We start from the raw sequence: 55,522 nt of genomic DNA, 5'->3' as shown, positions 1-55,522 counted from the left end.
GTCTACCGGCAGATCAATGCCGGCCTCGAGAAGCACCACGTCGACAACCCCGAGTTCATGGGCATGCACTACCTCGAGGCCGGCGAGGTCGAGGAGTGCTGGCAGTTGTTGCGGCAGAACGTCATGTCGATCTCGTATGAGTCACTGGCCTACCTTCCGACGTACTCGAGGTGGCTGTCGGAGCAGGACTGGACGCCGGCCTACCGACGACACCGGCAGAACCTGCAGATGATCGGCCTCAACGACCCGGAGAAGCGCTGGGTGCTGAAGAACCCGAGTCACATGTTCGTCCTCGACGCGCTCATGGCGGTCTATCCCGATGCTCTGGTCATCCAGACGCATCGCCCACCGGAGACCATCATCGCCTCCATGTGCAGTCTCGCCGAGCACGCGACACCGGGCTGGTCGACGACCTTCGTCGGCGACCGGATCGGTGCGACACAGCTCGAACTCTGGTCCCGTGGGCTGCGCGCGTTCGAGGCCGCACGGTGCCGATACAACCCGGATCAGTTCCTGGACATCGACTTCGATGATCTGCGCACCAACCCGTTCGGCACCGTCGAGCACATCTATAACGCCCTCGGCGCCGAAGTGTCCTCCTCGGCGAGGGCCGCGATGGCCGCCCTCGACACCGAGAGCCGCACCGGAGACCGCAAGCCGCAGCACCACTACAGCCTGGCCGACTACGGCTTGACGGAATCCTCGGTCAGAGAGGCCTTCGTGACCTGATCGACCAAGGTCAGCCCGACCGCGGCGCGCTGCGCCCCCAGTGCAAGGATCTCGTCGAATCCCTCCCGGATGCACGTTGTCAATTCACCCGGATCGCTCACCGCGGCCGGGTCGCTGTTGATGCCGAGGAGCACCCGGCCGGCATAGGAGAGCAGGGCGATGTTGGTTGCGGCACCGCCCTTCGGCGCGAACGGAATGACCGCGGTGACCTTGGCTCCGGCCATGTACACGTCGACCGGTGGTCCGGGCACGTTGGTGGCCACGAAGTCGACCCCCTTCATCATCGACCCGACGGCCATCGTGGTGACCTGGCGCGGCAGCGCCGTCAGCAACCGGTAGAGGATTCCGGAAACACCGAGCGCCGGATCATGCTGGGCGCCGTGCAGGATCGGACGCAGTTCACGGATCCGATCCACGGGGTCGTCGGTATCGGTGGGAACGATGAAGCGTGCCGGAATCCATCGGTTCCCACCCGGGGCATCGGTCTCTGACCGGTTGCTGACCGGCATGTTGACCCGGAGCGCGTGAACATCGGTCCCCTGGCGTAGATGGTATCGCCGCAGCCCACCCGCCACGGCGGCGACGAACACCTCGTTGATCGTGGACTCGGTGGCAGTGGCGACAGCCTGGAGATCGGGGAGCGGAAACTCGAGGGTGGTGAAGGCCACCGAGAGTGAGCGGTCTTTCATGAGCGGCGACAGCGGTGGTCCCTGTGGCGCGATCATCTTGGCTGTCGCGACGGTCAGCGCGCCGGCCGCAACCGTGGAATCGATCGGGTTGGTCAGCAGGTCTTTCGTGCCGCCGACGAACCGCCCGGCGGCCACGGACAAGTTTGACACGATCTCCTTCGCCTCGAAGTCCGTCGCCTGGCGGATCCTCTCGACGAGGTTTGCGTGATGCGGTACGGGCGGCTTGGGCAACGGTCCCAGATCGGGAGGCTCAGGCGTGCGGTCGAAGAGAACCGAACTCATCTGCATGCCACCCATGCCATCGGTGATCGAGTGATGGATCTTGAGGATCACGGCCGCCGCGCCGTCGTCCAGGTCGGTCAGAACCGCCATCTCCCACAATGGGCGTGCGTGATCGAAGTCCTGCTCACTCATCCGCTCCGCGTACTCCAGGACGTCGGCAGGAGCCCCGTGGCGACGTGGCAGGCGCCGGAAGCGGATGTGATATTCGAAATCGAAGTTGGGGTCGGTCTCCCAGCGGGGCGGTGCCACCGACATCGAACTCCCCACCGGGCGCTGCCTCAGCTTGGGGTAGACCCGTGACCAGCGGTCGGATCGCTCCAGAAGCGCCGATCGATCGGGCTCGCCGTCGAGCATCACGACCACCGTGATGACCGAACGCAACAGGGGATCGCCTTCGACGCCGAACAACACCGCGTCGACCGAGCCCATCCGAGGATCGTTCGCCATACCCAGATTGTGCTCCACCGACCGGTATGCCGGAGCGGATCTGGCGACGAATCCTGTCGGTGGCTGGCGCTATTGTGCACATATGTTCGAAATGGCCGACGCGCAAGCGGATCTCGCCCGGGTGGCGAACCTGTCCGCGGACGAGTTGATCGATCTCGGCCAGGATCTGACCCGGTTCGAACGTCAGGCCGCGGCCCGCAAAATCGTGACCGCTCACCGGGTCGGACAGCTGGCATTCGAGCGGGTGCTGGAGATGTGCGGTAATGCCAGCATCAAGAAGATGCCCGAGAAGGCCGCGGTCCGAGAGGTCTCGTATCGGCTCGGCGTGCCGACGATGACGGCCGGCAAATGGATCGAGCTGGGCGAGCGTCTGCAGCAGTTGCCCACGATCATGACCGCATTCCTCGACGGCGAGCTGTCCGAGCACCGGGCCCGCATCATCGCCAATAGGCTGGCCGCGCTCGAGGAAGGGTTGCGTGACAGCTTGGCGGCAGCGGCGCTTGGGTTGGCCCGCCAGCCGATCAGCGGTAGCCAACTCGGTGACAAGCTCGACGAACTGATCATCGAGGCCGATCCCGGTGCGGCCGCCGAGCAGCGCGACGAGTTCACTCAGCAGCAGGACGTCCGCATCAGCAAGGAGGCGCACGGCCACTGGGGCATCGACGCGCTGGTGCCTCTTGCCGACGGCCAATATCTGAAGGACCGGCTCGCCGAACTCATAGCCCGGGATCTCTGCGAGAACGATCCCCGCACGATCGGACAGAAACGTGTTGCCGCACTCGCCGCGATCATGCGCGGGCTCGACACCATCGAATGCGGTTGCGGGCACAGCGACTGTCCAAAGAAGACAACCGAGCAAGGGCATCCCTCGACCGAGATAGCGACGATGCCCACTGCATCCGTCGTGTCCGTCGTGACCGACGCTCTCACGCTGGCCGGGCTCACCGGCGAGATGGTGCCGCGTGTCGACGGCTACGGCGTCATCGACCCGGACCTCGCCCGAGCCCTCGCCGACGACGCCACGTGGCAAGGCCTCTACCGCGAAGCCCGCGCCGGCGACGACACACAAGGACTGCGGAAGGGTCGCCCGCGCCGAGCGGGCACGATCGCCCCGAATCATCTGATCGCACCCGGCCCGATCGTCACCCGATCACGGCCACCCAACGACGTCGGCGACCTGAGGCCGGTCGATCCGTCCGGTCATGGCGGCCTCGTTGCCCCACCGACCGGTGCCCTGATCTACCAGCCGACCGACGCGCTACGCCGCGAGGTGTTGCTCACCGACCAGACCTGCCGCGGCCCCTGGTGCGATCACCCCGCGACCGACTGCCAACTCGACCACATCGTTCCGTTCGACCACCAGAATCCGGTGGCCGGCGGCTGGAGCGTACCCGCCAATCTCGCACCGCTCTGCATTCCCTGCCATCAGTTCAAACACCTGGGCCTCTGGGTACCGGTCATGTACCCGGGCCGGATCATCGTGTGGCGCAACGCAACCACCGGAGACGAGATCATCACCTACCCCTGACGCACGACCCGATCGCTCAGCTCGGCGACCACCTCGTGGGGCTGTCCGAACAATTGCGCCGCGCTGTGCGCACGCTTGAAGTAGAGCCCGATGTCGTGCTCGGCGGTGATCCCGATACCGCCGTGGAGCTGGATACCTTCACCGGCGACTGTCTGGAAGGCCTCGGAGCACCAGACGTGGGCGGCCGCGGCCAGATCGTCGGCGTCGGGGTCGCCGGCGGCCACCGCGGCGAGCGCGGCACGCGAGATCGACCGTGACGTCTCCACCAGCGTGTACATGTCGGCCATCCGATGCTTCAGCGCCTGGAACGAGCCGATGATCCGGCCGAACTGCTTGCGCGACTTGGTGTACTCGACCGTCAGGTGTAGCGCCGCCGCCGCGCCGCCGACCTGCTCGGCCGACAGGAGCGCCCAGGCGTGGGCGCGCAGCCGTGTGAGTAGTTCGGGGCGGCCGGGGATGGTCGTCGACGGTGCCTCGTCGAAGCTGACCCGTGACAGCGGGCGGCTCGGGTCGACCACCGGCTGCGGCGTCACGGTGACGCCGTCTGCGTGCACGTCGACCGCGTGGAGGGTCACGCCGCCGGGACTGCCGGCCAGGACCACGAACAGGTCTGCGGATTCTCCATCGATCACGTAATCGGCAGTGCCGCTGAGCAGTCCGCCGTTGGCCACCACTCCGGGGCATTTCCATCCGGCACGGCCGGCCCAGCACACGGTGGCGATGCGTTCGCCCGAGGCGATCGGAGGCAGCAAACGACGATTCGTTTGCGTGTCGTCGGCGATCAGCAGGGCTGCCGTCGCCAGGGACGTTGCGAAGACCGGGACCGGCGCCACTGACGCCCCGAGCTCTTCGAGGACGACACCCGTTTCGGCGAAACCCGCACCCGCACCCCCGTAGTCCTCGGGAATCGGCAACGCGGCCACGCCGATCTCCGTGCACAACGTGTCGTACAGTCCGCGGTCGATACGCGGCGTGGCACCCATTGCGGCGCGTGCCGAGGCCGAATCGGTCCGCCGTCGGAGCAGCTCCCGCACGGCATCCGCGAGGGCCTCACGGTCCTCGGCGGAGATGGGAGCGACGTCGGCGATCGTCACAGCGACTCCAGAATCCGCTGCCGCAGCACCGCGGGGGTTCCCCACGCGGTCAGCAGCGCTCGTGTCTTGGTCAGATACAGCGACAGGTCGTGCTCGGCGGTGTAGCCGATCGCGCCGAGGACCTGCAGCGCGCGCCGCGACGCCAGGTAGGCGGCGTCACCGGCGGCCACCTTGGCCGCCGCCACGTCGCGACGGACATCGGTGCCCTCCGGCACGAGTCCGTCGACCCCGAGCGCCGCCGCGTGCACCAAGGGCCGCGCCATCTCGACCGCGATCGCGACGTCGGCCAGATGGTGTTTGACCGCCTGGAACGACCCGATCGGCCGCCCGAACTGGGTGCGGGCCTGCGCATACTCGGCCGCGAGGGTCAGCATCGCGTCGGCGAGTCCGAGTAGTTGTGCTGCGGTGGCCAGGGTGCCCATGTCCACCGCGTCATCGACGTCGACGCCCGCGGCCAGGATCTCGGCCGGGATCAGCTCGGCGACCCAACGCGTCGGATCGACCGTCGGGTACGGCGCGCCGATCGTCGCGGTGCTCAGGGTCGCGTCGTGAACGATGTACGTGACATCGGCGGTGGGTGCGAGCGGGGCCATCGGAGCGACCGCCACCGTCGCGAACAGGCCTTCGGCGAGGTCGCTGAGCGCCGGGCCGGTCACCTCCGCCGACCGGAACAGGACCGGTAAGACGGCGATGCTTTCCACGACCGGCCCGGGCAGCGCGTGGCGACCGATCTGCTCCATCGCCACCACGAGTTCGATCGCGCCGGCCGACGATCCACCCGATGATTCATCGATGAGCAGCCCATTGACCCCGGTCTCGGCAAGGGCGACAAAGACTTCCGCCACCGGCCGACGATCACCGTCGATCCAGGACCGGGCGCGCGAGGCCACATCCGCCTTGGTCAGCAGTGCGTCGACGGTGGCCGCGAGGTCGTCGTGGACATCGGAGAGTAGGAATTCCATGGTCGTCACCGGTCCCCGCGCGGCAGCCCGAGGAGGCGTTCGGCGATCACGTTGCGCTGAATCTCGTTGGTACCGGCGTAGATCGGCCCGGATAGCGAGAAGAGATAACCATCTGTCCAGGCATCGTCCAGTTCGGCGTCGACGCCCTGCAGGTCCAACGCGGTCTCGTGGGCGGCGATATCCCACTGTGACCAGAACACCTTGTTGATTGACGACTCCGTGCCCAGCTGCCCGCCGGCGGCGAGTCGACTGACGGTCTGATAGGTCGACAGCTCGTAGGCCCGCGCGCCGATCCACGCATCCGCGACCCGCGCATCGACATTCGCGGTGGACGGCACGGTGTCGCGATGGGTCTTCCACGCCTCGACGAGCCGATCGGTGGTGGCGAGGAACCGGCCGGGGGGGCGCAGCGACAGGCCGCGTTCGTTGGCGGCCGTGCTCATCGCGACACGCCACCCGTTGTCGACGTCGCCGATCACTCCCGAGTCGCCGGGTTTGGCGGGGTCGTCGGGGACGAAGACGTCGGAGAGGAACAGTTCGGCAAACCCCGGTTCACCATCGAGCTGGGCGATCGGGCGCACCGTGACACCGGGACTGCGCAGGTCGAACATGAAATACGTCAACCCCCGATGTCGTTTGGCGGTCGTGTCGGAGCGGAAGAGGCCGAAGGCCCGGTCCGCGAAGCTCGATCGGGAAGACCACGTCTTCTGCCCGTTGAGCAGCCATCCGCCCTCGGTGCGGGTGGCCGTGGACCGCAACGATGCGAGGTCACTCCCGGCCTCGGGTTCGCTCCACGCCTGCCCCCAGATGTCGTCGGCGCGCGCCATCCGCGGCAGGATGCGGGCCAGCTGATCGGGGTGGGCGTGCTCGAACAGTGTCGGCGCGAGCAGGAAGATCCCGTTCTGGCTCACCCGTCCCGGCGCCCCGGACCGGTAGTACTCCTCCTCGAAGATCAGCCAGTGCAGTAGCGGGACGTCGCGGCCGCCGTACTCGGTGGGCCAGCTGACCACCGACATACGGTCGGCCGCCATGATGCGTTCCCACTCGCGGTGTGCCTCGAAACCCTCGGCGGTGTCCATCGACGGGAGTGGTTCGGAAGGTACATGTGCCCCCAGCCAGGCGCGGACCTCGGCCCGGAAGGACTGTGCGGCGTCGTCGAACAGCAGGTCCACGTCAGCCCCCCTGCTGTGCCGCGGATTTCATCGACTTCGCATCCATCCCACCGAGCGAATCGCCGCCCGCCTCGGCATTGGCCGAATGCGCGTAGTGATGCCACCCGAACACCGAGTCCATCGAATTGCGCAGGCCCATCTGGTCCTCGCAGATGTTGACCGCCTTCTTCGACAGGAACAGGCCCTGCATCGGCATCGTGACCATCTTCTCGGCGATCGCATCGACCTTCGCGGCCAGTTCGTCGCGCGGCACGACGTGGTTGACCATGCCCCAGTCGGCGGCCTGCGCCGCGGTGAAACGTTCGCCGGTGAACAGGATCTCCTTCGCGCGTCGCGGCCCGAGCACGAAGGCGTGCGCGAAGTACTCGACGCCCGGGATGCCCATGCGGGCGACCGGGTCGGAGAAGAACGCGTCGTCGGAGGCGACGATGAAATCGCAGACCCACGCCAACATCAGGCCACCCGCGATGCAGGCGCCGTGGACCTGTGCGATGACCGGTTTGGGGATGTCCCGCCAGCGACGGCACATACCCATGTACACCTCGATCTCCCGCGCGAGGCGCTGGTCGGCGCCGGAGCGGTCGGTGTGATCCCAGTGCAGCGTCGCGACGTTGTCGTAGAAGGCGTCGAAGTCGCGTTCCGGTGTACCGATGTCGTGGCCGGCCGAGAAGTGCTTGCCGTTCGCCCGCAACACGACGACCTTCACCGCGGCGTCGTCGACGGCACGACGGAACGCCGCGTCGAGCGAGTACGTCATCACCGAATTCTGGGCGTTGCGGTACTCGGGGCGGTTGAGCGTCACGTAGGCGACGGCATTCTCCGGTCCACCGACCTCGTAGGCGACCGGCGTCGAGTCGGGGCCGAGGTCGGCCGGGCCCAGAGCGGGCGGGATGAGGGCTTCACTCATGGCCACGAGCGTAACCTAGCAAGTGCTTGGTTGGTAGTCCGCTGGTCGGCGTGGTCGCCATGGGTGCGCAGGCCGATGCCATATAGTCGAGGACTGGCGTCGTATTCCCGACAGGTCAAGGAGACGGATCGGTGTCGAGGACGACTCGCGTGCAGGACGGACCCGTGCATCACGGATACGAGCTGACCCATCTGGCGGCGCTCGAGGCCGAGTCGGTGCACATCATTCGTGAGGTGGCGGCGACGTTTGAGCGTCCGGTGTTGCTGTTCTCGGGTGGCAAGGATTCGGTGGTGATGTTTCATCTGGCGCAGAAGGCGTTCTGGCCGGCGCCGGTGCCGTTTCCGTTGATGCATGTGGATACCGGCCACAATTTCGACGAGGTGATCGCGTATCGCGACCGGGTGGTGGCACAGACCGGGGTGCGGTTGGTGGTGAGTTCGGTGCAGGACGACATCGATGCCGGCCGCGTGGTGGAGGACACCGGGCCGGGTGCGTCGCGCAACCGGTTGCAGACCACCGCGTTGTTGCGGGGTATCCGGGAGCACCGGTTCGATGCGGTGTTCGGTGGGGCGCGCCGCGATGAGGAGAAGGCCCGCGCCAAGGAGCGGGTGTTCAGTTTCCGGGACGAGTTCGGGGCGTGGGATCCGCGTGCGCAGCGTCCGGAGTTGTGGCACCTCTACAACGGGCGCCATCACCGGGGTGAGCACATCCGGGTGTTCCCGCTGAGCAACTGGACCGAACTGGATATCTGGCAGTACATCGCCGCCGAGGAGATCGAGTTGCCGCCGATCTATTACGCGCATGACCGTGAGGTGGTGCCGCGTGATGGCATGTTGTTGGCGAAAACCCGGTTCCTGCAAACGTATCCGGGTGAGGCGGCACAGACCGAGAGGGTGCGGTTTCGTACGGTGGGGGATGCCACGTGTACCGGGTGTGTGCGCAGTGACGCCGACACGGTGGACAAGGTGATCGCCGAGATCGAGGTCACCCGGGTCACCGAGCGTGGCGCCACCCGTGCCGATGACCGGATCTCCGAGGCGGGTATGGAGGACCGGAAGAAGGAAGGGTACTTCTGATGCCCAAAGAACTACTGCGGTTGGCGACGGCCGGGTCGGTCGATGACGGCAAGTCGACGTTGATCGGCCGGCTGCTCTATGACTCGAAGACGATTTTCACCGATCAGCTCGAGGCGATCGAACGGACCAGTGCCGCCCGCGGTGACGAGTACGCGGATCTGGCGTTGCTCACCGACGGCCTGCGCGCCGAACGGGAGCAGGGCATCACCATCGATGTCGCCTACCGGTATTTCTCCACCCCGAAACGCAAGTTCATCATCGCCGACACCCCGGGGCATGTGCAGTACACCCGCAACATGGTGACCGGGGCGTCGACCGCGCATCTGGCGTTGATCCTCGTCGATGCCCGCAAGGGGGTGTTGGAGCAGACCAAACGCCACGCGTTCCTCTCGACGCTGCTGGGGATCCCGCACCTGACGATCTGTGTGAACAAGATGGACCTGGTCGACTGGTCCCAGGAACGGTTCGAGGAGATCGTCGACGATTTCATCGCGTTCGCGGCGAAACTCAACGTCACCGACCTCACCTTCATCCCGCTCTCGGCGTTGCAGGGCGACAACGTCGTGGACGCCTCGACGAACATGGACTGGTATGAGGGCCGCCCGCTGCTCAATCATCTGGAGAACGTGTACATCGCGTCGGACCGCAACCTGATCGACGCGCGGATGCCGGTGCAGTATGTGATCCGCCCGCAACGCGCCGACGGCGCCGATCACCGCGCCTATGCGGGGACGGTGGCCGGTGGGGTGTTCTCCCGCGGGGACGAGGTGGTGGTGTTGCCGGGTGGTTTCACCACCACCATCACCCAGATCTGGGGGCCGGGCGGGGCCAAGGTCGACGAGGCGTTCGCGACGATGGCGGTGTCGATGGAGTTGGCCGACGAGATCGACATCGTGCGCGGGGACATGCTGGCCCGGCCGAACAACCGCCCCTATGTGGGTCGTGACATCGACGCGATGGTGTGTTGGTTTTCCGAGGACACCGAACTGACCGCGGGGAACCGCTACCAGATGCTGTGCGGTACCCGCCTGACTCGTGCCCAGGTGTCCGGGCTGAACTATCGGCTGGATGTGAACACCCTGCACCGTGACGAGGAGTCGACGGCGTTGCGGCTCAACGAGATCGCGCGTTTGTCGGTGCACACCCAGCAGCCGGTGATGTTCGACTCCTACCGCAAGAACCGCGAGACCGGCAGTTTCATCCTGATCGACGAGGCCACCAACAAGACCGTCGCGGCGGGCATGATCACCGCGCCGGTCAGCCGGGACAGTCACGTGGTGTGGCAGACCACCAAGGTCACCCGCGAGCAGCGCACCCATCAGGGGGCGACGTTGTGGCTGACCGGGCTGTCCGGGTCGGGGAAGTCGTCGCTCGCCGTCGAACTCGAACGGCGGTTCGTCGCCGAGGGCCGACCGGCGTATCTGATGGACGGTGACAACCTGCGCCACGGCCTCAACGCCGACCTCGGGTTCTCCGACGACGACCGCCGCGAGAACATCCGCCGCACCGCCGAGGTCGCCGCGCTGTTCGCCGACTCCGGAGCCGTCGCCATCGTGTCGCTGATCAGTCCGTTCGCCGACGAACGCCGCCGCGCCCGCGACATCCACACCGAACGTGGCCTGCCGTTCCACGAGATCTTCCTCGACACCCCCCTCGACGTGTGCGAGGACCGCGACCCCAAAGGCCTCTACGCCAAGGCCCGCCGCGGCGAGATCAGCCAGTTCACCGGCATCGACTCACCGTATGAACGACCGCTGCACGCCGACATCGTCGTGACGCCGGCCGACGGCTCGCCCGCCGAGGTCGCCGAAGCGGTGATTCGAAACCTCGGGCTGTGACAGCAAGGAGTGCACATGTCGGCTGATCGCGTCCTCGCCGGAGATCTGGCCACCGCGGCGGGCGAACTACTGATGGACATCCGCGCGACCAGCGGGCTCTCCGGCAAGGAGCTCGGCAAGGCCGGCGACCTGCGGTCCAACGAGTTGCTGCTCGCACGCCTGGCCGCCGAACGGCCCGACGACGCGGTCCTCTCCGAGGAGTCCGCCGATGACAAGTCCCGTCTAACCGCACCTCGGGTGTGGATCGTCGACCCCGTCGACGGCACCCGCGAATACGGCACCGGCGGCCACACCGACTGGGCCGTGCACGTGGCGTTGTGGTCGGCCACCGACGGGCTGATCGCCGGCGCGGTCGCCCTGCCCGCGCTCGGTGTCACCTACCTCGACGACCCCGACCCGGTTGCACCCACCGAGGGTCTCGCCGCCACGCCGGCGGGCGACCGACCACGCGTCGTCGTCAGCGCGTCACGGCCACCGGCCTTCTCGCAGGCGGTGGCCGACGCGATCGGCGGCGAGGTGCTGCAGATGGGGTCTGCCGGTGCCAAGGCGATGGCGGTGGTGCGCGGTGAGGCCGCCGCCTACGTCCACGCCGGTGGCCAGTACGAATGGGACTCGGCGGCCCCCGTGGCGGTCGCGCAGGGCAAAGGTTTGTGGTGTGGCCGGACCAACGGGTCGGACCTCGTCTACAACCGCGACGACACCTACCTGCCGGACCTGGTGATCTGCCGGCCCGAGCTCCGTGATGCAGTCATCGCGGTGACATCGACACACGAATAACCGCGCGACGATCTCTCACCTACACTGTCACGAGTGAGTGCGCAGGTGGATACCGTGTCAGCCGCTGCCGGCAGCCCCGACCAACCGCAACCCTTCCGGGAGCTCGGTCTCAAGGACGACGAGTACGCCCGGATCCGAGAGATCCTCGGTCGTCGCCCCACCGACGCCGAGCTGGCCATGTACTCGGTGATGTGGTCGGAACACTGCAGCTACAAGTCGTCGAAGGTGCACCTGCGCTATTTCGGTGAGACCACCACCGACGAGATGCGCGCCGGGATGCTCGCGGGCATCGGCGAGAACGCCGGTGTCGTCGACGTCGGCGACGGGTGGGCGGTGACCTTCAAGGTCGAGTCGCACAACCACCCCAGCTACGTGGAGCCCTACCAGGGCGCGGCCACCGGTGTCGGCGGCATCGTTCGCGACATCATGGCGATGGGCGCCCGACCGATCGCGGTGATGGATCAGCTGCGATTCGGGCCCGCCGACGCGCCCGACACCCGCCGCGTCCTCGACGGCGTGGTCCGCGGTGTCGGCGGCTACGGCAACTCGCTGGGCCTGCCCAACGTCGGCGGCGAGACCGTCTTCGACCCCAGCTATGCGGGTAACCCCCTCGTCAACGCGCTGTGTGCGGGTGTGCTGCGCACCGAGGACCTGCACCTCGCGTTCGCGTCGGGCACCGGGAACCGGATCATCCTGTTCGGTGCCCGCACCGGACTCGACGGCATCGGCGGCGTGTCGGTGCTGGCCTCGGAGACCTTCGACGACAGCGATGACTCGGGCCCCAACCGCAAGAAGCTGCCCAGCGTGCAAGTCGGGGACCCCTTCACCGAGAAGGTGCTCATCGAGTGCTGCCTCGAGCTCTATCACGCGGGGCTCGTCGTCGGGATCCAGGATCTGGGTGGTGCCGGGTTGTCGTGCGCGACGTCGGAACTGGCAGCGGCCGGTGACGGTGGCATGCACATCGACCTGGAGAAGGTGCCGATGCGCGCCGAGGGCATGACGCCGGCCGAAGTGCTCTCCAGCGAGTCGCAGGAACGTATGTGCGCCGTCGTCACCCCCGAGAACGTCGACGCCTTCATGGCCGTCTGCCGCAAGTGGGATGTGCTCGCCACCGACATCGGCGAGGTCACCGATGGCGATCATCTCGTCATCACCTGGCACGGCGAGACCGTCGTCGACGTCCCGCCGCGGACCGTCGCCCTCGAGGGACCCGTCTACCACCGTCCGCTCGAGCGGCCGGACTGGCAGGACCGCGTCATCGAGTCGACCACCGAGCCGCTGGCCCGGCCCGACACCCCGGACAAACTGCGCAAGACGGCGGTGGCGATGCTCGGTTCCCCGGCGTTGTGCAGCCGCAAGTTCATCACCGAGCAGTACGACCGCTACGTCCGTGGCAACACGGTGCTCGCGGAGTACGCCGATTCCGGCATGGTCCGTATCGACGAGAGCTCCGGGCGCGGTATCGCTCTGGCCACCGATGCGTCCGGGCGCTACACGTTCCTCGACCCGTACCGCGGTGCGCAGCTCGCGCTTGCCGAGGCCTACCGCAACGTCGCCGTATCGGGTGCGCAGCCCAAGGCCGTCACCAACTGCCTCAACTTCGGCTCACCCGAGGACCCCGCGGTGATGTGGCAGTTCCAGCAGGCCGTGCGAGGTCTCGCCGACGGATGCGCCAAGCTCGGCATCCCCGTGACCGGCGGCAACGTCAGCTTCTACAACCAGACCGGTTCGACGGCGATCCTGCCGACGCCCGTCGTCGGCGTGCTCGGCGTCATCGACGACGTGCACCGGCGTATCCCGACCGGTCTCGGCACCGAACCGGGCGAGACGCTGATCCTGCTCGGTGAGACCCGTGACGAGTTCGACGGTTCCATCTGGGCGCAGGTCGCCCACGATCACCTCGGCGGGGTGGCGCCGCAGGTGGACCTCGATCACGAGCGGCTGCTCGCCGACATCATGGTCGCGGCATCCCGCGACGGACTGGTGTCGGCGGCCCACGACCTGTCCGAAGGCGGGCTGCTGCAGGCCGTCGTCGAGTCCGCGCTCGCCGGCGAAACCGGTTGTCGCATCCTGCTTCCCGAGGACGCGGATCCGTTCGTGTGGCTGTTCTCCGAGTCGACCGGCCGAGCGTTGGTCGCCGTGCCGCGTACCGAGGAGTCCCGGTTCGTCTCGATGCTCGACGCCCGCGGTATGCCGTGGACCCGGATCGGCGTGGTTGACCAGGGTAGCGACGCGGTGTCGGTGCAGGATCAGTTCGAGATCACGCTCGACGAGCTTCGCGTGGTACATGAGGGGACTCTGCCGAACCTGTTCCGCTGATGTACCCCCGGCCGGGGGCTTCGGCGCCGAGCAACTCGACGCCCTCGTCTGGTCCTATGACATGCACGGCTACGCCACGCTGCGCGGTAGCCCCGTCCACCCATGGTCACGACGTGCCGATGCGACGACGGATCGGGAATCGTCCTCGCGATCCGGCCCCGGCCCCCGTCGGTCAGTTCAGGAACAGGGTGACACTGGTCGCGGCCACGATGATCAGCCAGCCACCCGTGACCAGCGTCAGCCAGCGCGGCGCGGAGCGAACCTCCATGAAATCACGAAGGATGAGCCAGACCTTCACAAATGCCATGGCGAGCACCGCGAGACCGATCGCGGTGGAATGTCCGCCTGTCTCATGACCCAGCCACCAGCTGAGCACGGTGATGGAACACAGCACGCCGAGCGTCACAGTGAGACGGTGGGATTCGTCGAGTCGGATCATCGGACCAGATAGACCATCGCGAAGATCAACACCCACAGGAAGTCGACCATGTGCCAGTAGGTGGCGCCTTGCTCGACCACTTTCGCGGATGACCGAGATCGGGTGCGTAATCGGAACGCCACGGCTCCCAAAGTGATCAGCCCGATGACGACGTGCAACAGGTGGACGCCGGTGAGCATGTAGTAGAAACCGAAGAAGTCGTCGGTCTTCACCGTGTACCCGGCTTGTATCTCGGACCACCATTCGCCGAGTTTGAGAAGAATGAACAGGATCCCGCATCCGGCCGCCCCGTAGATGCGTCGAAGGCTCGGACCGAGGTCGCCGGATCGGGCTGCGAGTACCGCTTGGGCCATCAGCCATGAGCTGATCAGCAGGACGAGTGTGTTGACGAATCCGATGTTCTGGTCGAGATGGAGCTGAGACTCGCGGTACATGTGCACGTCGCGCGCACGGAACGCGAGATAGGCGATGAAATACAGGCCGAAGATGACCATGTCGCCCAGCACGAAGAACCACATGGCCCCGGTGCCCGGCAGATGGCTTGTACGAGTGGGGGTGGGTTCGGACGTTCCTGTCGCGGCACCACCCGCCGCTTCCGGCTCAACGTGGTCCACTCCGCTCATGTTCTGCGCTCCATGCCGATGGGTGCGGGAGCACCACCACGGTTCGTCGACATCGGACTGCGGTGTCCCTGAAATGCCTGCACGACCTTGAACAGGACGTAGAACTGGCACACCTGCCAGAAGAGGTAGACGGCGGTGTTGATGTAGAAGGTCACCGCGCCGTTCCAGGCGAAGGGCCCGGCCTCGAACAAGAAGACCAACGCGGCGATGAACTCGGTGATGATCTGCCAGATCGTGGCGTAGCCGAACCACTTCGGCAGGATCTCGTTGCGGTCCAGCAGGATTGCGACGCCGAGGACTGTCCAGGCCGCTGCGAAGCACCCGAGTGAACCGATGAATGAGAGGAAGGCCAAGTCGTAGAGCATCATCAGGGTGTCCGGTGAGCGGTGTGGGCGGAAAACCGCTACCAGGAAGGCGAATCCACCGATGAGGAAGCCGGGGGTTGCACCCACTGCCAGTGCACCGATGAATGCGTAGCTGAACGCCGGACTCACCGACATCCGGCGGATCTGGAACGCGATGAGCCCGTTGGCGGTGCCCACGAACCCGGAGATGACCATCAGGGCGCCGAAGCCGACCTTGATGCCCAGTGAGTGGTCGGAGAAGAATTCGGCAACCTGGTCCGGGCCGACGTCCGGGCGTCTGGGAGGCATCAGGCGGGTGAGGACTACATAAATGAGTCCTTGCGCACCATAGAAGATAGGGATCGTCCAAAAGGTGAACCAGAGATCGAACTTGCTGCTGCGCGCCCTTGGACTTGGGCGACGTGTGGTCGATGTGGCCACGGCAGATACGCCGCTCATACCGCGTTTTCCATATTCGACGCCATGTCGTCGACGAGCGGGGCCGAAGCCGACTGCCGGCGGACTGCCGTGGTCAGCACGACGAGCATGGTGATCACGTACACCGCGAGGACTGTCCAATGCAGCCAGAACGAGAAGAACCCGTCCCAGGCGAACGGCCCGGTACGGGCCACCGCGGCACCGGCGGCCGGCGCCCAGAGCGCCGCCGCGACGAGATTGAACGGGCACACCCAGCGCGGGAGGACGGGATTCGCGCGATCGTCGAGGTACACCGCGAGCGCCAGGACCAGGCCCTGTACCACCATCATGCCGACCGGTGCGACGAGCACGATCCATGCGAGGTCGTTGAGGAGCTGGACGAGTTCGGGGTTGCGCTCCGGCCGGAACGCCGCGACGAGCCAGAAGATGTCGGCGAGTGCGAAAAGTGTTGCGCCGGAGACAACTGCGGTCAGATAGCAGAATCCGAGAACCTGGCTGGGTGTGGCCATACGCCGGATCTGCGTGACGACGACGGCGTAGAACGGCACCAGCATGACATTGAAGAGATTGAACACCACCATGCTGAACTGGATGCGTGAGGTGTTGTCGCGGTAGAAGTTCGCCACCTGTGTGGCGGACTCGTCGGGCGACATCGGCGGAAAGAAGCCCGGGAACATCGCAAATGCGACGAGGAGAATGACTCCGGTGACCGGAACGCTCCAGAGACACAGCTGTTGGGTGCGAACGCTGTTGCGCGATTCAGTCGATTCGGCCACCGACCCTGCCTCCGATCGCTCCGACCGTGAGCTCACGGCCGCACCCCCGCTTAGGCTAGACGATCGTCTATCCTAAGGTCAACGGCCGCGAGGTGAACGCGGGTCAGTTCGTCGGGGCCGTATCGACACCCTCAAAGATGATCCGGCGCAGGATCTTCTGAATGTGATCACGTAGATCCGCGCTGTCGAGGTGGGCAACCGATGGATGCATCACGCCAACCGCGATGGCGCCCGACAGCATGGCCCCGGCGACCAGGTTCTCATCGGTGCCCTCGCCCAGCAGGGCGCCGAACAAGCGGGTGACGTAGTCCGCGAATGGTTGGTGATCAGCGAGAACTCCCACAATCACCGGGTCGAACTGCAACGTGCCGACCAGGCCACGGTCGGCAACCGCGAGATCGATGACCTGATCCAACAACGCGGCACGGGCGAGTGCCGTGTCGTCGCCGGCGGCTGCTTCGACGGCACGCAGGCGCTCTTCGAGGATTCCCAGCTCACGTTCGGTCACCGCGATGACAAGGTCATTCTTGGACTGGAATTGGTGGTACACCGCGGCCTTCGTGACGCCGAGAGCGTCGGCGATCATCTGAAAAGATGTGCCGCTGACGCCGTGGCCGGAGAACAGTTCCAAGGCCGCATCGAGTACCCGCTCCCGGGCCTCGCCGCGTCCGCGTCGCTCGGTCTCCACTGATCTGCTCGCCACATCGCCAGGATAGACACGCTGCTCGACTGCAGCCGGGGTCATCCACGTCGTGATCTGTCGAGGCGTGTTTCGATGAGCCTGCGCACCTTGGACAGGTGATCGTCGGTGACGTCGCCACGGCCCGCTCGACGACCAGCAGTGGTGTGTGACTGGGGCGTCGCCCGGCGTAGCCCGAACGGTGGACGCCCGACGTGGGTGAGGCGCCGAGACGCGAATATCCGGATAAGCTCCTCCCGTCAACGACTCGGGAGGAATCGATGAGCAATCCCTATGATCCGGGCCAAGATCCATCCGGTCAGCAGCAGCCGTACGGTCAGCAGCAGCCGTACGGTCAGCAGCAGCCGTATGGGCAGCAGTACGGTTACGGCGCACCCGGGGCCCGCGCCGGACAACAACCTCGTCTGGGCGATCCTGTGCACGGTGCTGTGCTGTCTGCCGCTCGGCATCGTCGCGATCGTCAAGGCGACGTCGGTGAGCAAACTCTGGGCGGCCGGTGACTTCGCGGGTGCGCAGCAGGCCGCCGACGAGGCGAAGAAGTGGTCGATCTGGGGTGCTGTGGCCGGCGTCGTGGTGGCGATCGTGAGCGTGATCTTCTATGTCCTCATCGTCGCAGCTGCCCTCTCCACGAACACGTACTGACCGGTTCGAGAGGGCCGTTCTGACGAAACAGGCGGCCCTCTCGTCCCATCGGTTGCTCGGCCCGGGCGTCATCGTTGCCGTGGCCGCGGCGGGTTGTACCGCGATCTGGCTCGGCGACCCGACAGCGCCCGGCGGGTTCCTCCCGACCTGCCCCACCAAGCTGTTGTTCGGTGTCACCTGCCCCGGTTGCGGGTCGATGAGGATGATCTACGCCCTGCTGCACGGTGATGTCCCGGCCGCGCTGCACTTCAACGGGCTGGGAGTGGTGGCGATCGCGCTGCTGGTCTACGCCTTCGTGGCATACAGCGTCGGACTGTGGCGGGGTCGACGTGTACGTAGCTGGCAGCACCTGCGCTACGCGCCGATGATCGCGCTCGTCGCCGTCGTCTCGTGGTTCATCGTTCGCAATGTTCCGATCGAGCCCCTGTGGTCGTTGCACGTCTAGTGTTGCCCCGAGCGCTACAGCGCGGCGATCAGACCTTCCGGGTCGTCGGTGGTGATCTGGTCCACGCGCAGCTCGATGAGCCTGCGGACCTGCCGCAACTGCTCGCCGGTGACGCCCCGGATCGTGTACGCGTCGACGGTGCGCCCGCGGTCGTGGAAGGCCCCGACGATGTCATAGCCGCGACGGTCGGCCTCGAGGATCAGCCGGATCTCCAGGTACACCATCTCGGCGCGCGGTGACGCGCTCACGGCGCGCTCGACGAATCCGTCGAACGCCCGAGTGAGCAGCACCCGGCGAACCGCCCCGCGATGGCACGGGTCGTAGCCGATGCGGATGCCGGGCACCGCATCGGTGAGCATCCCCACCGCCTCGGCGTCCCCGCAGGACAGGATCGCGTGTGCGGCGAACGGTGTCACCGCGTCGGCGAAGTTCCTTGTGGCCGTGTCGTCGAGTGCGGCGGCCGTCTCCTTGAAATCCAACTGCAACAACGCATCCGGATGAACCGGGATCGTCCCCAGCAGGTCGGCGAGATCCTCGAGCAGCAGCACCCGCTCGCGCAGTGGGGACCCGTCCTCCGCGCGTAGGAACAGGGAGCGGACCTGTGCGGCAGACAGATCGTCGACCCGCCCGGTGCCGGTGGTGGCGTCGGCGACGTCGCGGTCGTGCAGCACGGCGAACCCGCGGTCGGCATGGATGCGAAGGTCGATCTCGACGCTGGCCCCGGCCCGCATACCCTCGACGATGCGGCTCGCCGTGAACGCCGGATCACCCGCACGGCAGCGCGCCCGATGCCACTTGATCAGGGTCTTGTGACCCTCGTGCCGCACCGCGACGGGTGCGACGGTGGAATCGTGGGCCTCGTCGTTGCGATGCTGCACGATCGTGACCCTACGGCACGCGATGATCGGAGGGCGGATGAGATTCTCGATCGGGCGGTGGATCGGCCTGGTGACGGCCGCGGAGTCAGTCGGTTTCCTGATTCCCGCATCAGCGTTGGCGCTCACCACGACCTTCGATTTCCCGCCATGGGCGGCGTGGATCACCGTTGTGGTTTTCGGGGCGGGTGAGGGTGCGCTGCTGGGACTCGGGCAGGCCATGGCGTTGCGGCCGACGTTGCTCGCTGTTCCGGTGGTCCGGTGGGTGGCCGCCACCGCGGTCGCGGCGTCGTTCGCCTGGTCGTTGGGGATGCTCCCGTCGACCCTCGACGACTCGGGTGTTGACGTGGACTTCGGACATCCGGTGGTGTGGGTGGTGATGGGCGTCGGCGGGATCGCGTTGTTGCTGAGTATCCCGACCGCTCAGTACCTCGTGCTGCGCGGCCGTGTGTTCGGCGCGGTCTGGTGGATTCCGGTGAATGTCGCCGCGTGGTCGGTCGGGCTGATGTTCACCTTCTTGCCCAGCCCCTTCGTCGACGAGACCACGCCGGGCTGGGTGATGGCAGTGGCCTTTGCTGGAGCCGGAGTCTGCATGGCGGCGACCGTCGCCACCATCACCGGGCTGTGGTGGCGGCGGCGTGACCGGGCACTGTCTTCGGCAAACCGGACCCAGGAAAGTGGAACATGTTCTAATTTAGGGACATGACGCTGCGCGTGGTCGAGTGGTCGACCGGGACCGTTGGCAGGCACGCCATCGCCGGAATCGACGCCCGGCCGGATCTGGAACTCGTCGGGGTCTGGGTGTCCGACCTGGCGAAGGTCGGTCGGGATGCCGGCGAACTCGCCGGCCTGGGTCGCGACCTCGGCGTGGTCGCGACGAATGACCGCGACGCGCTCATCGCACTCAAACCCGACTGCATCGTGCACACCGCGATGACCGACGACCGGATCTTCGAGGCCATCGACGACCTCATCTCCTTCGTCGAGGCCGGGATCAACGTGGTGTCCAGCGGCCCCGTGGTGCTGCAGTTTCCCGCCGGCATCCTCGATGTCGACCTCCTCGACCGGATCGAGGCCGCGGGCCGGACCGGTAACGCCAGCCTGCACGTCAATGGCATCGACCCCGGCTTCGCCAATGACGTGCTCCCGCTGGCGATGACGAGTCTGTCGCAGCGAATCGACGAGCTGCGTTGCCTGGAGATCGCCGACTACTCGACCTACTATCAGCCCGTCGTCATGAAGACCATCTTCGGTTTCGGTCAGCCGATGGACGAGACCCCGATCCTGCTCTACCCGGGGGTGCTGGCCATGGGCTGGGGGAGTGTGGTCCGTCAGCTCGCCGCCGGGCTGGGGGTGAGGTTGGACGAACCGCTGGTCGAGCGTCACGAGCGGGTCGCCGCGGACCGCGACTACTCCACAGTGTCCGTCGACATTGCCGAAGGGACAATGGCAGCACTGCATTTCGAGGTGATCGGGCAGGTCGGCGGTGTCGACCGGGTGGTCCTCGAGCACTACACCCGCACCCACCCCGACCAGTGTCCGGACTGGCCGAAACCCGCCGAGGGCGACGGGTGCTACCGCATCCTCATCTCCGGCGAACCCGAGATGACGGTCGAGTTCACCCACCGTGGCGAGCACGGCGACCACAACGTATCCGGGATGATCATCACGGCGATGCGACTGGTGAATTCCGTTGCTGCCGTGGTCGATGCGAAACCCGGACTCGTGACCGCCCTGGATCTGCCGCCGGTCACCGGGCGCGGCCTCGTCGCGCGCCCCTGACGCGGCCGTCATCAGTTCCTCCCCCGGGTATGGTTACGTCCCCCAGCTGCATCCAGAGGACGAAACCGTACCCGGGGGAAGAACTTTCGAGCTTGGCGTAAGGCCTACGCCTTGGCCATGTGCTTCTCGGCGTAGCGGCGCTTCCACTCCTCGCGTGAGCGTATCGACACATCGACGTCGGCGGCCGAGCGTCGGAGCGCGCCCACATTGATCTCGTCGCGCGCCTTGGTCGCCAGCGGGTCCCAGTTGAAGAACCGGGCCGAGTTCTGGAACGAGATCTTGTCGATGTCGGCATCGTCGGCGTCGGCGGCCTGCAGTTCGCCGAGCATCTGCTCGGGCGCGTCGGGCCAGAAGCAGTCCGAGTGGGGATAGTCGCACTCCCAGGCGATGATGTCGATACCGATCTCGTGACGGAACTTCAGCGCGGTCTTGTCGGTGACGTAGCAGGCCAGCGAATGTTCCTTGAAGACCTGGCTGGGCAGCTTGCCGCCGAAGTCGCGACGCAGCCATCTCTGGTTGGTGTAGTGCCGGTCGCAACGGTCGAGATAGAAAGGTATCCAACCGATTCCGCCCTCGGAGAAGGCGAACTTCAGGTCTGGATAGGTACGCATCGCGGGACCCCACAACAGATCCTGCGCGGCCAGCGCCGAGATCTGGCTCGCGAGCACCATGAGGCTGTCGATGGTCGAGTCCTTCGCCAGGTTCAGGGCGCCGAAGCCGGTGCCGATGTGCAGGCACATCACCAGGCCTGTCTCGGACAACGTCTCGAACACCGGACCCCAGTAGTCCATGTTGTGATAGCTGGGCAGCCCTTCGAGATGAGGCAGTTCGGGCATCGTCACGGCGCGGCATCCCTTGGCGGCGACCCGGCGGATCTCGGCACACATCGCCTCCACATTCCACGTGGGCAGGAGCGCGAGGGGGATGAAGCGGTCGGGGTAGGCGCCGGCCCACTCATCGATGTGCCAGTCGTTGTACGCCGAGACCATCACGATGGTGATGTCGCTCTGGTGTTGATTGAGGTGGCGCGCAGAGAATCCCGCAAAGGTGGGGAAGCACATGGATGCCCAGATCCCGTTGCGGCTCATGTCGCGAACGCGCTCATGGACGTCATAGGTGCCCGGACGCATCTCGGCGAAGCCTGCCGGGTCGCGTCCCCACTCCTCGGCCGGCCAGGACACGACAGCATTGAGGCCACTGACCCCGGCCTGCTTGCCCATGTATATCCACTGGTCCACCCCCTTGTCGTCGGTGACCACCGTCGGGGCGTATTCCCGATACTTCTCCGGAACATGGCGTCCGAACATGTCCGGCGGTTCGACGACGTGGTCGTCGATGCTGATCAGCACCAGGTCGTCAACGTTCATCTACATCTCCTTCGTCGCTGGGCTGGCAGGGAACTCGTCAGGTGCGGTCGCAGCGGGTGATCCAGATCGAGCGCGCGGCCACATCGCCGAGCACGATGTCGGTGGGTCCGTCTTCCGTCGAGACCGACATGGTTCCGGCGAACGGCCTTGTCGCACCGACGGTGACGAGCTGGTCGAGGGTGAGGTCGACACGGTCGAAGTACTCGAGCATCGCCGGGTCGGAGTCGTCGATACGCGTGATGACGCCCCGGTCGCCCGTGGTGCAGGTGGAGAGCGAGATCAGTGTCATCGGCGCAACGGCGCCGTCGGGGTCCGGGATCGGGTCGCCGTGCGGGTCCCTCGTCGGATATCCGAGCCGGTCATCGAGGTAGTCGATCAGACGATCGGAAGCGGCGGACGCGAGTGCGGTGGCGTCGTCGTGGACCTCATGCCACCCGTAGCCCATTTCCTGCACGAGGAAGGTCTCGAAGAGGCGCTGGCGGCGGATGATGGCGAGCGCCGCGCTGGTGCCGGACCCGGTGAGTCGGACCCCTCCGTAGGGCTGATGGATCACCAGTCCACGCTCGGCGAGCCGACGCAGGTTTGTCGAGACGGTCGAGGGCGCGACATCGAGCTGTTCGGCCAGCGACGATGTCGTGACCTTGGCAGTCGACCACTCGCCCGCGCTCCAGATGGCCTTCAGGTAGTCACGCGACACTGCGGAGAGCTCGGCGAGCGGTACCTCGGACGATGTCTGCTCAGCTGGGTCAGCGATCACAAGGCTAGCGTAACACCAATCTCTGATAGTGAGAATATGATTCTCTTCTGATCAGATCGGTATTGGCATTCTCTGAAATGGAAAGTAACGTATCCGCTGATGGACTACATGACTGAGACCGCATCGGGTATCCCGCTCGAGATCTCTTACGGCCCGGGGGACAGCCCCACGACGCCACCGAGGCCGGGCGAGTTCCCGTTCACCCGCGGCAACTTCCCCAATGGCTACCGAGGCCGGACGTGGACGTTTCGGCAGTACTCGGGTTTCGGCACCGCCGAAGAATCGAACCGGCGCTATCGGTATCTTCTCGAGCAGGGCGGTACCGGACTGTCGGTGGCGCTCGATCTGCCGACACAGTGCGGATACGACTCCGACGACCCGGAGGTCTCCGAGGAGGTCGGGCGTGTCGGCTGTGCGGTCGACACCCTCGCCGACGCCGAGATCCTCTTCGACGGTATCCCGCTGGACAAGATCAGCACGAGCTTCACGATCAACGGCACTGCCGCGATCCTGCTCGCGTTCTATGTCGCGGCGGCCGAGCGCAAGGGCGTACCGCGCGAGAAGCTCACCGGCACCATCCAGAACGACATCCTGAAGGAATACGCGTCGCGCGGCACGTGGATCTGGCCACCGGAGCCCTCGCTGCGACTGATCGCCGACACGATCGAGTTCTGCGCGGCCGAGGTGCCCCGCTTCAACGCGATCTCGGTGGCGGGTGCGCACTTCCGTGACGCGGGCGCCAACGCCGTGCAGGAGATGGCGTTCACCCTCGCCGACGGTGTCACATACTGCGACACGGTGATTGAGCGCGGTCGGATGACCATCGATCAGTTCGCGCCGCAGATCTCGTTCTTTTTCTACACCCACGGCGACTTCTTCGAGGAGATCGCCAAGTACCGGGCCGGCCGGCGCCGCTGGGCGACGATCGTGCGCGAACGGTACGGAGCGACGGCGGACAAGGCGTCCATGTTCCGGTTCGGCTGCGTGGCCGGCGGCGCGTCCCTGTATGCGCCTCAGGCACAGAACAACCTCGTGCGAGTCGCCTACGAGGCCATGGCATCGGTCCTCGGCGGTGTGCAGTCCATGTTCACCGCCGCCTGGGACGAACCGTTCGCGCTGCCGAGCGAGGAGTCCGCGACCCTCGCGTTGCGGACGCAGCAGATCCTCGCCATCGAGACCGGCGTGACCCGCGTCGCCGACCCGCTCGGTGGCTCGTACTTCGTGGAGGCCCTCACCGACGCCACCGAGGAACGGATCATCGACATCATGGCCGATCTCGATGCCCACGGCGGCATGGTGCGGGCAATCGAGGACGGCTATCTGCAGGGCCTGATCGCCGACGAGGCCTACCGGGTACACCAGGATATCGAGCGAGGTGAACGACCAGTGGTCGGGGTGAACCGGTTTGTCTCGCAGGAGGAATCACCGGAGATCGCCACCTACGAACTCGACGCGGAAGGAAGGGAACTGCAACTCAAGCGTCTGGCGAAGGTGAAATCGGAACGCGACGCGGATGCGGTCAAGCAGACGCTGGCGGCTCTGTCCCGGTCCGCCGAGGGAACTGACAATCTGATGCACGCACTGATCGACTGCGCCAACGCCTACTGCACCGTCGGCGAGATGGTGTCCACGCTCAAGAACGTGTGGGGCGAGTTCTCCCAGCCGGTGGTCTTCTGATGACCGCCCGCATCCTGGTCGCGAAGCCGGGTCTCGACGGCCACGATCGCGGTGCCAAGATCGTGGCACGGACCCTGCGTGACGCCGGATTCGAGGTCATCTACACCGGTATCCGGCAGCGGATCGAGGACATCGTCTCCATCGCCCTGCACGAGGATGTCGCCGTCGTCGGGTTGAGCATCCTGTCCGGCGCGCACGTCGCCCTGACCACCCGCACCATCGACGCGCTGCGCGCCGCCGACGCCGGTGACATCGCGGTGGTGGTCGGCGGCACCATCCCGCAGGGCGACGTCAAGAAGCTCCTCGACGCCGGCGCCGCGGCGGTGTTTCCCACCGGGACGCCACTGGAGACACTGGTGACCGAGGTACGCGCCCTGACCGAGGAAACCGCGACGCCCTGACCGGCGTACAACCAGACCATCGGAGGCAGTATGCGGATCGGCGTGATGATCGGACCCGAGCGGGGGGACTCCGCGCGCAAGGTCGATCGGATGATGAAGGACATCGACTGGGCGGAGTCGGCCGGACTGGACACCGCCTGGATACCCCAGGTGCCGACCGATTTCGACGCGCTCATCACGGTGGCGCTGATGGGCGCCCGGACGAATCGGATCGAACTCGGCACGGCGGTGGTTCCGCTGCAGGCTCAGCATCCCATAGCCCTTGCGCGACAGGCACTCTCGGCTCACGCTGCGGCGGGTGGTCGACTCGCACTGGGTGTCGGCCCCTCGCATCACTGGATCGTCGAGGACATGCTCGGTATCCCCTACGAAAAACCCGCCGCATTCACCCGCGACTATCTTGACGTGCTCGATCAGGCACTGCACGGGCCGGGTCCGGTCGACGTCGAGAACTCGTCGTTCACCGTGCACAATCCGCTCGAACTCGGTCCCGTCGCACCGATTCCCGTCTTGCTGGCGGCGCTCGGCCCGGTGATGCTGCGGTTGGCCGGCGAGCGTGCGGACGGAACGATCCTCTGGATGGCCGACGAACGCGCCATCGCCGACCACATCGCTCCGCGTATCAACGAGGCCGCCGAGCACGCCGGCCGGCCGGCGCCTCGCATCGTCGCCGGGCTGCCCGTATGTCTGTGTCGTCCATCGGAGGTCGACGAGGCGCGGGAACGTGCCAACCGCATCCTCGCCGAGGCCGAGTTCTCACCGAACTACCAGCGGCTCCTCGAGCACGGCGACGCCCGCGATGTCGGCGACCTGTGTGCCGCCGGGGACGAGGACGCGATCCTCGAACGGTTCCGCCGTTTCGAGAAGGCCGGGGTGACCGACATCTCGATGCGGCTGCTGCCGATCGGCGACACGCGCGACGAACTGATCGCGTCGAAATACCGCACCCGTGAGGTCATCGCGGAACTGGCGAAAGAGCTTCGGTGACGTCGGGGCCCCTGGCGGGGATCCGAGTTCTCGAGGTCGGCACGATGCTGGCCGGGCCCTACGCCACGATGATGCTGGCCGACCTCGGTGCCGAGGTGATCAAGATCGAACCCGAGACCGGGGACATCTCCCGGCAGGTGAGCGACGCCTACTTCGTCAGTCTGAACCGTGGGAAGAGCAGTGTCTGTTTGGATCTGACCGTCGCGGAGGGGCAGGCGAGGCTCGGCGAGCTCGTCGCGGATGCCCATGCGCTGCTGGTGAATCTGAAGCCGTCGGCGATTCACCGACTGGGACTGACGTACGAGAAGCTCCGGCGATTCAACGAGCGGATCGTCTGTGTGGCGATCACCGGATACGGCCTGTACGCCGGGGATGACCCCGCCTTCGACTACGTCATCCAGGCGGCCACCGGGGTGGCCGCGCTGACCGGGGATCCGGACGGACCGCCGACACTGCCGGGTTATTCGTCGGCGGACAATTCCACCGGCCTCACCGCTGCGCTCGGACTGCTCGCGCAGATCGTCTCCGGCCGGGGCGGGCAGATCGACGTGTCGCTGCACGACGTCATGCTGTCGCAACTGAACTATCACGCCTCGGCCTACCTCAACACCGGGACCGAACCGGTCCGTCGGGCATGGGGTGCGCATTCGTACTACGTTCCGGCGCAGATGTTCCCGACCGCCGACGGGCACATCGCCCTCTTCATCACCCACGACGGTTTCTGGCGATCATTCGCCACCGAGGCCGGCATCGACGGGTTCTGGCGGATGGCAGAGCGTGCGGAGCGCCGCGACGAGGTGCTCGCCGCGGTGACGGCCGCGCTCGCCACCGACTCGGCCGACCATTGGGAGAAGCGTCTGAAACCCCTCGGCGTCCCGGTCGCCGCGGTGCGGTCGTTGCCGGAGGCGTTGGCGGAGACACCGGAGGTCGTCGTCGAGGCGGGAGGCTTTCGGACGGTGCGGTGCCCGATCCGGGTGTCCGACTTCGAACCCGACTACCGGCCCGCGCCGGCGCTCGGGGAGATGCAACACACGTCGACGTCGTGACCTCTCGCTGACATGCCGATCCACGAGGGGTGGATCGGCATGCCGGCGAGACGGATTCAGCGCTCTGGAGTCTCCTCGAGGAAACGCATCGCCGGCGGCGGATCCATCTGCATGCTGTCGGACCACGTGAACGCGCCATTGCGGGCCGCCGAGGACAGGCCGCTTGCGACTGCGCCGAGGTCCTCACCGTCGACGTCGTAGATCGTCACGATGGGCCCGTCACCGTCGAGTGGCCGGAGCCGGCGTGCCGACACGAAGCCCTCGAGTGCGAGGACTTCGGGGATATGGACCTCCTCGTACCACTTGTTGAACTCGTCGAGGCGATCGGGTGAGCTCGGCCGGCTCTCGACGAGCAGGACGCCTTTGGGCATCGGTATCTCCTTCTTCCTTGTTGGTGTGGCGAAGCCACAACTGGGGGGCTGTTCAGTCCTCGTAGTCCACGACCGTGTTAGCGGTGTCCGGGACGGCTTGGCAGGTGAGCACATAACCGTCGTCGACCTCGTCGTCCTCCAGCGCGTCGTTGACCCGCATGGTGGCGGTGCCCTCGTCGAGGCGCGCCATGCAGGTGGCGCAGTTGCCGGCCTCACAGGAGAACGGTGGTTTCAGGCCGCCACGTCGGGCGGACTCGAGAATCGTCTCGCCTGGCTTACGCGGGACGGTGATCTTCTTGCGGCCCAGTTTGATCGTTAGGGTGCCAGAATCCTCGACCGCCTCCCCGGGTCCGTCTGATGCGGAGGATGTTTCGGAGTCCGCGTCGTCGGAGCCGGGGATCGGTGCCGTCGTCCCGAATCGTTCGACGAAGATGTTTCCGGCTCCGGTCAGCACCGATTCGACGAGAGCCATGAACGGCTCGGGGCCGCAGATGTAGCTGTCCGCACCGGTGTCGTCGCCGACGAAGTCGCGGATCGCGGCCTCGGTGAGATATCCGTTCTCGTCGTCGAGACTGCGCACCACGGTGAGCCGTCCGGGGTACGCCTTCACCAGGTCGGCCATCGCGGTGTCGAAGATGATCGACTCCCGGTCGCGGTCGGCGCAGAGTAGGCGGATCTGTCGGTCCGTGGTGGCCAGCGCGCTCTTGGTCAGTGACAGCACGGGCGTGATGCCGCTTCCGCCGCTGAACCCGAGCAGCGGGACTTCGGTGGGATGCAGGCAGAACGTCCCGGCCGCGCGCGTCATCTCCAGGACGTCGCCTTCGGCGACGTTATCGAGGATCCAGTTCGAGACCGTGCCGCCCTCGACCCGTTTGACGGTGGTGGTGAGTTCGGAATCGACCTCCGGTGCACTGGACATCGAATACGAGCGGTAGAACACCTCGCCGTCGACGGTGACGCGGAAGGTGCAGAACTGGCCGGCCTGGTAGGTGAGGGGGCCGCCCTCGGGCTCGAGGGTGAACGTCCGCGCGTCGTCGGTCTCCTTCACGACCCGGGTCACGGTCGCTCGCTGGAACAGCGGGGGTCTGGCCACGGTTCGTTTCCTTTCGTGCTGGTCAGGTCTCCGACATTGCAATTCTATCTGCAAGAGAATTATATTCTCTCATTGGATGGTCGAACTTCTCAAGTGTCGGCGGAGCAGAGCGAGGTGACATGGTGGCCGATCCCGTTGTGCTGGTGTTCGACGACCGCGAGTACACGCGGTCCGAGATCGATCTGCTCACCAACGGGCTGGCCGCGGTGCTCTCCGCGCGCGGTGTGGGTCCGGGTACCCGGGTCGCGCTGATGTCGTCGAATCGGCCCGAGTTCGTCGTCGCCGTCATGGCGATCTGGCAGCTCGGTGCTTCGGCCGTGCTGATCAGTCCGGCCTGGAAGTCCGCCGAGGTTCGCCACGCGCTGTCGGTCTCCGGCGCTCTGGCCGCCGTCGGGGACAGCCCGGTGCTGTCAAACCTGATGCCGATGGTGAGTCTCGACGACCCGATCGTGCCCTGCGCGGCGCCGGACTCCGCCAGGAGACCGATCGACCAAGACGCCGATGCCGTGCTCGTCTTCAGCTCGGGAACCACCGGAATGCCGAAGGCCGTCAGGCACTCTCATCGGTCCTTCGCCGTGGCTGTCGACCACTGGCGTGTCGCGTTGGGACTCGGGCCGTCGGACCGGATCCAGGTGGTGACACCACCGTCGCACATCCTGGGCCTGCTGAACATCGTCACCGCGATGCGCGCGGGGGCGTGGATTCGCCTGGAAGCCCGCTTTGACCTCGACCGCATGCTCCGCCGCATCGAAGAGGACCGGATCACCGTCGAGATGGCGGTCGCGCCGATAGCGCTGGCCATCGCGTCCCATCCCCGGCTGGAGTCGTTCGATCTGTCGTCGTTGCGTTACATCATGTGGGGTGCGACGCCGGTGACGCGGAGCGTGGCCGACACCGTCACCCGGCGGACCGGGGTCGGATGGGTGCCCGCGTACGGGGCCAGCGAGGTGCCGGTGATCGCCTGCAATCCGATCGACGGAGCACGACTCGACAGCGTCGGTAAGGCGGTGCCGGGGGTCGAGATCCGCGTCGTGGATCTCGACGGCCGAACACCGGTGGACCCTGGAGTCCCGGGCGAGATCCAGGTCAGATCACCGTCGGTGATGACCGGGTACCTCCCGGAGGAGGCGAATGCGACGGCCTTCGAGGACGGGTGGTATCGCACGGGCGATGTCGGAGTCCTCGATGCCGACGGGTGGATTCGCATCACCGACCGATCCAAGGAGATGATCAAGGTCCGCGGCTTCCAGGTGGCGCCCGCGGAGGTCGAGTCGGTCCTGCACGGACATCCCGCCATCGCGGACTGCGCAGTCTTCGGGGTACCCGACGATATCGACGGCGAACGCATCGTCGCCGCGGTCGCCCTTGCCGAGCCGGTCACCGACGATGACCTCATCGCTGCCGTCGTCACCGAACTCGCCTCGTACAAGAGACCGCGGGAGATCAGGGTGGTTGACGAGATACCCCGTCTCCCTTCGGGAAAGGTGCTGCGCAGAGTGTTGAAGGAGAGCTATGGATGTACGGCTGACCACTGAACAGGCACAGTTGCGTGATGCAGCTGCCAAGCTGGCGGACGACCTCGGCCCGGGATCGGTCGCGGACCTCGACGACGCCGCGCGACACGACCGGTTGCGTGCCGCGCTCGACCGGACGGGGTGGCGACATCTCCGCTCCGACGGGGCCTCCGGTGTGGAGGTCGCGATCGTCGCCGAGGAGTTCGGACGAGGCCTGGTGGACGCGGCCTTTCTGGGGCCGATCCTGGCCGATGACCTGTTGCGCCATCTCGGCGACACCGGGCCGGCGACCGTGTCGATCGATGGTGTCGCCCCCGACGCCGACGGCTGTGAACGCGTCGTCGCGCTCGACGGGGTGGAGGTCCGCACCGGCCCGGCCGACGTCGTCAGCATGTCGTCGGACCTCACTCGGGTATCGAAACAGGTTGCGATGCTTGATGAGACACCGCTCGGGTCGTTGTCGGAATCGGCGGCGCGGCGTTGGGTTGTGCTCGCCCTCGTCACCACGGCCGCCGACATCCTGGGCGCCGCGCGTGGCGCGCAGGCATTGGCCTGTGACTACGCGAAGATCCGCGAGCAATACGGCAAGACCATCGGTTCCTACCAGGCGATCGGCCACCTGCTCGCCGAAAACCTCGCACTGCTCGAAGGGGCCACGAGCATCGTGCGGTATGCGGCCTGGGCCGTCGACGAGGAGGAGCCCGACGTCGCCGAGAACGCGGCGAGAATGGCCAAGGTCTACGCGTCGCGTATTGCACTCACCGTCTGCGAGAACGTGATTCAGGTACACGGCGGAATCGGGAACACCTGGGAGTGTCTGGCGCACGTGTTCCTCCGGCGGGTCTTGGTGTCGACCGAAACGTTCCCGGTGAGCCTGAAGGAGATCAACATTGGACTATCGTGACTCAACCGAGGAGGCCGCATTCCGCGATCGTCTGCGGGCGTGGCTGGCCGACACCGCCGGCGATTTCCCGACATCGGGCGACGAGTACTGGGCGCGCCAGGGCGAATGGCATCAGGCCCTATACGGGGCGGGCTTCTTCGGGCTCTCCTGGCCGAAGGAGTTCGGCGGACAGGATCTCCCGCCCGTCTACGATGTGATCCTCGACGAGGAACTCGCCCGCGCCGGGGCGCCGCCGCGGCCGAGTCTCGGATACCTCCTGCACGGGCTGGGACGTCACGCGAGTACCGAACTGCAGCAACGGTTCCTGCCCGGCATGATCAACGGCACGGAACGCTGGTGCCAGGGCTTCTCCGAACCGGGTGCGGGCTCCGACCTGGCCTCCCTGCGTACCACCGCCACCCTCGACGGCGACGACTATGTGATCAACGGCCACAAGATCTGGACGAGCTACTCCGATGTCGCGGACTGGTGTCTGCTCCTGGCTCGCACGGACCCGGATGCGCCACGTCATCGTGGGATCTCGGCGTTCATCATCTCCATGCACCAGGACGGTGTGCAGCAGCGGCCGTTGAAGATGATCAGCGGCATCACCACCGAGTTCGGGCAGGTGCTCTTCGACGGCGCCCGGGTACCCGCGAACCAGATGATCGGGTCCCCGGGCGAGGGGTGGGCCCTGGCGATGACGGTGGTCGGCCACGAACGCGAACCGTCCACCCTGGGATATGTCGCGCGGTACGGAAAGCTGGTGCGCCAACTGGCCGCACGGTCGGGCGAGTACTCGGACGACATCGCGTGGGCCGCCGTCCAGACGGAGATGCTGCGGCTCCACGTCCGCCGCAGGCTGTCCGAACAGCTCGACGGGGTGTCGCACACCTCGGAGGGATCGCTGGACAAGCTGCTGATGACATGGGTCGACCAGTCGGTCGGCCACGCCGCCCTGTCCGTCGGCGGTACCACCGATCCGGAACTCTTCGGTTCCTATCTGTACAGCCGCGCGCAGAGCGTCATGGGCGGCACCTCACAGATCCAGAAGAACATCATCGCGTCGAGACTGCTCGGGTTGGGAGTGTGACATGTACGGCATGCCGGACGAGATCGAGGTCACCGAGGAAGGGGCGCTGCGGATCATCTCGCTGAATCGGCCCGACGCCCTGAACGCGGTCAACGATGCGCTGCATTCCGGGCTGGCCGAGCTGTGGACCCGGCTGAGCGAGGATCTCCAGGCCCGCGCTGCGGTCCTGACCGGGCACGGCAAGGCGTTCTCGGCGGGCGGCGACTTCACGTATCTGAAGGAGCTCGGCGCCGATCCGGCTCTGCGCGCCAAGACGATTCGTCATGGACGTGAACTCGTGCTGGGTATGGCGCGGTGCCGGGTTCCGGTGATCGCGGCGGTCAACGGGCCGGCGGTCGGCCTCGGATGCAGTCTGGTTGCGCTCAGCGACGTGGTGTACATGAGTCCTGCCGCTTACCTGGCCGATCCGCACGTGCAGGTCGGGCTCGTCGCCGCCGACGGTGGACCCCTCACCTGGCCGCTGCAGATCAGTCTGCTGCAGGCCAAGGAGTTCGCGCTCACCGGCACCCGGATCACGGCCGAGCGGGCCGTGGCGCTGGGCCTGGCCAATCACGTCGTCGACGATCCGCTCAGCGAGGCGACGTCGTGCGCGAAGAAGATGATGGAGCTGCCGCAGCAGGCGGTCGAGTCCACGAAGCGGATGCTGAACATCCACCTCGAACGGGCGGTGCTGGCCAGCCTGGACTACGCGAACATGGCCGAGGAGCTGTCGTTCCAGACCGACGACTTCCGCGCCACGATCGATCGTTTGACCGCGCCGAAGAGCTGAGGCGGCGCACCCGGGTGTGGTGCCGCCTGGTCCACCTCTGACGGCCAGGCGGCGCGTGTCCGATCAGGTCGTGTGCGCGACCAGCTGTTCGGAGCGCTGGACGGTTCCGCTGATGCCGTCGGACCGCTGCGCTGCCGGCCGGACGGCCGCACGACCCATGGTTTCCGGGGGTTCGACCATCTCCGGCGGGATCTCACGTCCGCCACCAGCCGCCTGCCAGCCCTCGGTGAGCACCACACGTGACGGACTCAGGCAGTTCACCGCGATGTCGTCGCCGCGAAGGTCGTGTGCCAGGCCGAGATAGAGCCGTTCGACCGCGGCCTTGGACACCCAGTAGGCATTGGACCCACGCTCGATCATGCCGACGCCGGTGGTGGTCACCGCGATGAGTGAGCCGCCACCGCGAGCGCGGAGGTGGCCGATGACGTGTTTGGTCACCAGGAAGGTGCCGGTGAGGTTCACGTCGAGACAGAGTTGCCATCGCTTCTGTGGGGTCGTCTCCACCGGGCCGAGCCACAGGACGCCGGCGTTCGCGACCGCGATGTCGATGCCACCGAGTTCCCGGGCGACCCGGTCCGTAGCGGTCGTGACGGACTCCTCATCCGTGACATCGCAGATCACCGGGAGGGCGGTCCCGCCGTCGGCGTTGATGGCGTCGGCGACGGTGTGAATGGTTCCCGGAACCCGGGATTCGGTGTCGGTCCGAGCCGCCACCGCGACCGCGGCACCGGCCTCGGAGAGGGCGACGGCGATGGCCGCCCCGATCCCGCGGCTGGCACCGGCGACGAACGCGACCTGTCCGGCGAGCGGGCCGGTCACCTCGGTGGGAAACGGAGCGCACCGTCGAGGCGGATCACTTCACCGTTGAGGTAGTCGTTGGCACAGATGTGTTCCACCAGAGCCGCGTACTCCGGCGACTGTCCCATGCGGCGCGGCCACGGAACCTGCTTGCCCCAGTACTCTTCGAGCTGATCGGCGTGCTTGCCGTAGGCCGGGGTGTTGAAGGTGCCCGGGGCGATCGTCACCACCCGAATCCCCAACGGCGAGAGGTCACGTGCGGCCACGAGTGTCATGCTGACGACACCGCCCTTGGCCGCCGCGTAGGGCAGCTGGCCGATCTGACCCTCGTAGGCGGCGATCGAAGCGGTGTTGACGATCACCCCTCGGCCCGAATCGCCGGCCTCTTGGCGCCCCATCGCCGCTGCGGCGAGCCGCATGACGTTGAAGACACCGGTCAGATAGACCTCGATGGTGGTGCGGAAGCCATCCAGATCCAGTGGGCTGCCGTCCTTTCCGACGAGCCGACCACCCGACGCCGGGCCGCCATGGGTGTCCACCGAGATGCGGAACGGGCCCTTCTCCTCGGCCTCGGCGATCGCGGCGTTGACGTCATCGGCATTGGTCGCATCCGTGCGCACGTAATGCACTCCGAGCTCGGCCTCGAGCTCCTTGCCCTTCTCGTCCGCCAGATCGGCCACCACCACGTGTGCGCCGGCCGCGTGTAGTCGACGGACGGTCGCCTCGCCCAACCCTCCGGCACCGCCGACGACGACTGCCGAACTTCCTGCGATCTCCATTCGCAATCCCTCCTTGCAACTCCGACTCTCTCTCTGAGAGAATAATGTTCTCATGAACATCACCATGATTCTTGATATGGCGTCAAGCGTCGATGACCGGCTGGTCGTGACCTCCGGCGCACGGTCCGTGACGGGGGCCGAACTGAAGCAGTTGGCGCGCCGGGCCGCCGACAGTTTCCGAGGCTGCGCAGCGGTGCTCTACGAGGGTGTCAACCATCTGGCCTATCCGGTCGCGCTGTTCGGGGCCGCCTACGCCGGTATCCCGTTCGTGCCGCTGAACTATCGGCTCGGCGACGTGGCGCTGGCCGCGCTCGAGGCCAAGCACGAAGGCGCTCGCATCCTGCGGTCCGAGGATCTCGACGGATGGATCACCGGACTCGACGATCGCCCGGACCCTACCGACGACGACCTGGACGCCGACCTGACGAATCCGGATGCCGTTGCCGTGGTGATCTACACGAGTGGGACGACCTCGGAACCGAAGCCGGCCATTCTGCGGCACCGGCACCTGTTGGCCTACGTGCTCAACACCCTCGAGTTCTCCTCGGCCGCAGTGGGGGATGCGGCGTTGGTGGCCGTGCCGCCCTACCACATCGCGGGTCTGACGAATCTGATGTCGAACCTGTACACGGGTCGTCGGATCGTGTACGCGAGCGGTTTCGACGCGCGGCAGTGGATCGACACCGTGCGCGCGGAATCGGTCACCCACGCCATGCTGGTCCCGACGATGCTCGCCCGCGTCGTCGACGTGCTCGCCGGGGAGGGTGGCGACCTGCCGTCGCTCGCCACCCTCGCCTACGGAGGCGCCCGCACGCCGCGGGCGGTGATCGAGCGCGCGCTCGACGTGCTGCCGACAACCGGTTTCGTCAACGCCTACGGGCTGACCGAGACCGCGTCATCGATCGCCGTTCTCGGGCCCGACGACCATCGGGCCGCGGCCACGTCGGCCGATCCCGTGGTGCGGGCCCGGCTCGGGTCGGTGGGACGGGCGCTGCCGGGTATCGACATCGAGATCCGCGACCCCGAGGGCACCGTGCTGCAGCCCGGACAGGAGGGTCTCGTGTTCGTGCGCGGAGACCAGATCTCGGGCGAGTACGGAAGCCGGAGTGTCCTCGACGACGAGGGGTGGTTCGCGACGCGAGATCTCGGGCGCCTCGATGCGGACGGTTTCCTCTACATCGAGGGCCGCGCCGACGACACGATCATCCGCGGCGGTGAGAACATCGCGCCGGCCGAGATCGAGGACGTCCTCATCACGCACCCAACGGTGACCGAGGCGGCGGTCATCGGCGTCCCCGACCCGGAGTGGGGGCAGAGGCTCGTCGCCGTCGTCGTCGGGGAGGGCGATCCCGAGGAGATCCGCGCCTGGGTGAAGGAACGCCTGCGGTCGTCGAAGACGCCCGATTCGATCATCATCACCACCGAACTCCCGCGCACCGAGACGGGAAAACTGATACGCCGCAAGCTTCTTGCCGATCTGTCAGCCGCCGCGCCGCAACCAGAACTGGAGAAGAACCATGCCTGAAGCCGTCATCGTCGCTGCGCGCCGGACCCCGATAGGGACCGCGTTCAAGGGGTCGCTGCGCGACACCGATGCCTTCGACCTGGCCGAGCACACCGTGTCCGCCGTCGTCGAGGATCTCGGCTCGGCCCCGATCGACGACGTGATCCTCGGTGAAGGCCTCTACGGTGGCGGGGTGATCGCCCGCCACGCCGCCATCACGGCGGGCCTCGTCGACGTCCCGGGCCTGGCGGTCAACCGCCACTGTGCGGCCGGACTCGCGGCCGTGCAGACGGCGGCCGGCAGTATCCGCGCCGGAATGGACAAGCTCATCCTCGCCGGCGGAGTGAACTCCGCGTCCACCTCGCCGCGGCAGAGCTTCCGGGTCGGTGAGGAGTGGATCGAGCGGTGGATGCCGCCCACCCATCCCAACCAGTCGGATGCGCCGAACCGGGATATGTCGATCACGGTCGGGTGGAACTCGGCTCTCGCCGCGGGGATCTCGCGGATGGAGATGGACGAGTGGGCGCTCCGGTCACACCGCAATGCCATCGGCGCGATCGATGAAGGACGTTTCGACGACGAGGTGGTCCCCATCAAGACGGTCCACGGGCTCTTCGAGGTCGACGAGCATCCCCGTCGTGAGACCAGCATGGAGAAGTTGGCGGCGCTGAAGCCGTTGCACCCGGAGATCGAGGGCTTCTCGATCACGGCCGGCAACGCCAGCGGCGCCAATGATGCCGCTGCGGTCCTGGCGGTCGCCAGCGACGAACTCGGTATGCCCGCGCTCGCCACGGTGCGGTCGTGGTCGTCGGTGGGAGTCGGCCCCGCCCAGACCGGCCTGTCGCCGGTGACCGCGATCCCGAAGGCGCTGGAGCGCGCCGGACTCTCGCTCGCCGACGTCGATCTGTTCGAGATCAACGAGGCCTTCGCCGCCAACTGCCTGGCCTGTGTGAGACTGCTCGACATCGATCCCGACATCGTCAACGTCAGCGGCAGCGGATGTTCGCTCGGGCACCCGGTAGCCGCCAGCGGGGCGCGGATGCTCACCACCCTCGTCTACGAATTGCGCAGGCGCGGTGGCGGAATCGGTGTCGCCTCGATGTGCGCGGGTGGTGGACTCGGGTCGGCGACGGTCATCGAGGTCCATGGCTGATCGCCGGTCGACGCTCCCGGCCACCGTCGACGGCCTTCTCCAAGCGGCGCGCTCCGGATCGGCACGCGCGGCCGGCCGACTCCTGACCCAGGTCGAGGGAGAGGGTCGGGCGGCTGTCCTGGCGGCCATCGGCCCCGCATCCGGCACGGTGTCGGTCATCGGGATAACCGGACCGCCGGGTGCGGGGAAGTCGACGACCATCACCGCGCTCGTCGCCGCCTACCGTGAGCAGGGTCGTCGGGTCGCGGTGCTGGCCGTCGACCCCACGTCGCCGTACAGCGGCGGAGCGCTTCTGGGAGACCGAATCCGGATGACCCAGCACATCGACGACACCGATGTGCTGATCCGGTCGATGGCGACGCGAGGTCATCTCGGCGGCCTGGCATCTGCGGTACCGGCGGCCATCCGCCTCCTGGAGGCACTGGCCTATGACATCGTTTTCGTGGAAACCGTCGGCGTGGGTCAGTCCGAGGTCGAGGTGTCCGCGGTTTCCGACCCCGCCATTGTGATCCTCAATCCTGGTGCAGGAGATGCGGTTCAGGCTGCCAAGGCCGGGTTGTTGGAGGTGGCCGACATCCTTGTGGTCAACAAGGCCGATCGCGAGGGCGCCGAACAGACCGTTCGCGACCTGCGGATGGAGTCCTCGGCGCCGGTGTTGACCCTGATCGCCACGCGTGGTGAGGGCGTCACCGAACTCCTGGAAGCCATCGACCATCATCGGCGCGACGACGATCCCGCCCGCCGCGCGGCCCGCGTGCGCACGCAGATCCTGTCGTTGGCGATGACGCGCCTGCGTACGCATCCCGGTCTCGCCGATGCCGTCGACGATGCCGTCGCCGGCCGCAGTGACGTCTACGCGGCGGCCGAACGCCTGATCGCCCCCGATAGCCGCCGATAGCCGAGTCGTCGACGGCACCCGGATTCCCACCGACAGCGACCTATATTCCACCGACAGCACCCGAAATCTCACCGGTCGGCGAGAAATGGGGCGGTGCCGTCGGGGATCGGGTTGGTGTTCGATGACGCCCCGCAGTGATCGGGCGCCGATGGCGCGGTGGCCCACGGTGCGCAGGACAGCAGATCCGGGGTGGTCACGACGGGAACCGGACGACGGCCTCTTGGGCGAAAGAAGCCACCAGCGAGCCATTTCCGGTGATGAGATCGCCGCGCCCGTAGCATCGGCCGCCGGCGATGATCGGGCTGTCCTGGCGAAGCAGCAGCCAGTCGTCGGTGCGGAGTGGCCGATGGAACCAGATCGTGTGTGACGTGACCGCAGAATGGAATGCGGTGCCGTTTCCGCCCTGGCTGTATCCGTCGAGCGGTCGGAGGGCCGTCCCGATGACGGTGAGGTCCGTGGCATACGCGGCCACCGCGGGGTACTGACCCGGATCGTTGGCCGGCGGAGTGCGCATCCACAGCTCGTAATGCGGTGGCGCGGCTGCTGGCTCGTCGAGATCGTCGACCGAACGTGTCTCCCACGGCAGAAGGCCGACGATGATCTCTCGGTCGGCCGGCGGAATCGGGGGGATGTCGGAGATCGTCTGCACATCCGGACCATCGTCGGGAACATGCATGGCGACCGTCGCCACCGCGATCAGTCGGTCTTGCTGCAGCGCGCTGATCTGCAGCGTGTCGAAGGACCGGCCACGATGCCGGTGGACCACGTCGTAGGTGACCTCCTCGTCGACGAGTCCCTCGCGAACGAAGTTCGCGTGCATCGATCGCACCGACTTCTCCGGACTGCCAAGCGTGGCCGCCGCGACGAATTGGGCGAGCAATTGACCGCCGAAGAGCCGACGGTAGGGCAGTGAGAGGTTCGGGCCGCGAAAACATCTCACCCCCGACTCCTCGCCGCCATGCGTAGTCGCGGGCACGGCCGCGCCCACCGGCGTGCACTCGTGCAAGTCGAGGACAGAGATCAACCCACTCCAGTCATTCCCCATGACAGTAGTGTAAGTGCCAATCTCGAGATTGAGAACCTAATTCTCCTACGGTCTCAGATGGTCCTGCGGGAGAAACCCTGCGAGCAGAAGTCCCAGACCTCGTCGGCGGTGATGGCGTGGCCCTCGGACTCACCGGACGCGGTGCTCGACTGCGCGATGAACATGACTGTCTGCATGACCATCGCCGCCATTCTGCGTGGATTGAGCCCGGGGCGCAATTCTTCGGCGGCGTCGGCCTTCTCGAGGAACTCGGTGAGAAGTGCGACGAGTGGCGCGTGCGCCACGCGTACCTCGTTCGGGTGGGTGATGAGAAGTTGCGGTGCGAAGTCGCTGAACAAGGGGCGCTTGGCATTTGGATCAGGACGAGACAACTCGAACAGCAGGGTCACCGCGACGCGGATTCGCTCGATCGGATCAGACTCGGACGACGCGGCGGCGCGAATCTGGTCGGCGGATTTGCTCAGTGCGTCCTCGAATAGCGCCAGAAGGAGCTCGTGCTTGCCGTCGAACTGTAGGTAGAAGCTCCGCAGTGACTGCTTGGACCGTTCGACGACCTCCTGGACCGTGAACTCGGTGGTGCCCTTCTCGGTGATGATCGCCTGGGCGGCATCGAGGAAGCGCTGTACGCGCTGTTCGGCGCGGAGTTTGGCGGTCTTGATCGACCGCTCCACCGCGCGTTGCTTCCAGGCCGGCTCTTCATTCGCGCTGGTCATCGCGCGAAATTTCCGACGAAGTGCAGTTCCATACGCCGAGTTTAGCCGAGTGAATGACCAAAAGTGCCATCGGCGCGCACTTGAGGCAAGTGTTCCTTTCTCAGGAAGAGAACTGTATTCTCGATTGAGAAAAGACACATCTCGCTCGTGGGTCAGGCCACCTGGGGGCGATCCGTGCTGAGAGGGGAGTGTCCGTGCTCGTCGAGTTCGACTCCGACCAACGCCTCTGGGGCAAGACCGTCCGCGAGCTACTCTCCCGGGACTGCTCGCCCGGGTGGATTCGTGATGTCGTGGATCGTGGGGCCGATCCCGCGACCCTGTGGGGCACCTTCGTAGATCAGGGCTGGACGGAGCTGATCGACCCCGCCGATGCCGTCGAACTGGCCATCGCGCTCGAGGCCTTGGGCGCCGCCACCGATCCGACACCGTTTCTGGCCACCACCACGCAGTTCGCCCCGCTGGCGGGTGAGCTCAGAACCGCCGGTGCGGCGGGCGCCGCGGCCTACGAGGGAGTGCATGCCCACCTCGATGACGATGGCTGGCTGCTGAGCGGGACATGTCGCATGGTGCTCGACGGCTCCCGTGCCGATCAGGTCGCCGTCGTCACGGCTGCCGGCGTGTTCGTGATCCCCGCCGACGAGGTCATCACCACCGCGGTACCGACCTTCGACCCGCTGCTGCACGTCGCCGACCTCACCTTTCCCGTTGTGCGCGTGTTGGATTCGTGTCGGAACCCATCGGTCGATGTGAAGCAGGCCCGGGCCACCGCGCTCATGGGCCTTTCCATCACCATGGTCGGTGCATGTCAGCGGATTCTCGACCTCGCCCTCGACCACGTGCGCAACCGGCAGCAGTTCGGCGTCGCCATCGGCACCTTCCAGGCGGTCAAACACAAGGCCGCCGACATGCATGTGGCGATCGAACGGGCCCGTGCGCTGGCTTACTACAGTGCGCTGACGATCGCCACCAACGGCGCCGACATGACGCTCGCAGCATCCATGGCGAAGGCGTCGGCGGGTGAATGTCAATCCCTGGTCTTTCGCAACGGATACCAGCTGTTCGGGGCGATGGGCTACACGTGGGAAAACGACCTCCAGTTCGCTCTGAAACGCGCCAAGGCAGGAGAACTCATGCTCGGTGGTACTGACGAGCACCGGGCGATCATCACCGAGGAGTACCGTGCAGCTCAACTTTGATGCCGACGTCGAGGAGTTCCGGGCGGAGTTCGTCGCCTTCCTCGACGAGCACCTCCCGCCCGAGGCCGAAGGTGGGGTACGTGCGAAGTCCAGTGCAGACATTCCGGCGTGGGCGCGCGAATGGCAACGGCTGCAGTTCGACAGCGGCTGGCTCCTGCCCGGGAATCCGCCGGAGTTCGGCGGTCGCGATGCGGGGATTCTCCAGCAGTATGTCCACCTCGAGGAGTTGTCCCGCCGCCGCATCTACCACAGTTACAACCCGCAAGGTCTCGGCATCATCGCCGCCTCGCTGTTGTCTTTCGGTACCCCCGAACAGAAACAGAAGTGGGCCGTTCGTATTCTGCGCGCGGAGATGACGGCCGCGCTCGGGATGAGCGAACCGGGCGCGGGGTCCGACCTGGCTTCGCTGCGGACCCGGGCACGCCTCGAGGGTGATGAGTTCGTGGTGAACGGCCAGAAGGTGTGGACCTCGGGCGCCCACGACGCCGACGTCCTGCTGACCTTCGTGCGGACCGATCCCGACGTGCCGCAACACAAGGGCATCAGCGTCCTACTGATCCCGACCGATCTACCCGGCGTCACCCGGCGGCCGTTCGGTGCGATCTCGTCGCCGACAGACCTGGATTTCAACGAGGTGTTCTTCGAGGACGTGCGGGTGCCGGCGGAGAATCTCATCGGCGAACTCAACGGCGGCTGGCGCGTCGCGAACGGATCGCTGGGTCACGAGCGAACCCTGTTGTGGCTCAGCTTCGCTGAACGGCTCGAGGCACTCCTGCGCGATTTCCGTCCGACGACGGTGTTGGACCGTGATCGCTACGCCACACTGGTGATGGATTCGACAGCCCTACGTCTGCTCGGGTCTCGTGCGTTGGCCAGAGAGTCGCGGGGGGAACAGGACGTCCCGGCCCTGTCGGTGCTCAAGTTGATGGGTTCCGAGGCCGTCCAGTCCGCCACGGGACACGCGCTGGCCGCTGCGGGCGCCGATGGCCTGGTGCACCCCATGTTGACGGCGCCGTACTGTCACACCGATCTCGAGACCCTCTATGCCAGTTGGTTCGAGCGGTACGCCCGCAGTTTCGGATACACGATCGCCGGGGGTACCTCAGAGATTCAGCGCAACGTGATCGCCGAGCGCGTCCTGGGATTGCCCCGACGATGAGTCAAACCGACGAAGAGCCAGTGTCCCAGTCGGATTCGAGTAGGAGACCGATGAACATCCTCTATGACGTGTCCGAGCGGGTGGCGACGATCACGCTGAACCGGCCGGAGGTCGCGAACGCGCAGAACGCGGAACTTCTCGACGAACTCGATGCGGCGTGGACGCGGGCAAGTGACGATCCCGGTGTCTCGGTGATCATCCTGCGGGGCGAGGGCAAACACTTCTCGGCCGGCCACGATCTGAAAAGCGGCCGGGCGAATCAGGGGCCGATCACCCTGGAACGCGTCTACGCCGGCGAGGCCCGGCGCTACCTCGAGTACAGCCTGCGATGGCGCAACATTCCCAAACCCAGCATCGCGGCGGTGCAGGGGCGGTGCATCGCCGGGGGACTGCTGTTGTGCTGGCCGTGTGATCTGATCGTTGCGGCCGATGATGCGAAGTTCTCCGATCCGGTGGTGATGATGGGTATCGGTGGAGTCGAATATCATGGTCATACTTGGGAACTCGGCCCGCGGAAGGCGAAGGAGATCCTTTTCACCGGTCGTCCGGTGACCGCCGAGGAGGCCGAGAAGACCGGCATGGTCAACCTCGTGGTTCCACGCGACGAGCTCGATCAGCGAACCATGGAACTGGCACGCACCATCGCGTCGAAGCCGGCGTTCGGCCTGCGCCAGGCGAAGCGGGCGGTGAACCAGACCCTCGATGTGCAGGGTTTCTACGCGGCCATCCAGTCGGTCTTCGACATCCATCAGACCGGCCACGGTCACGCGCTCAGTGTTGGTGGCTACCCGATCCTGACGAATCTCGACGAGATGAAGGCGACGATCAAGTAGTCTCGGCCGGACGTCAAAATCGGGCAAAGTGCAACAAAGAGCGCCGAGAATTGCATATTCTCTAATATGAGAATGCGGTTACCATCTCAGTTACCGGCAGTGGATCGCCGGCGACTCTTTCTTGGATCTGTGAACACTTCGGATTCGGGTGCTCACGAGAAAGGACTCCATCATGCGCAGAACAGTCATCGGACGTGCACTCGCGATGTGTGCCGGCGCGATCATGGTCGTCGGCGTCGCGGCGGGCTGCAGCTCGGACTCGGATTCCGACTCCAGTGCGTCTTCGGCCGCCGCCGCATCGAGCGCATCGGCGACCGCCGATGCCGCGACCACGCAGGAAATCACCGACAACTTCGTGACGTTCTTCAACGGTCAAACACCTCCCGCCGAACGAGCCGCGCTGATCACCGACGGCGCGGCCTTCGAACCGGTGCTGCAAGGACTCACCCAGAACCCGCAGTCCATGCAGACCACGGCGGCCGTGAAGAGCGTGACGATGACCGATGTCGGACACGCCGATGTCACCTTCGACCTGCTGCTCCAGGGGACCCCTGTGTTGCCGGACCAGCTCGGTCAGTCGGTCAACGAGGACGGCACCTGGAAGGTCAGTGCCGCCACATTCTGTGCACTGCTGTCCGTACAGGGTGGTGTGAACGACGTACCCGCCTGCGCCTGACGCGACGTCGGAAAGCGTTGAGGCCGGCCTCTTCCGAGGCAGGCCTCACGGCTGTTCGCGGTGGTGTCGGCGGTGGTGTCGGAGGCGGTCGTTGTGATCAGAGATCGACGAGTCGCGGTGCTCGACCTCGTGCGCGGAGCAGTGCACCGGCGTCGCGGGTGAGTTCGCGGCTGGATCCGGCCAATGAGTCGAGCATCCACACGCGGCGTGCGTGACTCTGAAATGGGTGCTCTGCGGTGAATCCGATGCCGCCCAACACCTGTTGGCAGTGCCTCACGGTGGTGAGGGCGGCGCGCCCGGCGGCCGCCTTGGCGAGCAGGGCGCCCACGTTGTCACTCGTGCAGAGCAGCGTTGCCTCGGCTCCCTCGATCGCCACCAGGGATTCCGCCAGACGATGCCGGACGGCCTGAAACGCCGCGATGGGCCGACCGAACTGGGTCCGGGCGAGGGCATGACCACGGGCCAGGTCGAGCATGGCGCGGCTCGTTCCGACCAGCCACCACCCGAGTGCGATGCGGGCGGTGGTCAGCGGGACGTCCGCACCGGCGGCGACCTCGCGCAGGGGGAGTTCCGGGTCGATGGAGTCATGAGGTGCTGTGTCGTCACGACACCACTGCACCCACAGACCGCCCGCGAACGGAAGCGGGACAACGGAATCTGCATCCTCGCCGAGTTCCAGTGCGACCACGTCGTTGAGGCTGGACGCGTGACTTCCGGTTTCGCCGAGGAGGCGGAACACCAATGGGATTGCGATCTCGGGGCAGTCGGTCAGCATATCCGGCCAGCCGAGCTCATCGAGCGCCTTGTCGAGGAGTGGCCCCGTATTCGTCGCCATCGTCGTGCGCAGCGTGTCGGCGAGGAGTTTCTGCTCGTGACTATCCACTGTCACCCTTCCCGAGGTCGAGGAGCCGGCGCGCGATGATGTTCCGCTGTATCTCGGCGGTTCCACCGTAGATCGTGGCGGCACGCGAATAGAGGAACTCCGACCGCAGTACTGGATCCGACCACTCGACCGAACCCGGGCTCAGCTCACGGTAGGTGTCGAACAGCTGTTGCTCGGCCGTGGCCAACAGCACCTTGTCGACCGAGGTCTCCGGTCCGAGTCGGCCGCCGTCGGCGAGTCGTTGCTGGGTGGCGTACGAGCGGCAGCGCACGGTGTGGACCGCGAGATAGGCGGCGCCGAGGTCGAGATCATCGGAGGGATCTGCTTGCTGCACAGCCTTGTCCAGTGTCGCGTAGAGGTAGGCGATGCGGTGCCAGAAGCACGTGGACCGTTCATGGGGGAGAAGGTCCATGGCGAGTCGCCATCCGTCTCCGGGCCGGCCCAGCATCCGGTCGGCCGGGACCTCGACGTCATCGAAGAAGACCTCGGCGAACTCGTCGACGCCGTGCATGGTGCGGAGTGGTCGCACCGTGATGCCGGGTGAGTCCATGTCGACGAAGAAGGCGGTGATGCCCTCGTGACCCGGGCCGGTCCGGGTCAGTAGGACACACCGCTGGGCGAATTGTGCGAGGCTCGTCCACACCTTCTGTCCGTTGATGATCCAAGTGTTCCCGGCCGGGGTGGCGCGGGTGCTCAGTGACGCCAGATCGCTTCCCGAACCGGGCTCGGAGAACCCCTGACACCACTGCTCGTCGCCGTTGAGGAGGCGCGGTACCAACTCGGCGGCCAGATCCGGTCGGGCGTAAGAGATCATCGTCGGAGCGAGGACCTCGATCATCGAGTAGATGCCCGGCTCCGCGAGATTCCGAGTGGCGACCTCCTCGCCGAGGATGGCTCGGAGGACTGTCGGCCCTCCGAGCCCCCCGACCTTTTCCGGCCAGCCGTACCGCATCCAGCCGGCGTCGAAGAGTGCCCTGCGGACCCGCGAGAGCTGGGCCACCTGGGCGTCGAACGCGTGGTCGTTCCCGGGCGCGAGATCGTGGCTGTCGAGCCACTCGCGGACCCCCGCCCGGAACTCGGCGTTGTTCATTCCCCGCTCAGCGGGATCGCGTGCGGCCGACCGGAATTGTGCTCGCCGCTGCGGCGGATGAACGTCATGGCCCGCGTTCGTAGTCGCCAGCCGTCGGTGGTCCGGACGTAAGTGTCGTTGTAGTAGCCGATGCGGATGTCCTGCTGCGTGTGGTCGATGAAGCAGAGCGGTTGTGTACCGGTGGCGTTGGCGTCGTCGTCGAAGTCGATCAGCGACGCGCCGGTCATGAAGAGTCCCTTGGGGGCTGCCGCGACGAGGATGGGAAACTGGTCGAGCGGATAGACCTCGCCGAAGGCGCTGTACGTCCCGTCCGGCGTGAACACGGAGACGACACCGTCGGTGTCGCCCTTCGTCATCGTGACCGCGTATTTCGCGAGCAGTTGCTCGATCTCGATGATGTCGTCAGTTCTGGACATAGACCTTGCCGCCTTTCATCACGAAGCGGACATCCTGGGTCACCGTGATGTCCTCGAGGGGATTTCCTGGTACAGCGACGATGTCCGCGAGCAGGCCCTCGGCGATTCGTCCGCGATCGTCGACCTGGATCAATTCGGCGGCGGTGGCGGTGGCGGCACGCAACACGGCGTCTTCGGGCATGCCGCGTTCCACGAGTGCTACGAGTTCGTCGGCGTTCTTTCCGTGCGGGATGGCCGGCGCATCGGTGCCGACCGCGATCTTGACACCTGCGTCGTAGGCCTTCTTGACCGAGATCCTGGCCTTCGGAAACATCTCGGCGGCCTTCTCCTGCAACTCGGGAGGGGAGTGCGAGACGTCCATCGCGTCGGCCAGACGCGTCGTCGGTACCAGGAAGGTGTCGTTGGCGACCAGCGTCTTGATCGCCTCGTCGTCCATGAGGAATCCGTGCTCGATGCAGTCGATCCCCGCGCGGACGGCTTCCTTGACCGCCTCGGCGCCATGGGTGTGCGATGCCACCCGCAGACCACGACGATGCGCCTCGTCCACGATCGCACACAGTTCGTCGAAGGAGTAGTGCTGTGCGCCGGGTGGTCCGGTGAGGGACATGACGCCACCGGACACGCAGACCTTGATCAGCTGTGCACCGTGTTTGATCTGATACCGCACCGCCTTTCGGACCTCGTCGACGCCGTTGGCGATACCCTCCTCGAGGGTCAGATCCATGATGTGCGGTGCGAACGCGGCGAACATGGTGGGATCGAGATGTCCGCCGGTCGGGGTGATGGCATGGCCCGCGGGAACGATCCGTGGCCCGTCGATCCAGCCCTTGTCGATCGCCTTGCCCAGCGCGACGTCGAGGAGATAGCCGCCGGTCTTCACGAACAGACCGAGATTGCGGACCGTCGTGAAACCGGCGCGCAACGTGCGGCGCGCATTGCCCACCGCACGCAGCATCCGGGTCGGGGGATCGTCCTGCACCGTGGAGTAGACAGGGCGTTCCCCGCGCCCGCCCATCAGCAGGTTCACCTCCATGTCCATCAGCCCGGGAAGGAGTATGTTGTCGCCGAGGTCGATGACCTCGCCGTCCGGCTCCCCCCCGACGCCGACGATCCGGTCGCCGTCGACGCGCACGATGCCCGGGGTGACGAGCTCGCCCGCGTCGACGTCGACCACACCGGCTGCCTTCAGACAGATCATCAGACCACCGGTTCGGTGATGAGTTCGGCCCACGCGGCTCCGCTGTCCGGAACACGGGCCTGCTTCCAGACCTCCACCGGGAACGACACCATCACGAGCGACTGCATCAGGTGCACCAGCGCCCGGACGTCGTCCGGCAGATCGTCGAGCTGGAACTTGTCACCGAACACGCATGCGTCCTCCAGACGCGGTATTGCCGCATCATAGAACGCCTGCATCTCCTCCATCGTCGATGCGAGGCGCTTCGCGTACCGCTCCGGTTCGGTGGCGAGGCACCAGTCGGAGAACTTCTCCAGGTCGGCGAACTCAGCTGGCAACTTCGGCATTTTCGTACTCCTTCACGTGGTCGACGGCCATCTTGTGCAGGTGGCGCAGCAGGATCTCCTGGTCGCACAGGGGGAATTCGGTGACGGTTCGGGTTTCCAGCATCTTCTGGGTCGCCTCGAGGGTGTTCGCGTCCTGGAGCGCGTATTCCTTGAAGGTGACCGCGGCCAGTTCCTGGGCGAGGCGCTCGCGGACGTTCTTCGGGGGCACGAAGTAGAGATTCGCCTCGAAGATGTGCCGGTTCACCGAGGTGGGCCAGTAGTGGTAGGTGAGGTACCAGCCCGGCGCCCAGATCAGCAGCGACATGTTCGGGAAGAACTCGAACTCGTCGACCCCCCACGGTACGGCGCCTGCGGGGTTGATGGCCGGCGGCAGCGGGTCGAGACCGTCGATGTCGGGTCGGTCCCATGGGCCGAACAGGCCGGACCGCAACCCCCGTTCGATGGGCTTCACCATCTCGAGGTCCTTGGGCGGGGACATCCCGCCCCACGCCGAGATCATCGAGTGTGGGCTCTGCAGATCGTAGTGCAGCGCTTCGAATCCGACCTTCATCAGTTTGTCGGCCTCGTCCTTGACCGCCTGCTTCTGATGCAGGACGGGCGCGTGATAGAACTCGGCGAACGCGTCGATGAACAGCTTCCAGTTGCTTCCGATCTCGGCGCGGTAGCTGTACACCTCGGTCATCTCGTGGAAGGGATAGCCTTCAAGTCCCTTCCCGTAGTCACCGAGGTAGTCTGTCAACGCCTGGGCCGCGGGATCGAGGTTGATGAAGATGAATCCCTCCCACACCTCGCAGCGCACCGACTTCAGCCCGAACTCGTTCTTGTCGAGGTCGAAGAACTCGCCTTCCTGCTGGACGAAGGTCAGGTCGCCTTCGAGGCTGTACCGCCACGCGTGGTACTTACAGGTGAACTGCCGGCAGGTGCCCGAGGTCTCCTCGTTCGGATAGTCGTCCCAGACCAGCTTGTTGCCCCGATGACGGCACACGTTGTGGAAGGCGCGCACCACCTCGTCCTTGCCCTTGACGATGATCAGCGAGGTGTTGATGACCGGGAGTTCCTTGGTGAAGTAGCTGCCCTTCCTGGGCAGACGCTCCACGCGACCGACGTTGAGCCACGACTTGCGGAAGATGGCTTCGCGTTCCTTCTCGTAGAACTCGGGATCGATGGAGTCCGTGTAGTCCACCGGCGCGGTGCCGAGATCGGGGAAGTTCTCTGTCCAGCTTCCGGCATCGGGTTTCTTGAAATGTGCCAACGATCTACCTTTCGTATTCGGGCTCTAGTTCGCGATCCGGCTCGATGCCGAACGTGTTGAATGCGATGGCCAGCGTTGCGTAGGTGCCGACGGTGAAGACGAGGTCGATGAGTTGTCGCTCGTCGAGGTGCTCACTCAGCGCTGCCCACGTGGCGTCGGAGATGGTGGACTCGCGGTCCAATTCTGTGGTCGCGTCGAGGATCAGCTGATCGACCGAATCGTGGGCCGCGCCGCGTTGGGCGTCCTCGATCTCCTCGAGGGTGAGGCCCGCGGCGAGGCCCATGGCGGTGTGGTGCTCGACCTCGTACGGACTGTTCCGCAATGTTGCGACGCGGAGTATCGCCAGTTCCCGGGTCCGCGCGGACAGCGTCGATCCGAACAACAAGTGGGCATTGAACGGCATGAACGACCGGGTCAGCCCGGGGTGTCGGACCATCGTCGCCAGGGCGTTGCCGGCGCCCTGGGGGTTCCGCCGACGCTTCGGCAGCATTCCGGCCAGTGCGGCGTCGACCTCGTCGTCCCACTCGTCGGCCGGTAGCGGCGACAGGCGCATCGTTCCCCTCCTCTCTCGGATCAGCCGAGAATTAGATTCTCATAGACGAATACTAGATTTCCATGAGACGCCCGCGCAGTCAATCCGTTTGCGGAATCAGACTGGTTGACGACCTGTCGTCGTGTTGGATAGAAGATCTCGGGAGGTGGTTCGCGGCGACGCCAGGACACACTGCACGCGTCCCGTGACGCAGATCGTCGAACCGGTTGATTCTTCAATTGTGAGAAGATAGTTTCCTAGATTGAGAGCACGATTGTAATTGCGCGCGATGGTGGCCGTCGCGAGCGCTCGGAGGTCCTTGCGGGCCGTCAGCCCGGGGATGGCAATGAGGAGAATCAGGTGAGACCACAACGAATCTTGGCGGCGCTGATCGTGATCGTCGCATTCGTCGCCGGTTGCAGCGGTCGAAGCGACAACGGCGGCGGGAGTGAAGAGTCGGCCGCCGGTGGTGGCTCCGGCTCGTCGGCGGTCTCGAGCAGCTTCGGGGATCTGTCCGATGTCTGTCAGGATGGCTCTGCCAAGGGGGCAACTGCGCTGGGTGTCACCGATGATCAGATCAGCATCGGCGTGATGTCCGATGTCGGGTTCACCAAGAATTCGGAATTCGGTGATGCCGCAAAGGTCTTCACCGCCTGGTGCAACGACAACGGTGGCATCAACGGCCGCAAGCTCGTCGCGACCGTCCACGACACCCGGTTCATGGCGGTCCGGCCGGCGGTGACAGCGGCCTGCAAGGAGGACTTCGCTCTCGTGGGCGGGGGTGCGGCCCTCGATGGGCTCGGCACCAAGGAACGTCTGGGCTGTCTGTTGCCCAACTTCGCCGCACAGACCTCACAGGTTGCCGAACTGGGATCCGACCTCCTGGTCCAGGCCGCGCCGGCCCAGAAGCTGGGATACATGCCCTACTACCAGTTCCGGTACTGGCTGGTGAACGATGCATACCCGGACTCCGCCGACAAGGTGGGCATCATCAACGGTGACTCGCCGGTGACGAAGGTGCTCGGAGAAATGCAGGTCGAGTCGGTCGAAGCAGCCGGCGGCAAGTTCGTCTACAACGACCTCTATCCGGCCTCGGGTGTCTCCGACTGGACGCCGTACGCGCAGTCCATCAAGAACAAAGGCGTCAAGGGTCTGATCTTCTACGGCGAGTACAAGCAGCTCGCCAAGCTCGAGAGTGTCCTGAGCGGCATGAACTACAAGCTCGACTGGATCGACCCGACCAACAACGCATATGGGCAGCCCTTCCTCGACCTGCTCGGTCCATCGGCCGAGAAGCAGAACAATCTCGTCGATCTGAGTGGTGTCCTGCCCAATGAGAGCACCGAGCCCGCGATGGAGGACCTCAAGAAGCTCTACGCGACATATGCCCCGGACGTGGCACTCACGACCCCGGCAGTGCGCGCCTTCTCCTCGTGGTTGCTCTTCGCCAAGTCGGCCGCGAGCTGCGGTAGCGATCTGACCCGCAAATGCCTGTATGACACAGCCGTCAAGGAGACCGCCTGGACAGCAGGTGGCCTGCAGGCCGCCCAGGACTTGACGCCGGGCGCGGCTCCGTCGCCGTGCTTCAACGTCGAGCAGGCGACGGCCAACGGCTGGCAGGCCGCCGACTTCAAACCCGATAACGGCCCATACCGCTGCAACATCCCCGTCAAGAAGACCACTGCCGACTACGGCAGCGGGGTGACGCTGGCGGACGTCGGCAAGAGTTCGAGTGACCTGAAGTAATGGAACAATTCCTCGCCTATGGGGTGGTCGGCCTCAGCACCGCCGCGATCTACGCGGTGATCAGCGGCGGGCTGGTGGTCACCTACACGACCACCGGCGTCTTCAACTTCGCACACGGTGCGGTGGGCATGATGGCGGCGTTCACCTACTGGCAGTTCAGTGCGGGTTGGGGCTGGCCGGTCTGGCTGTCGCTCGTCGTCGTTCTCGGCATTCTCACGCCGGCGTTCGGGCTCCTGGTCGAGATGGCCATGCGCCCCGCGCAGGTACTGGGGGAGGCCGAGAAACTGGTCATGACCATCGCGCTGCTGAGCGGACTGATCGCCGTGGCCCGATGGGTGTGGGATCCGAACGAACCGCGCAATCTGCCCATGTTCCTTGCCGATCGCGAACCCTTCCACGTCTTTGGGGCCACGGTCACCTGGCATCAGGCGTTGACGATGGGTGTGGCGGTTGTCGTGGCGCTGGGCCTGCGAGTGCTGCTGCTGCAGACCCGCACGGGTACCGAGATGCGGGCCACCGTCGACGACCGGTCGCTTGTCGCGATCACAGGTGCGGATCCGGTCCGCGCCAACAGAATTGCATGGGTCCTCGGTCTCGAGCTCGCGGCCGTCGGTGGCGTCCTGATCGCGCCGGCCGTTGCGCTGGATGCGATGTCGCTGTCCCTGGTCATCGTGAGTGCCTATGCCGCAGCAATATTTGGGCGCCTGAAGAGTCTGCCGCTCACCTTCGTCGGTGCGGTGGTGGTGGGTTGCATGGAGAGCTATCTGACCGGCTACCTCCCGCAGAACCAGTTCCTGCCCGGGATTCGGCTGGCGGCACCCGCGATCTTGCTTCTGCTGGCGCTGCTGGCCTTCCCACACGGACGGTTACGCGGCCGTGACCGTCAATTGAGCCCGGTGCCGTTGCCGTCGATCCGCGGCACCCTGTTCTTCGCGGGAACGATCGTGTGGACCGGGTTGATCCTGGCGACAGTGCTGAGCGACAGCGACCTTCTCACCTACGGGCAGATCTTCGCCATCGGTGTGATGGCGATCTCGTACGTGCCGTTGGCGGGGTACGCCGGTCAGATCTCGCTCTGCCAGATCACGCTCGCGGGAATAGGGGCGATCGCCTGCGCACGATTCGGCGCCGACGGCCAATGGTGGGCGATCATCGCGGCCGCGTTGGCGACCGGAGTCATCGGTGCGGTGATAGCGATTCCCGCGCTTCGACTCTCGGGTGTGTACCTGGCGCTGGGTACCGCGGCCATCGCGGTGATCTTCGACCGGTGGATCTTCACCCTTCCGGCGTTCGAGGTCTTCGGGATTCGGGTGTCCTTCTTCGAGCAGGGCTCGATCGAGGTGGCCGGTCCCTCGCTCTTCGGCTACGCGATCGACACGCCACAGCGCACCACAGTGTTCGCCGCATGTGTGCTGGCCCTGGCCACGATCGGTGTCGCAGCGCTGCGGCGAGGGCGACTCGGCCGCAAGCTGATCGCTTTGCGGGACAGCGAGGCCGCCTATGCGACCCTCGGCGGCAACCTGCTGACCAGCAAACTCCTGGTGTTCGGATTGAGTTCGGCGCTGGCCGGGCTCGGTGGCGCGCTGTACGGGATGCAGCAGGGCTCGGTTACCGGAGAACAGTTCAACTTCATCACCGGGTTGCCGATCTTCCTGGTCGTGGTGCTGGCCGGTCTCGGTGCCGTCGGTAGCGGGATCTTCACGGGCGCAGCACTCGCCGGACCATTGAACGCGATCGGTGTCCTCTGGCCGGCGTTGCGTGGCGTGTCACAAGCAATTCCGGCCATCGCCGGTATCGCCTTCGGCGCACGCGCGGTGAAGGAGGGCGGCGGCATCGCCGCATTGCGCAAGCGGTGGGATGCCGCCTTCGCCGACCGCATCGTCATGGGTGGTCTCGTGGGTTGGACGCTCGTTGCCTGGGTGCTGCGGATGAGCGACGTCATCAACGGCTACGTGTTCGTCGTTCTTCTGATCGTCGCGGCGATCGGAACGCCGATGCTCGCCGCTCACCGACTGCGCCGCACGCAGACGGTCGAACCGACCGAGGCCCAGGTTCCTGTCGAGTGGTGGGGTGTGTCCCGCCCGTGGCAGCCGGAAGACGAGGAGGAGTTGGAACGTGCCCTCGCTACTCGAAGTTAGTGATGTCTCGGTGACGTTCGGTGCGCATCGCGCATTGGACAGCGTTGATCTCGTCGCCGAACGTGGTCAGATCACCGGGCTGATCGGTCCCAACGGTGCCGGTAAGAGCACCCTGTTCGACGTGATCTGCGGATTGCGTCGCCCCGGAACGGGACGTGTCGTCCTCGACGGCGAGGAGATCACCAAGCTCGGTCCGGCGCACCGTGCGCGGAAAGGCATGGCGCGGACATTCCAGGGTCTCGAACTCTTCGGACGACTGAGCGTTCGCGACAACCTGCGCGTCGCGGCGGATATCCGCATGGCGGGCGGACAGGCATCCCGGCTGGTGGACGAGATCATCGACCGCGTCCGGCTCGGTGCGTACGCGGATCGCCTCGCCGATTCGCTGCCCACGGGCGTCGGTCGCCTCGTGGAAGTCGCCCGGGCGTTGACGACCGAGCCCCGACTCATCCTCCTCGACGAGCCCGCGGCCGGGCAGGATCCGGACGAGACCGATAGGTTCGCCGAGATCCTGCGGAAAGTCGCGGCCGACGGGGTGGGGGTGATGTTGGTCGAGCACGACATGGAACTCGTCATGGGGGTCTGCGACACCGTGCACGTTCTCGATCTCGGCGCGATCATCTCGTCGGGGACTCCCGATGAGATCCGGCAGCATACTGCGGTCCTCGACGCTTATCTGGGGGCGTCATGATTCCTCCACTTCTCGAGTTATGTGATGTGCGTGCGGGTTACGACGGCATCACCGCTCTGCACGGCGTCAGTCTGAGGGTGCGTGCCGGGCAGGTGTTGGCGTTGTTGGGTCCGAACGGCGCGGGCAAGACGACAACGCAGAAGGTCGCTGCCGGTGTGCACCCGGTCGATTCGGGTCGGGTGCACTATGCCGGTCGGGACGTCACCGGCATCTCGTCGAGAGACGCCGCGCGCGCAGGGGTGTGCCTGATCCCGGAGGGGCGAGGGATCTTCCCGAACCTCACCGTGCGCGAGAACCTCTGGATGATGACCTTCACCGGCAAGACCCGGGAAGAGATCGAGGCTCTGGCGTTCTCGCGGTTCCCGATCCTGGAACAACGGGCCTCGCAGACCGCCGGAACGATGTCGGGTGGCGAGCAGCAGATGCTGGCACTCACGCGTGGATTGACCACGGACCCGGCCGTCCTGCTATTGGACGAGTTGTCCATGGGCCTGGCGCCGCTGGTGGTGGGAGAACTCTACGAGAGGGTCGCGGAGATCGCCCGAGAGGGCGTCGCGGTCCTGGTCGTGGAGCAGTTCGCCTCCGCTGTGCTCGACATGGCAGATCACGCGGCGGTGCTCGTGCGCGGAAAGGTCGAATACGAGGGTCCGCCCGATCAATCGCTCAGGAATGAACTTGCCAACCTCTACCTTGGGAGCACGCCATGACCTCAACCCCGAAGAACGATCGGGCCGAACGCTTCGCTCAGGAACTCGATCGTCTCAAGATCCCGGATCCGGCAAAGAGTAGGTCGCAGATGTGGATTCGGCTCGGCGTCGCCGGAATGATCCTGGGTGTCGCACTCGGCATCATCGCCTATCTGATGTCGCACAATACGTCCGACCCGCTTGTGCAGCGAGATGCATTGACGCTCGCACTCACCGGAATCGCGGTCGCGGTCGTGAGTTCGGCAGTGTTCCTCCGGTACTCGTTGACAAACTTCCTGCGTTTCTGGCTGGCGCGGCAGGCCTTCGATCTCAACGCGTTCGGAGAACAGCTGACCGCCGATCGCATATCGGTCGTCGAGAACGCTCAGACACGACCAGAGAAGGGACTGCACGATGACCACCGAAGCGCCGCAATTGCGCGTGGGTGAACAACTGGCCTGTCCGACGTGTTCGACCAAGGTCGTCGTGGTCAAGGCACCTGCAGGCGGCGAGGCCTCGGTCACCTGCGACGGCTCGCCACTGCAGCCCGCGAGGTCGGTGACCCAGCCCGCACCCGATGGAGCAGAACCGAAGACGTTGATCGGCAAGCGCTATGTCGACGCCGACGACTCGGTGGAGTTGCTCTGCACGGCATCGGGTTCGGGGCAGCTGTCGTGCGGGGGATCGGCGATGACGATCAAGGCGGCAAAGGCGCTGCCGGCATCCGACTGACGATCGTCTGATGCCGGTGCACCGATTCGACCACGGACCGAGCCGGTGCACGCACCTGTTGCCCAGACGACGAGAGGGGGCCGAAGATGTCGGCGGGAATGAGTTTTGAACTGACCGAGGATCAACAGCTGATCCGTAAGTCGGTGGCGGAGCTGGCGGGTCGGTTCGACGATCACTACTGGATGGAGAAGGATCTCGCACACGACTTCCCGACCGAGTTCTATCAGGCCATCGCA

General features: G+C 66.0%; 58 protein-coding genes and 1 pseudogene (2 of these 59 running past the window's edge). 32 read left to right on the top strand and 27 right to left on the bottom strand.

Features of this window, described 5'->3' with window-relative positions; all coding sequences use genetic code 11:
- Nucleotides 1-729: the 3' portion of a sulfotransferase family protein gene (locus GORHZ_RS08290; RefSeq protein WP_006331976.1), read on the top strand. Its footprint begins 414 nt before the window's first position; 729 of the gene's 1,143 nt are visible here — the last part of the coding sequence; its start codon lies off the left edge, out of view; it ends in the stop codon at nt 727-729.
- Here GORHZ_RS08290 and GORHZ_RS08285 read toward each other — a convergent pair.
- A complete protein-coding gene (locus GORHZ_RS08285; RefSeq protein ID WP_157205110.1) occupies nt 684-2,147 on the bottom strand; it encodes a wax ester/triacylglycerol synthase domain-containing protein in 1,464 nt (487 codons plus the stop codon). The genes GORHZ_RS08290 and GORHZ_RS08285 overlap by 46 nt on opposite strands.
- An 82-nt stretch (nt 2,148-2,229) precedes the next feature.
- Here GORHZ_RS08285 and GORHZ_RS08280 point away from each other — a divergent pair, with 82 nt between their 5' ends.
- The gene (locus GORHZ_RS08280) at nt 2,230-3,675 is read left to right on the top strand and encodes an HNH endonuclease (protein ID WP_006331966.1); all 1,446 of its coding nucleotides are present in this window, start codon (nt 2,230-2,232) and stop codon (nt 3,673-3,675) included.
- Here GORHZ_RS08280 and GORHZ_RS08275 read toward each other — a convergent pair.
- From GORHZ_RS08275 to GORHZ_RS08260, 4 genes are read right to left on the bottom strand one after another with little or no spacing between them, the layout of a single operon-like run.
- A complete protein-coding gene (locus GORHZ_RS08275; protein ID WP_006331958.1) occupies nt 3,666-4,769 on the bottom strand; it encodes an acyl-CoA dehydrogenase family protein in 1,104 nt (367 codons plus the stop codon). The genes GORHZ_RS08280 and GORHZ_RS08275 overlap by 10 nt on opposite strands.
- On the bottom strand, nt 4,766-5,731 hold the full coding sequence (locus GORHZ_RS08270) for an acyl-CoA dehydrogenase family protein (protein WP_006331956.1): 966 nt from the start codon (nt 5,729-5,731) through the stop codon (nt 4,766-4,768). The genes GORHZ_RS08275 and GORHZ_RS08270 overlap by 4 nt, the downstream gene beginning before the upstream one ends.
- A 5-nt stretch (nt 5,732-5,736) precedes the next feature.
- Complete coding sequence (locus tag GORHZ_RS08265; RefSeq protein ID WP_006331954.1) at nt 5,737-6,903, bottom strand: acyl-CoA dehydrogenase family protein; 1,167 nt, start codon at nt 6,901-6,903, stop codon at nt 5,737-5,739.
- A gap of 1 nt (nt 6,904) precedes the next feature.
- On the bottom strand, nt 6,905-7,810 hold the full coding sequence (locus GORHZ_RS08260; RefSeq protein WP_040530739.1) for an enoyl-CoA hydratase: 906 nt from the start codon (nt 7,808-7,810) through the stop codon (nt 6,905-6,907).
- Nucleotides 7,811-7,941: 131 nt separating this feature from the next.
- Here GORHZ_RS08260 and cysD point away from each other — a divergent pair, with 131 nt between their 5' ends.
- From cysD to purL, 4 genes are read left to right on the top strand one after another with little or no spacing between them, the layout of a single operon-like run.
- A complete protein-coding gene (cysD, locus tag GORHZ_RS08255; RefSeq protein WP_245551378.1) occupies nt 7,942-8,886 on the top strand; it encodes a sulfate adenylyltransferase subunit CysD in 945 nt (314 codons plus the stop codon).
- Nucleotides 8,886-10,724, top strand: a complete 1,839-nt coding sequence (cysC, locus tag GORHZ_RS08250) for an adenylyl-sulfate kinase (protein ID WP_006331948.1) — start codon at nt 8,886-8,888, stop codon at nt 10,722-10,724. The genes cysD and cysC overlap by 1 nt, the downstream gene beginning before the upstream one ends.
- 15 nt (nt 10,725-10,739) lie before the next feature.
- Nucleotides 10,740-11,501, top strand: a complete 762-nt coding sequence (locus GORHZ_RS08245) for a 3'(2'),5'-bisphosphate nucleotidase CysQ (protein WP_006331946.1) — start codon at nt 10,740-10,742, stop codon at nt 11,499-11,501.
- Between the two features lie 33 nt (nt 11,502-11,534).
- Complete coding sequence (gene purL, locus GORHZ_RS08240; protein WP_174347169.1) at nt 11,535-13,820, top strand: phosphoribosylformylglycinamidine synthase subunit PurL; 2,286 nt, start codon at nt 11,535-11,537, stop codon at nt 13,818-13,820.
- 172 nt (nt 13,821-13,992) lie between these two features.
- On the opposite strand, the gene GORHZ_RS08235 is transcribed toward purL, so the two are convergent.
- The 5 genes from GORHZ_RS08235 to GORHZ_RS08215 form a co-directional block, all read right to left on the bottom strand.
- Nucleotides 13,993-14,226 (bottom strand): cytochrome C oxidase subunit IV family protein, encoded by a 234-nt coding sequence (locus GORHZ_RS08235; RefSeq protein WP_245551377.1) that lies wholly within the window; start codon nt 14,224-14,226, stop codon nt 13,993-13,995.
- Nucleotides 14,227-14,255: 29 nt separating this feature from the next.
- Complete coding sequence (locus GORHZ_RS08230) at nt 14,256-14,882, bottom strand: cytochrome c oxidase subunit 3 (protein WP_006331933.1); 627 nt, start codon at nt 14,880-14,882, stop codon at nt 14,256-14,258.
- Nucleotides 14,879-15,535 carry a hypothetical protein gene (locus GORHZ_RS08225; RefSeq protein WP_174347168.1) on the bottom strand — a complete coding sequence of 219 codons (657 nt, stop codon included), beginning with the start codon at nt 15,533-15,535 and terminating at the stop codon, nt 14,879-14,881. The genes GORHZ_RS08230 and GORHZ_RS08225 overlap by 4 nt, the downstream gene beginning before the upstream one ends.
- 146 nt (nt 15,536-15,681) lie before the next feature.
- A complete protein-coding gene (locus GORHZ_RS08220; protein WP_006331931.1) occupies nt 15,682-16,440 on the bottom strand; it encodes a hypothetical protein in 759 nt (252 codons plus the stop codon).
- A gap of 103 nt (nt 16,441-16,543) precedes the next feature.
- On the bottom strand, nt 16,544-17,143 hold the full coding sequence (locus GORHZ_RS08215; protein ID WP_245551376.1) for a TetR/AcrR family transcriptional regulator: 600 nt from the start codon (nt 17,141-17,143) through the stop codon (nt 16,544-16,546).
- A 257-nt stretch (nt 17,144-17,400) separates the two neighbouring features.
- Between GORHZ_RS08215 and GORHZ_RS08210 the strand changes: the two are divergent.
- Nucleotides 17,401-17,782, top strand: a pseudogene (locus GORHZ_RS08210) (CD225/dispanin family protein).
- Between the two features lie 52 nt (nt 17,783-17,834).
- Nucleotides 17,835-18,227, top strand: coding sequence for a DUF2752 domain-containing protein (locus tag GORHZ_RS08205; RefSeq protein ID WP_006331915.1), 393 nt, complete (start codon nt 17,835-17,837; stop codon nt 18,225-18,227).
- Between the two features lie 14 nt (nt 18,228-18,241).
- Here the strand turns inward: GORHZ_RS08205 and GORHZ_RS08200 are convergent, their stop codons facing one another.
- Nucleotides 18,242-19,105, bottom strand: a complete 864-nt coding sequence (locus GORHZ_RS08200; protein ID WP_006331914.1) for a glycerophosphodiester phosphodiesterase — start codon at nt 19,103-19,105, stop codon at nt 18,242-18,244.
- Between the two features lie 37 nt (nt 19,106-19,142).
- Here GORHZ_RS08200 and GORHZ_RS08195 point away from each other — a divergent pair, with 37 nt between their 5' ends.
- Both GORHZ_RS08195 and GORHZ_RS08190 read left to right on the top strand, forming a co-directional pair.
- Entirely contained in the window at nt 19,143-19,808 is a 666-nt protein-coding gene (locus tag GORHZ_RS08195; protein ID WP_006331913.1) for a hypothetical protein, read from the top strand.
- A complete protein-coding gene (locus tag GORHZ_RS08190) occupies nt 19,805-20,884 on the top strand; it encodes an NAD(P)H-dependent amine dehydrogenase family protein (RefSeq protein WP_006331907.1) in 1,080 nt (359 codons plus the stop codon). The genes GORHZ_RS08195 and GORHZ_RS08190 overlap by 4 nt, the downstream gene beginning before the upstream one ends.
- Before the next feature lie 104 nt (nt 20,885-20,988).
- On the opposite strand, the gene GORHZ_RS08185 is transcribed toward GORHZ_RS08190, so the two are convergent.
- Nucleotides 20,989-22,251 (bottom strand): amidohydrolase family protein, encoded by a 1,263-nt coding sequence (locus GORHZ_RS08185; RefSeq protein WP_006331901.1) that lies wholly within the window; start codon nt 22,249-22,251, stop codon nt 20,989-20,991.
- A 37-nt stretch (nt 22,252-22,288) separates the two neighbouring features.
- Nucleotides 22,289-23,008 (bottom strand): metal-dependent transcriptional regulator, encoded by a 720-nt coding sequence (locus GORHZ_RS08180; RefSeq protein WP_006331900.1) that lies wholly within the window; start codon nt 23,006-23,008, stop codon nt 22,289-22,291.
- A gap of 99 nt (nt 23,009-23,107) precedes the next feature.
- On the opposite strand from GORHZ_RS08180, the gene GORHZ_RS08175 reads away from it, so the two are divergent.
- The 4 genes from GORHZ_RS08175 to GORHZ_RS08160 are packed head-to-tail and all read left to right on the top strand — an operon-like array spanning nt 23,108 to nt 27,119.
- Nucleotides 23,108-24,685 carry a methylmalonyl-CoA mutase family protein gene (locus GORHZ_RS08175; RefSeq protein WP_006331899.1) on the top strand — a complete coding sequence of 526 codons (1,578 nt, stop codon included), beginning with the start codon at nt 23,108-23,110 and terminating at the stop codon, nt 24,683-24,685.
- Nucleotides 24,685-25,086 (top strand): cobalamin B12-binding domain-containing protein, encoded by a 402-nt coding sequence (locus GORHZ_RS08170; RefSeq protein ID WP_006331898.1) that lies wholly within the window; start codon nt 24,685-24,687, stop codon nt 25,084-25,086. Before GORHZ_RS08175 ends, GORHZ_RS08170 begins: the two co-directional genes overlap by 1 nt.
- Nucleotides 25,087-25,116: 30 nt before the next feature.
- Nucleotides 25,117-26,073, top strand: a complete 957-nt coding sequence (locus GORHZ_RS08165; RefSeq protein WP_006331897.1) for an LLM class F420-dependent oxidoreductase — start codon at nt 25,117-25,119, stop codon at nt 26,071-26,073.
- Nucleotides 26,070-27,119 carry a CaiB/BaiF CoA transferase family protein gene (locus GORHZ_RS08160; RefSeq protein ID WP_006331896.1) on the top strand — a complete coding sequence of 350 codons (1,050 nt, stop codon included), beginning with the start codon at nt 26,070-26,072 and terminating at the stop codon, nt 27,117-27,119. The genes GORHZ_RS08165 and GORHZ_RS08160 overlap by 4 nt, the downstream gene beginning before the upstream one ends.
- 56 nt (nt 27,120-27,175) lie before the next feature.
- Here the strand turns inward: GORHZ_RS08160 and GORHZ_RS08155 are convergent, their stop codons facing one another.
- Nucleotides 27,176-27,490 carry a DUF4286 family protein gene (locus GORHZ_RS08155; protein ID WP_006331895.1) on the bottom strand — a complete coding sequence of 105 codons (315 nt, stop codon included), beginning with the start codon at nt 27,488-27,490 and terminating at the stop codon, nt 27,176-27,178.
- A 52-nt stretch (nt 27,491-27,542) separates the two neighbouring features.
- Entirely contained in the window at nt 27,543-28,583 is a 1,041-nt protein-coding gene (locus GORHZ_RS08150; RefSeq protein WP_006331894.1) for a ferredoxin--NADP reductase, read from the bottom strand.
- Between the two features lie 119 nt (nt 28,584-28,702).
- On the opposite strand from GORHZ_RS08150, the gene GORHZ_RS08145 reads away from it, so the two are divergent.
- From GORHZ_RS08145 to GORHZ_RS08130, 4 genes are read left to right on the top strand one after another with little or no spacing between them, the layout of a single operon-like run.
- Nucleotides 28,703-30,118 (top strand): class I adenylate-forming enzyme family protein, encoded by a 1,416-nt coding sequence (locus tag GORHZ_RS08145; RefSeq protein ID WP_006331893.1) that lies wholly within the window; start codon nt 28,703-28,705, stop codon nt 30,116-30,118.
- On the top strand, nt 30,096-31,001 hold the full coding sequence (locus tag GORHZ_RS08140) for an acyl-CoA dehydrogenase family protein (protein WP_006331892.1): 906 nt from the start codon (nt 30,096-30,098) through the stop codon (nt 30,999-31,001). The genes GORHZ_RS08145 and GORHZ_RS08140 overlap by 23 nt, the downstream gene beginning before the upstream one ends.
- Nucleotides 30,988-32,073, top strand: coding sequence for an acyl-CoA dehydrogenase family protein (locus GORHZ_RS08135; RefSeq protein WP_006331891.1), 1,086 nt, complete (start codon nt 30,988-30,990; stop codon nt 32,071-32,073). The genes GORHZ_RS08140 and GORHZ_RS08135 overlap by 14 nt, the downstream gene beginning before the upstream one ends.
- Before the next feature lies 1 nt (nt 32,074).
- Nucleotides 32,075-32,842, top strand: a complete 768-nt coding sequence (locus tag GORHZ_RS08130; RefSeq protein WP_006331890.1) for an enoyl-CoA hydratase/isomerase family protein — start codon at nt 32,075-32,077, stop codon at nt 32,840-32,842.
- A gap of 63 nt (nt 32,843-32,905) precedes the next feature.
- On the opposite strand, the gene GORHZ_RS08125 is transcribed toward GORHZ_RS08130, so the two are convergent.
- Complete coding sequence (locus tag GORHZ_RS08125; protein ID WP_006331889.1) at nt 32,906-33,661, bottom strand: SDR family NAD(P)-dependent oxidoreductase; 756 nt, start codon at nt 33,659-33,661, stop codon at nt 32,906-32,908.
- Nucleotides 33,658-34,419 carry an SDR family NAD(P)-dependent oxidoreductase gene (locus tag GORHZ_RS08120; RefSeq protein WP_006331888.1) on the bottom strand — a complete coding sequence of 254 codons (762 nt, stop codon included), beginning with the start codon at nt 34,417-34,419 and terminating at the stop codon, nt 33,658-33,660. The genes GORHZ_RS08125 and GORHZ_RS08120 overlap by 4 nt, the downstream gene beginning before the upstream one ends.
- A 52-nt stretch (nt 34,420-34,471) precedes the next feature.
- On the opposite strand from GORHZ_RS08120, the gene GORHZ_RS08115 reads away from it, so the two are divergent.
- Genes GORHZ_RS08115 through meaB form a run of 3 tightly spaced genes read left to right on the top strand, consistent with a single transcriptional unit; the run spans nt 34,472 to nt 37,974 of the window.
- On the top strand, nt 34,472-35,944 hold the full coding sequence (locus GORHZ_RS08115) for a class I adenylate-forming enzyme family protein (protein ID WP_006331887.1): 1,473 nt from the start codon (nt 34,472-34,474) through the stop codon (nt 35,942-35,944).
- Nucleotides 35,937-37,076 carry a thiolase family protein gene (locus GORHZ_RS08110; RefSeq protein ID WP_006331884.1) on the top strand — a complete coding sequence of 380 codons (1,140 nt, stop codon included), beginning with the start codon at nt 35,937-35,939 and terminating at the stop codon, nt 37,074-37,076. Before GORHZ_RS08115 ends, GORHZ_RS08110 begins: the two co-directional genes overlap by 8 nt.
- Nucleotides 37,069-37,974 (top strand): methylmalonyl Co-A mutase-associated GTPase MeaB, encoded by a 906-nt coding sequence (gene meaB / locus GORHZ_RS08105; protein ID WP_006331881.1) that lies wholly within the window; start codon nt 37,069-37,071, stop codon nt 37,972-37,974. Before GORHZ_RS08110 ends, meaB begins: the two co-directional genes overlap by 8 nt.
- Nucleotides 37,975-38,042: 68 nt before the next feature.
- Here meaB and GORHZ_RS31940 read toward each other — a convergent pair whose 3' ends face one another.
- The 3 genes from GORHZ_RS31940 to GORHZ_RS08095 all read right to left on the bottom strand — a co-directional run bounded on the left by GORHZ_RS31940 (nt 38,043) and on the right by GORHZ_RS08095 (nt 39,732).
- Nucleotides 38,043-38,171, bottom strand: a complete 129-nt coding sequence (locus tag GORHZ_RS31940; RefSeq protein WP_280985774.1) for a hypothetical protein — start codon at nt 38,169-38,171, stop codon at nt 38,043-38,045.
- Nucleotides 38,168-38,914, bottom strand: a complete 747-nt coding sequence (locus GORHZ_RS08100; protein ID WP_245551375.1) for an acyl-CoA thioesterase — start codon at nt 38,912-38,914, stop codon at nt 38,168-38,170. Before GORHZ_RS08100 ends, GORHZ_RS31940 begins: the two co-directional genes overlap by 4 nt.
- Before the next feature lie 158 nt (nt 38,915-39,072).
- Nucleotides 39,073-39,732: a TetR/AcrR family transcriptional regulator gene (locus tag GORHZ_RS08095; protein WP_006331877.1), complete on the bottom strand. Its 660-nt coding sequence runs from the start codon at nt 39,730-39,732 to the stop codon at nt 39,073-39,075.
- A gap of 194 nt (nt 39,733-39,926) precedes the next feature.
- Between GORHZ_RS08095 and GORHZ_RS08090 the strand changes: the two genes are divergently transcribed.
- From GORHZ_RS08090 to GORHZ_RS08075, 4 genes are all read left to right on the top strand, one after another.
- Nucleotides 39,927-40,928: an acyl-CoA dehydrogenase family protein gene (locus tag GORHZ_RS08090; protein ID WP_006331876.1), complete on the top strand. Its 1,002-nt coding sequence runs from the start codon at nt 39,927-39,929 to the stop codon at nt 40,926-40,928.
- Nucleotides 40,912-42,087, top strand: coding sequence for an acyl-CoA dehydrogenase family protein (locus GORHZ_RS08085; protein ID WP_006331875.1), 1,176 nt, complete (start codon nt 40,912-40,914; stop codon nt 42,085-42,087). The genes GORHZ_RS08090 and GORHZ_RS08085 overlap by 17 nt, the downstream gene beginning before the upstream one ends.
- 50 nt (nt 42,088-42,137) lie before the next feature.
- A complete protein-coding gene (locus GORHZ_RS08080) occupies nt 42,138-42,920 on the top strand; it encodes an enoyl-CoA hydratase (protein WP_006331874.1) in 783 nt (260 codons plus the stop codon).
- Nucleotides 42,921-43,092: 172 nt separating this feature from the next.
- A complete protein-coding gene (locus tag GORHZ_RS08075) occupies nt 43,093-43,596 on the top strand; it encodes an MTB12 C-terminal domain-containing protein (RefSeq protein ID WP_006331873.1) in 504 nt (167 codons plus the stop codon).
- 97 nt (nt 43,597-43,693) lie between these two features.
- Here GORHZ_RS08075 and GORHZ_RS08070 read toward each other — a convergent pair whose 3' ends face one another.
- Genes GORHZ_RS08070 through GORHZ_RS08040 form a run of 7 tightly spaced genes read right to left on the bottom strand, consistent with a single transcriptional unit; the run spans nt 43,694 to nt 49,314 of the window.
- Nucleotides 43,694-44,479: an acyl-CoA dehydrogenase family protein gene (locus tag GORHZ_RS08070; RefSeq protein WP_006331872.1), complete on the bottom strand. Its 786-nt coding sequence runs from the start codon at nt 44,477-44,479 to the stop codon at nt 43,694-43,696.
- Complete coding sequence (locus GORHZ_RS08065) at nt 44,472-45,569, bottom strand: acyl-CoA dehydrogenase family protein (protein WP_006331871.1); 1,098 nt, start codon at nt 45,567-45,569, stop codon at nt 44,472-44,474. The genes GORHZ_RS08070 and GORHZ_RS08065 overlap by 8 nt, the downstream gene beginning before the upstream one ends.
- Complete coding sequence (locus GORHZ_RS08060; RefSeq protein ID WP_006331870.1) at nt 45,566-45,985, bottom strand: nuclear transport factor 2 family protein; 420 nt, start codon at nt 45,983-45,985, stop codon at nt 45,566-45,568. Before GORHZ_RS08060 ends, GORHZ_RS08065 begins: the two co-directional genes overlap by 4 nt.
- Nucleotides 45,972-47,183 (bottom strand): metal-dependent hydrolase family protein, encoded by a 1,212-nt coding sequence (locus tag GORHZ_RS08055; protein ID WP_006331863.1) that lies wholly within the window; start codon nt 47,181-47,183, stop codon nt 45,972-45,974. Before GORHZ_RS08055 ends, GORHZ_RS08060 begins: the two co-directional genes overlap by 14 nt.
- Nucleotides 47,183-47,509, bottom strand: a complete 327-nt coding sequence (locus tag GORHZ_RS08050; RefSeq protein ID WP_006331861.1) for a hypothetical protein — start codon at nt 47,507-47,509, stop codon at nt 47,183-47,185. Before GORHZ_RS08050 ends, GORHZ_RS08055 begins: the two co-directional genes overlap by 1 nt.
- The gene (locus GORHZ_RS08045; RefSeq protein WP_006331860.1) at nt 47,490-48,761 is read right to left on the bottom strand and encodes an aromatic ring-hydroxylating oxygenase subunit alpha; all 1,272 of its coding nucleotides are present in this window, start codon (nt 48,759-48,761) and stop codon (nt 47,490-47,492) included. The genes GORHZ_RS08050 and GORHZ_RS08045 overlap by 20 nt, the downstream gene beginning before the upstream one ends.
- 4 nt (nt 48,762-48,765) lie before the next feature.
- A complete protein-coding gene (locus GORHZ_RS08040; RefSeq protein ID WP_006331859.1) occupies nt 48,766-49,314 on the bottom strand; it encodes a carboxymuconolactone decarboxylase family protein in 549 nt (182 codons plus the stop codon).
- Between the two features lie 339 nt (nt 49,315-49,653).
- Here GORHZ_RS08040 and GORHZ_RS08035 point away from each other — a divergent pair, with 339 nt between their 5' ends.
- From GORHZ_RS08035 to GORHZ_RS08005, 7 genes are all read left to right on the top strand, one after another.
- A complete protein-coding gene (locus tag GORHZ_RS08035; RefSeq protein ID WP_006331858.1) occupies nt 49,654-51,039 on the top strand; it encodes an ABC transporter substrate-binding protein in 1,386 nt (461 codons plus the stop codon).
- Nucleotides 51,039-53,177: a branched-chain amino acid ABC transporter permease gene (locus GORHZ_RS08030; protein WP_006331856.1), complete on the top strand. Its 2,139-nt coding sequence runs from the start codon at nt 51,039-51,041 to the stop codon at nt 53,175-53,177. Before GORHZ_RS08035 ends, GORHZ_RS08030 begins: the two co-directional genes overlap by 1 nt.
- Entirely contained in the window at nt 53,155-53,868 is a 714-nt protein-coding gene (locus GORHZ_RS08025) for an ABC transporter ATP-binding protein (RefSeq protein WP_006331853.1), read from the top strand. The genes GORHZ_RS08030 and GORHZ_RS08025 overlap by 23 nt, the downstream gene beginning before the upstream one ends.
- Nucleotides 53,865-54,575: an ABC transporter ATP-binding protein gene (locus GORHZ_RS08020; RefSeq protein WP_217998315.1), complete on the top strand. Its 711-nt coding sequence runs from the start codon at nt 53,865-53,867 to the stop codon at nt 54,573-54,575. Before GORHZ_RS08025 ends, GORHZ_RS08020 begins: the two co-directional genes overlap by 4 nt.
- Nucleotides 54,572-55,003, top strand: a complete 432-nt coding sequence (locus GORHZ_RS08015) for a hypothetical protein (RefSeq protein ID WP_006331851.1) — start codon at nt 54,572-54,574, stop codon at nt 55,001-55,003. The genes GORHZ_RS08020 and GORHZ_RS08015 overlap by 4 nt, the downstream gene beginning before the upstream one ends.
- On the top strand, nt 54,969-55,286 hold the full coding sequence (locus GORHZ_RS08010) for a hypothetical protein (RefSeq protein ID WP_006331850.1): 318 nt from the start codon (nt 54,969-54,971) through the stop codon (nt 55,284-55,286). Before GORHZ_RS08015 ends, GORHZ_RS08010 begins: the two co-directional genes overlap by 35 nt.
- An 86-nt stretch (nt 55,287-55,372) precedes the next feature.
- Nucleotides 55,373-55,522, top strand: partial view of an acyl-CoA dehydrogenase family protein gene (locus GORHZ_RS08005; RefSeq protein WP_006331849.1) — the beginning only. It continues 1,029 nt past the right edge of the window; only the first 150 of its 1,179 coding nucleotides appear in the window; the start codon lies at nt 55,373-55,375; the stop codon falls past the right edge of the window.

The sequence above is a fragment of the Gordonia rhizosphera NBRC 16068 genome, from assembly GCF_000298195.1.
GTDB lineage: Bacteria > Actinomycetota > Actinomycetes > Mycobacteriales > Mycobacteriaceae > Gordonia > Gordonia rhizosphera.
The sequence above is the reverse complement of the archived record's forward strand: the minus strand, read 5'-3'. Positions and strand labels throughout refer to the sequence as shown.

What these genes read in the sequence shown, in the direction of transcription:
- GORHZ_RS08030 (WP_006331856.1), top strand. Translation starts at nt 51,039, where the DNA reads ATGGAACAATTCCTCGCCTATGGGGTGGTCGGCCTCAGCACCGCCGCG.
- GORHZ_RS08175 (WP_006331899.1), top strand. Translation starts at nt 23,108, where the DNA reads ATGGACTACATGACTGAGACCGCATCGGGTATCCCGCTCGAGATCTCT.
- GORHZ_RS08115 (WP_006331887.1), top strand. Translation starts at nt 34,472, where the DNA reads ATGAACATCACCATGATTCTTGATATGGCGTCAAGCGTCGATGACCGG.
- GORHZ_RS08020 (WP_217998315.1), top strand. Translation starts at nt 53,865, where the DNA reads ATGATTCCTCCACTTCTCGAGTTATGTGATGTGCGTGCGGGTTACGAC.
- GORHZ_RS08270 (WP_006331956.1), bottom strand. Translation starts at nt 5,731, where the DNA reads ATGGAATTCCTACTCTCCGATGTCCACGACGACCTCGCGGCCACCGTC.
- GORHZ_RS08230 (WP_006331933.1), bottom strand. Translation starts at nt 14,882, where the DNA reads ATGAGCGGAGTGGACCACGTTGAGCCGGAAGCGGCGGGTGGTGCCGCG.
- GORHZ_RS08080 (WP_006331874.1), top strand. Translation starts at nt 42,138, where the DNA reads ATGAACATCCTCTATGACGTGTCCGAGCGGGTGGCGACGATCACGCTG.
- GORHZ_RS08015 (WP_006331851.1), top strand. Translation starts at nt 54,572, where the DNA reads ATGACCTCAACCCCGAAGAACGATCGGGCCGAACGCTTCGCTCAGGAA.
- GORHZ_RS08245 (WP_006331946.1), top strand. Translation starts at nt 10,740, where the DNA reads ATGTCGGCTGATCGCGTCCTCGCCGGAGATCTGGCCACCGCGGCGGGC.
- GORHZ_RS08145 (WP_006331893.1), top strand. Translation starts at nt 28,703, where the DNA reads ATGGTGGCCGATCCCGTTGTGCTGGTGTTCGACGACCGCGAGTACACG.
- GORHZ_RS08225 (WP_174347168.1), bottom strand. Translation starts at nt 15,535, where the DNA reads ATGCCTCCCAGACGCCCGGACGTCGGCCCGGACCAGGTTGCCGAATTC.
- GORHZ_RS08095 (WP_006331877.1), bottom strand. Translation starts at nt 39,732, where the DNA reads ATGACCAGCGCGAATGAAGAGCCGGCCTGGAAGCAACGCGCGGTGGAG.
- GORHZ_RS08195 (WP_006331913.1), top strand. Translation starts at nt 19,143, where the DNA reads ATGAGATTCTCGATCGGGCGGTGGATCGGCCTGGTGACGGCCGCGGAG.
- GORHZ_RS08050 (WP_006331861.1), bottom strand. Translation starts at nt 47,509, where the DNA reads ATGCCGAAGTTGCCAGCTGAGTTCGCCGACCTGGAGAAGTTCTCCGAC.
- GORHZ_RS08155 (WP_006331895.1), bottom strand. Translation starts at nt 27,490, where the DNA reads ATGCCCAAAGGCGTCCTGCTCGTCGAGAGCCGGCCGAGCTCACCCGAT.
- meaB (WP_006331881.1), top strand. Translation starts at nt 37,069, where the DNA reads ATGGCTGATCGCCGGTCGACGCTCCCGGCCACCGTCGACGGCCTTCTC.
- GORHZ_RS08060 (WP_006331870.1), bottom strand. Translation starts at nt 45,985, where the DNA reads ATGTCCAGAACTGACGACATCATCGAGATCGAGCAACTGCTCGCGAAA.
- GORHZ_RS08170 (WP_006331898.1), top strand. Translation starts at nt 24,685, where the DNA reads ATGACCGCCCGCATCCTGGTCGCGAAGCCGGGTCTCGACGGCCACGAT.
- GORHZ_RS08165 (WP_006331897.1), top strand. Translation starts at nt 25,117, where the DNA reads ATGCGGATCGGCGTGATGATCGGACCCGAGCGGGGGGACTCCGCGCGC.
- GORHZ_RS08120 (WP_006331888.1), bottom strand. Translation starts at nt 34,419, where the DNA reads ATGGAGATCGCAGGAAGTTCGGCAGTCGTCGTCGGCGGTGCCGGAGGG.
- GORHZ_RS08260 (WP_040530739.1), bottom strand. Translation starts at nt 7,810, where the DNA reads ATGAGTGAAGCCCTCATCCCGCCCGCTCTGGGCCCGGCCGACCTCGGC.
- GORHZ_RS08075 (WP_006331873.1), top strand. Translation starts at nt 43,093, where the DNA reads ATGCGCAGAACAGTCATCGGACGTGCACTCGCGATGTGTGCCGGCGCG.
- GORHZ_RS08130 (WP_006331890.1), top strand. Translation starts at nt 32,075, where the DNA reads ATGTACGGCATGCCGGACGAGATCGAGGTCACCGAGGAAGGGGCGCTG.
- cysC (WP_006331948.1), top strand. Translation starts at nt 8,886, where the DNA reads ATGCCCAAAGAACTACTGCGGTTGGCGACGGCCGGGTCGGTCGATGAC.
- GORHZ_RS08065 (WP_006331871.1), bottom strand. Translation starts at nt 45,569, where the DNA reads ATGAACAACGCCGAGTTCCGGGCGGGGGTCCGCGAGTGGCTCGACAGC.
- GORHZ_RS08185 (WP_006331901.1), bottom strand. Translation starts at nt 22,251, where the DNA reads ATGAACGTTGACGACCTGGTGCTGATCAGCATCGACGACCACGTCGTC.
- GORHZ_RS08010 (WP_006331850.1), top strand. Translation starts at nt 54,969, where the DNA reads ATGACCACCGAAGCGCCGCAATTGCGCGTGGGTGAACAACTGGCCTGT.
- GORHZ_RS08285 (WP_157205110.1), bottom strand. Translation starts at nt 2,147, where the DNA reads ATGGCGAACGATCCTCGGATGGGCTCGGTCGACGCGGTGTTGTTCGGC.
- GORHZ_RS08110 (WP_006331884.1), top strand. Translation starts at nt 35,937, where the DNA reads ATGCCTGAAGCCGTCATCGTCGCTGCGCGCCGGACCCCGATAGGGACC.
- GORHZ_RS08190 (WP_006331907.1), top strand. Translation starts at nt 19,805, where the DNA reads ATGACGCTGCGCGTGGTCGAGTGGTCGACCGGGACCGTTGGCAGGCAC.
- GORHZ_RS08055 (WP_006331863.1), bottom strand. Translation starts at nt 47,183, where the DNA reads ATGATCTGTCTGAAGGCAGCCGGTGTGGTCGACGTCGACGCGGGCGAG.
- GORHZ_RS08140 (WP_006331892.1), top strand. Translation starts at nt 30,096, where the DNA reads ATGGATGTACGGCTGACCACTGAACAGGCACAGTTGCGTGATGCAGCT.
- GORHZ_RS08280 (WP_006331966.1), top strand. Translation starts at nt 2,230, where the DNA reads ATGTTCGAAATGGCCGACGCGCAAGCGGATCTCGCCCGGGTGGCGAAC.
- GORHZ_RS08040 (WP_006331859.1), bottom strand. Translation starts at nt 49,314, where the DNA reads ATGCGCCTGTCGCCGCTACCGGCCGACGAGTGGGACGACGAGGTCGAC.